Origin of the sequence: Hahella sp. CR1 (assembly GCF_029813005.1) — a bacterium.
Taxonomy (GTDB): Bacteria; Pseudomonadota; Gammaproteobacteria; order Pseudomonadales; family Oleiphilaceae; genus Hahella.
Window position 1 is genome coordinate 56,486 of record NZ_JAPELK010000014.1, and the last position, 57,671, is coordinate 114,156.

50 protein-coding genes (1 of these 50 cut by a window edge) are annotated in these 57,671 nt (G+C 54.5%); 29 read left to right on the plus strand and 21 right to left on the minus strand.

The window, feature by feature from the left end; all coding sequences use genetic code 11:
* Window positions 1-979 carry the 3' end of a PKD domain-containing protein gene (locus ONV78_RS26470; RefSeq protein WP_279507490.1) on the plus strand. It extends 1,094 nt beyond the left edge of the window, so 979 of the gene's 2,073 nt are visible here — the last part of the coding sequence; its start codon lies off the left edge, out of view; the stop codon is at window positions 977-979.
* A gap of 123 nt (window positions 980-1,102) precedes the next feature.
* Here ONV78_RS26470 and ONV78_RS26475 read toward each other — a convergent pair whose 3' ends face one another.
* Genes ONV78_RS26475 through ONV78_RS26485 form a run of 3 tightly spaced genes read right to left on the minus strand, consistent with a single transcriptional unit; the run spans window position 1,103 to window position 2,761 of the window.
* Window positions 1,103-1,933, minus strand: a complete 831-nt coding sequence (locus ONV78_RS26475) for a sulfite exporter TauE/SafE family protein (RefSeq protein ID WP_279507491.1) — start codon at window positions 1,931-1,933, stop codon at window positions 1,103-1,105.
* Entirely contained in the window at window positions 1,927-2,388 is a 462-nt protein-coding gene (locus ONV78_RS26480) for a hypothetical protein (protein WP_279507492.1), read from the minus strand. The genes ONV78_RS26475 and ONV78_RS26480 overlap by 7 nt, the downstream gene beginning before the upstream one ends.
* Window positions 2,378-2,761: a metalloregulator ArsR/SmtB family transcription factor gene (locus ONV78_RS26485; protein WP_216739448.1), complete on the minus strand. Its 384-nt coding sequence runs from the start codon at window positions 2,759-2,761 to the stop codon at window positions 2,378-2,380. The genes ONV78_RS26480 and ONV78_RS26485 overlap by 11 nt, the downstream gene beginning before the upstream one ends.
* A gap of 132 nt (window positions 2,762-2,893) precedes the next feature.
* Here ONV78_RS26485 and ONV78_RS26490 point away from each other — a divergent pair, with 132 nt between their 5' ends.
* Window positions 2,894-3,757, plus strand: a complete 864-nt coding sequence (locus tag ONV78_RS26490; RefSeq protein ID WP_279507493.1) for an MBL fold metallo-hydrolase — start codon at window positions 2,894-2,896, stop codon at window positions 3,755-3,757.
* A 44-nt stretch (window positions 3,758-3,801) separates the two neighbouring features.
* Here ONV78_RS26490 and ONV78_RS26495 read toward each other — a convergent pair whose 3' ends face one another.
* On the minus strand, window positions 3,802-5,652 hold the full coding sequence (locus ONV78_RS26495) for a trypsin-like peptidase domain-containing protein (protein WP_279507494.1): 1,851 nt from the start codon (window positions 5,650-5,652) through the stop codon (window positions 3,802-3,804).
* Window positions 5,653-5,840: 188 nt separating this feature from the next.
* Entirely contained in the window at window positions 5,841-6,632 is a 792-nt protein-coding gene (locus ONV78_RS26500; RefSeq protein WP_279507495.1) for a transporter substrate-binding domain-containing protein, read from the minus strand.
* A gap of 219 nt (window positions 6,633-6,851) precedes the next feature.
* On the opposite strand from ONV78_RS26500, the gene ONV78_RS26505 reads away from it, so the two are divergent.
* Together ONV78_RS26505 and ONV78_RS26510 are read left to right on the plus strand one after the other, a co-directional pair.
* A complete protein-coding gene (locus ONV78_RS26505) occupies window positions 6,852-7,214 on the plus strand; it encodes an aldehyde-activating protein (protein ID WP_279507496.1) in 363 nt (120 codons plus the stop codon).
* Window positions 7,215-7,335: 121 nt separating this feature from the next.
* Window positions 7,336-8,073: a transporter substrate-binding domain-containing protein gene (locus tag ONV78_RS26510; protein WP_216739453.1), complete on the plus strand. Its 738-nt coding sequence runs from the start codon at window positions 7,336-7,338 to the stop codon at window positions 8,071-8,073.
* Window positions 8,074-8,196: 123 nt separating this feature from the next.
* Here ONV78_RS26510 and hutH read toward each other — a convergent pair whose 3' ends face one another.
* The 6 genes from hutH to ONV78_RS26540 all read right to left on the minus strand — a co-directional run bounded on the left by hutH (window position 8,197) and on the right by ONV78_RS26540 (window position 19,717).
* The gene (gene hutH / locus ONV78_RS26515; RefSeq protein ID WP_279507497.1) at window positions 8,197-9,729 is read right to left on the minus strand and encodes a histidine ammonia-lyase; all 1,533 of its coding nucleotides are present in this window, start codon (window positions 9,727-9,729) and stop codon (window positions 8,197-8,199) included.
* Between the two features lie 20 nt (window positions 9,730-9,749).
* Complete coding sequence (gene hutU, locus ONV78_RS26520) at window positions 9,750-11,423, minus strand: urocanate hydratase (RefSeq protein WP_216739455.1); 1,674 nt, start codon at window positions 11,421-11,423, stop codon at window positions 9,750-9,752.
* 22 nt (window positions 11,424-11,445) lie between these two features.
* On the minus strand, window positions 11,446-12,405 hold the full coding sequence (hutG, locus tag ONV78_RS26525) for a formimidoylglutamase (RefSeq protein WP_253938637.1): 960 nt from the start codon (window positions 12,403-12,405) through the stop codon (window positions 11,446-11,448).
* Entirely contained in the window at window positions 12,398-13,609 is a 1,212-nt protein-coding gene (hutI, locus tag ONV78_RS26530) for an imidazolonepropionase (protein ID WP_279507498.1), read from the minus strand. The genes hutG and hutI overlap by 8 nt, the downstream gene beginning before the upstream one ends.
* A 447-nt stretch (window positions 13,610-14,056) precedes the next feature.
* A complete protein-coding gene (gene hutC / locus ONV78_RS26535; protein WP_216739458.1) occupies window positions 14,057-14,764 on the minus strand; it encodes a histidine utilization repressor in 708 nt (235 codons plus the stop codon).
* 534 nt (window positions 14,765-15,298) lie between these two features.
* On the minus strand, window positions 15,299-19,717 hold the full coding sequence (locus ONV78_RS26540; RefSeq protein WP_279507499.1) for a DEAD/DEAH box helicase: 4,419 nt from the start codon (window positions 19,715-19,717) through the stop codon (window positions 15,299-15,301).
* Window positions 19,718-19,896: 179 nt separating this feature from the next.
* On the opposite strand from ONV78_RS26540, the gene ONV78_RS26545 reads away from it, so the two are divergent.
* The 3 genes from ONV78_RS26545 to ONV78_RS26555 all read left to right on the plus strand — a co-directional run bounded on the left by ONV78_RS26545 (window position 19,897) and on the right by ONV78_RS26555 (window position 22,875).
* Complete coding sequence (locus ONV78_RS26545) at window positions 19,897-20,691, plus strand: ABC transporter substrate-binding protein (RefSeq protein WP_216740322.1); 795 nt, start codon at window positions 19,897-19,899, stop codon at window positions 20,689-20,691.
* A 15-nt stretch (window positions 20,692-20,706) separates the two neighbouring features.
* Entirely contained in the window at window positions 20,707-21,297 is a 591-nt protein-coding gene (locus tag ONV78_RS26550) for a hypothetical protein (protein WP_279507500.1), read from the plus strand.
* Window positions 21,298-21,471: 174 nt separating this feature from the next.
* Window positions 21,472-22,875, plus strand: a complete 1,404-nt coding sequence (locus tag ONV78_RS26555) for a pectin acetylesterase-family hydrolase (protein WP_279507501.1) — start codon at window positions 21,472-21,474, stop codon at window positions 22,873-22,875.
* A 114-nt stretch (window positions 22,876-22,989) separates the two neighbouring features.
* On the opposite strand, the gene ONV78_RS26560 is transcribed toward ONV78_RS26555, so the two are convergent.
* On the minus strand, window positions 22,990-23,700 hold the full coding sequence (locus ONV78_RS26560) for a hypothetical protein (RefSeq protein ID WP_279507503.1): 711 nt from the start codon (window positions 23,698-23,700) through the stop codon (window positions 22,990-22,992).
* Between the two features lie 183 nt (window positions 23,701-23,883).
* Here ONV78_RS26560 and ONV78_RS26565 point away from each other — a divergent pair, with 183 nt between their 5' ends.
* The 6 genes from ONV78_RS26565 (at window position 23,884) to ONV78_RS26590 (ending at window position 29,048) form a co-directional block, all read left to right on the plus strand.
* Complete coding sequence (locus ONV78_RS26565; protein ID WP_253938751.1) at window positions 23,884-24,324, plus strand: hypothetical protein; 441 nt, start codon at window positions 23,884-23,886, stop codon at window positions 24,322-24,324.
* Window positions 24,325-24,462: 138 nt separating this feature from the next.
* Window positions 24,463-25,038 (plus strand): sigma-70 family RNA polymerase sigma factor, encoded by a 576-nt coding sequence (locus ONV78_RS26570; RefSeq protein WP_216740317.1) that lies wholly within the window; start codon window positions 24,463-24,465, stop codon window positions 25,036-25,038.
* Window positions 25,023-25,787 (plus strand): hypothetical protein, encoded by a 765-nt coding sequence (locus ONV78_RS26575; RefSeq protein WP_279507506.1) that lies wholly within the window; start codon window positions 25,023-25,025, stop codon window positions 25,785-25,787. Before ONV78_RS26570 ends, ONV78_RS26575 begins: the two co-directional genes overlap by 16 nt.
* A gap of 120 nt (window positions 25,788-25,907) precedes the next feature.
* Window positions 25,908-26,489, plus strand: a complete 582-nt coding sequence (locus ONV78_RS26580) for a hypothetical protein (RefSeq protein ID WP_279507507.1) — start codon at window positions 25,908-25,910, stop codon at window positions 26,487-26,489.
* A gap of 268 nt (window positions 26,490-26,757) precedes the next feature.
* A complete protein-coding gene (locus tag ONV78_RS26585; RefSeq protein ID WP_279507509.1) occupies window positions 26,758-28,428 on the plus strand; it encodes a carbohydrate-binding module family 20 domain-containing protein in 1,671 nt (556 codons plus the stop codon).
* A gap of 200 nt (window positions 28,429-28,628) precedes the next feature.
* Complete coding sequence (locus ONV78_RS26590; protein ID WP_216740313.1) at window positions 28,629-29,048, plus strand: hypothetical protein; 420 nt, start codon at window positions 28,629-28,631, stop codon at window positions 29,046-29,048.
* A gap of 53 nt (window positions 29,049-29,101) precedes the next feature.
* On the opposite strand, the gene malZ is transcribed toward ONV78_RS26590, so the two are convergent.
* On the minus strand, window positions 29,102-30,910 hold the full coding sequence (gene malZ / locus ONV78_RS26595; RefSeq protein ID WP_279507511.1) for a maltodextrin glucosidase: 1,809 nt from the start codon (window positions 30,908-30,910) through the stop codon (window positions 29,102-29,104).
* A gap of 141 nt (window positions 30,911-31,051) precedes the next feature.
* Here malZ and ONV78_RS26600 point away from each other — a divergent pair, with 141 nt between their 5' ends.
* From ONV78_RS26600 to ONV78_RS26610, 3 genes are all read left to right on the plus strand, one after another.
* Complete coding sequence (locus ONV78_RS26600) at window positions 31,052-31,483, plus strand: CAP domain-containing protein (RefSeq protein WP_279507512.1); 432 nt, start codon at window positions 31,052-31,054, stop codon at window positions 31,481-31,483.
* Between the two features lie 57 nt (window positions 31,484-31,540).
* Window positions 31,541-32,137 carry a DJ-1/PfpI family protein gene (locus ONV78_RS26605; protein ID WP_279507514.1) on the plus strand — a complete coding sequence of 199 codons (597 nt, stop codon included), beginning with the start codon at window positions 31,541-31,543 and terminating at the stop codon, window positions 32,135-32,137.
* Window positions 32,138-32,318: 181 nt separating this feature from the next.
* Entirely contained in the window at window positions 32,319-33,695 is a 1,377-nt protein-coding gene (locus ONV78_RS26610) for a patatin-like phospholipase family protein (RefSeq protein ID WP_279507516.1), read from the plus strand.
* A gap of 32 nt (window positions 33,696-33,727) precedes the next feature.
* Here ONV78_RS26610 and ONV78_RS26615 read toward each other — a convergent pair whose 3' ends face one another.
* Complete coding sequence (locus ONV78_RS26615; RefSeq protein ID WP_279507518.1) at window positions 33,728-34,705, minus strand: GGDEF domain-containing protein; 978 nt, start codon at window positions 34,703-34,705, stop codon at window positions 33,728-33,730.
* 106 nt (window positions 34,706-34,811) lie between these two features.
* On the opposite strand from ONV78_RS26615, the gene ONV78_RS26620 reads away from it, so the two are divergent.
* Both ONV78_RS26620 and ONV78_RS26625 read left to right on the plus strand, forming a co-directional pair.
* Window positions 34,812-35,483 carry a hypothetical protein gene (locus tag ONV78_RS26620; RefSeq protein WP_279507519.1) on the plus strand — a complete coding sequence of 224 codons (672 nt, stop codon included), beginning with the start codon at window positions 34,812-34,814 and terminating at the stop codon, window positions 35,481-35,483.
* A gap of 126 nt (window positions 35,484-35,609) precedes the next feature.
* Window positions 35,610-36,374, plus strand: a complete 765-nt coding sequence (locus ONV78_RS26625) for an Hpt domain-containing protein (protein WP_216740306.1) — start codon at window positions 35,610-35,612, stop codon at window positions 36,372-36,374.
* Window positions 36,375-36,389: 15 nt separating this feature from the next.
* Here ONV78_RS26625 and ONV78_RS26630 read toward each other — a convergent pair whose 3' ends face one another.
* The 5 genes from ONV78_RS26630 to ONV78_RS26650 form a co-directional block, all read right to left on the minus strand.
* Entirely contained in the window at window positions 36,390-36,785 is a 396-nt protein-coding gene (locus tag ONV78_RS26630) for a hypothetical protein (protein WP_279507520.1), read from the minus strand.
* Window positions 36,786-36,787: 2 nt separating this feature from the next.
* Complete coding sequence (locus tag ONV78_RS26635; RefSeq protein ID WP_279507521.1) at window positions 36,788-37,177, minus strand: hypothetical protein; 390 nt, start codon at window positions 37,175-37,177, stop codon at window positions 36,788-36,790.
* Window positions 37,174-38,346, minus strand: coding sequence for a hypothetical protein (locus ONV78_RS26640; protein ID WP_279507523.1), 1,173 nt, complete (start codon window positions 38,344-38,346; stop codon window positions 37,174-37,176). Before ONV78_RS26640 ends, ONV78_RS26635 begins: the two co-directional genes overlap by 4 nt.
* 194 nt (window positions 38,347-38,540) lie before the next feature.
* Window positions 38,541-39,482 (minus strand): hypothetical protein, encoded by a 942-nt coding sequence (locus ONV78_RS26645; protein WP_216740301.1) that lies wholly within the window; start codon window positions 39,480-39,482, stop codon window positions 38,541-38,543.
* 229 nt (window positions 39,483-39,711) lie between these two features.
* Entirely contained in the window at window positions 39,712-40,554 is an 843-nt protein-coding gene (locus ONV78_RS26650; protein WP_279507525.1) for an ADP-ribosylglycohydrolase family protein, read from the minus strand.
* Window positions 40,555-40,732: 178 nt separating this feature from the next.
* On the opposite strand from ONV78_RS26650, the gene ONV78_RS26655 reads away from it, so the two are divergent.
* The 10 genes from ONV78_RS26655 to ONV78_RS26700 all read left to right on the plus strand — a co-directional run bounded on the left by ONV78_RS26655 (window position 40,733) and on the right by ONV78_RS26700 (window position 53,642).
* Window positions 40,733-42,097, plus strand: coding sequence for a TolC family protein (locus ONV78_RS26655; protein WP_279507526.1), 1,365 nt, complete (start codon window positions 40,733-40,735; stop codon window positions 42,095-42,097).
* Window positions 42,094-43,296, plus strand: a complete 1,203-nt coding sequence (locus ONV78_RS26660) for an efflux RND transporter periplasmic adaptor subunit (RefSeq protein ID WP_279507528.1) — start codon at window positions 42,094-42,096, stop codon at window positions 43,294-43,296. Before ONV78_RS26655 ends, ONV78_RS26660 begins: the two co-directional genes overlap by 4 nt.
* Window positions 43,293-46,478, plus strand: coding sequence for an efflux RND transporter permease subunit (locus tag ONV78_RS26665; RefSeq protein ID WP_279507530.1), 3,186 nt, complete (start codon window positions 43,293-43,295; stop codon window positions 46,476-46,478). The genes ONV78_RS26660 and ONV78_RS26665 overlap by 4 nt, the downstream gene beginning before the upstream one ends.
* Window positions 46,479-46,494: 16 nt before the next feature.
* Window positions 46,495-47,196, plus strand: coding sequence for a response regulator transcription factor (locus tag ONV78_RS26670; protein ID WP_279507531.1), 702 nt, complete (start codon window positions 46,495-46,497; stop codon window positions 47,194-47,196).
* On the plus strand, window positions 47,193-48,494 hold the full coding sequence (locus tag ONV78_RS26675) for a HAMP domain-containing sensor histidine kinase (protein WP_279507533.1): 1,302 nt from the start codon (window positions 47,193-47,195) through the stop codon (window positions 48,492-48,494). The genes ONV78_RS26670 and ONV78_RS26675 overlap by 4 nt, the downstream gene beginning before the upstream one ends.
* Window positions 48,495-48,681: 187 nt before the next feature.
* Window positions 48,682-49,923: an EAL domain-containing protein gene (locus ONV78_RS26680; protein ID WP_216740294.1), complete on the plus strand. Its 1,242-nt coding sequence runs from the start codon at window positions 48,682-48,684 to the stop codon at window positions 49,921-49,923.
* A 123-nt stretch (window positions 49,924-50,046) separates the two neighbouring features.
* The gene (locus ONV78_RS26685; RefSeq protein WP_279507535.1) at window positions 50,047-51,228 is read left to right on the plus strand and encodes an NAD(P)/FAD-dependent oxidoreductase; all 1,182 of its coding nucleotides are present in this window, start codon (window positions 50,047-50,049) and stop codon (window positions 51,226-51,228) included.
* 115 nt (window positions 51,229-51,343) lie between these two features.
* The gene (locus ONV78_RS26690) at window positions 51,344-51,739 is read left to right on the plus strand and encodes a hypothetical protein (RefSeq protein ID WP_279507537.1); all 396 of its coding nucleotides are present in this window, start codon (window positions 51,344-51,346) and stop codon (window positions 51,737-51,739) included.
* Between the two features lie 346 nt (window positions 51,740-52,085).
* Window positions 52,086-52,799 (plus strand): hypothetical protein, encoded by a 714-nt coding sequence (locus tag ONV78_RS26695; protein WP_279507539.1) that lies wholly within the window; start codon window positions 52,086-52,088, stop codon window positions 52,797-52,799.
* A gap of 234 nt (window positions 52,800-53,033) precedes the next feature.
* Window positions 53,034-53,642, plus strand: a complete 609-nt coding sequence (locus ONV78_RS26700) for a BRCT domain-containing protein (protein WP_279507540.1) — start codon at window positions 53,034-53,036, stop codon at window positions 53,640-53,642.
* A gap of 71 nt (window positions 53,643-53,713) precedes the next feature.
* Here ONV78_RS26700 and ONV78_RS26705 read toward each other — a convergent pair whose 3' ends face one another.
* Window positions 53,714-54,409: a hypothetical protein gene (locus ONV78_RS26705; protein WP_279507542.1), complete on the minus strand. Its 696-nt coding sequence runs from the start codon at window positions 54,407-54,409 to the stop codon at window positions 53,714-53,716.
* Window positions 54,410-54,625: 216 nt separating this feature from the next.
* On the opposite strand from ONV78_RS26705, the gene ONV78_RS26710 reads away from it, so the two are divergent.
* Window positions 54,626-55,246: a macro domain-containing protein gene (locus tag ONV78_RS26710; protein WP_279507544.1), complete on the plus strand. Its 621-nt coding sequence runs from the start codon at window positions 54,626-54,628 to the stop codon at window positions 55,244-55,246.
* A 22-nt stretch (window positions 55,247-55,268) separates the two neighbouring features.
* Here the strand turns inward: ONV78_RS26710 and ONV78_RS26715 are convergent, their stop codons facing one another.
* A complete protein-coding gene (locus ONV78_RS26715) occupies window positions 55,269-56,009 on the minus strand; it encodes a hypothetical protein (RefSeq protein ID WP_279507545.1) in 741 nt (246 codons plus the stop codon).
* Between the last annotated feature and the right edge of the window lie 1,662 nt (window positions 56,010-57,671).

Here is a 57,671-nt window from a genome sequence, read left to right on the forward strand (position 1 = left end):
TTACGGGATGCGTCAGCTTGATCGTATCGTGACTGAAACCGGAGCGATCGCCAGCTATTTTGATTATGACGAGGCAGGTAATAACGTTTATCTGCGTATCGGCATGATGACTTACCCCTTCTATCAACTGGCGAACAAGTGGAGTCCTGAACGGGCGTATCAGCTTTATATCAAGGCCGCCAGAGATTGCTGGGACCCGCAAATGGACATGCGCGGCGCAGCGCAGTGCATGCGCACGGCGGCGATCGCCATGGGCGAATCCGAACAGGATGTGGTGACGGCGTTCCGGGCGGTCAAGATAAAGTTGCTGGAGCAAGACACGCTGGCGCACTTTAAGGATGAGAGCTATATGTTGCGAGTCGAGTTTGTGGACGACAGTCGTAGCGACAGTACCGTCGCTTCCTGGCGGTGGGAGTTTGGCGATGGCCTGGTGTCGACAGAGGCGTCACCCCAGCATCTATACGACGAGAAAGGAACCTATGAAGTGTCTCTGCAGGTGACGGACGTTGACGGCCGCACTGACCGCTTCAGTAAATCCTTATCCGTGACGGATGAGTATTGCGCGTTTTATCAGGCGGAGAAGGCGACCCGCCGAATCGATCAAGTGACCGTCGCCGGAACTGTCATCGATACGCCAGATCCTTTGCGTACGGATTACACCGAGAACGCTATCCCCATCACTGATGCAAACGCGGTGACCATCACCGTTAAAGGCGATAAGTTAGTCGTGTCGCCGTCCAACACCTGGAAGATCTGGCTGGATGCGGATAATGACGGACGCTTTGAGAATAGTGCGAATGAGATGCTGCGCGAGGTGGCGCAATCCAAGACGGACGCGTATGAGCTGACGACCACGATTCAGTTGCCGGATGGGTTAAGCGGTGGGCCGCTGTATATGCGCATCGCCGGCGACTACGCCATCAACTCTTCCTGTACTCTGAAGAAAGGTTCTGGCGTGGATATCCGTATCGCGCCGTAATTGCAGGTCGCGCTCTGACGCTGAGGCAAAATAGAGGTAAACAAGCCCGCGGTGACAATGATCGCCGCGGGCTTTTTAGTGTCTGCAATGCTCAGGGATGCAATGGTACAGAGATGTACTGGTCTACAGCAGAGACTTCAGGATCATCATCACACCAACTCCCGCCATGATGACGGCGAAGCCCTGTTGCAGGTGCGGTCCTGCGAAGCGCGGCGCCAGACGGCGTCCGCCCAGCATGCCCGCCATAGCTCCAGCGACGAAGGGCAGGGCGATCAGCCAGGGAAGCGTTTTGCCGCTTAACATGAACAGACTGACGGTGCCCGCGCTGGTGAGGGCGACCGCCATCAGCGAGGTCGCCACAGCGGAATGAAAAGGTAGCGGCGACACCATGCGCAGGGCGGGGACAATAACGAAGCCGCCGCCCACGCCTAATAAACCTGATAGAAAGCCGGTGAGCGCGCCGCTGCTGACGATCGCCATGGAACAGGGGCGGGTCCAACGCAGACGACCGGTATCAGGGTTGAGCTGGCAGATGGGGCCTTTCAGTTCAGTTCCGTCACTTTGTACGGTCGCCCAGCCCATCTTGGCTTCTTCGGGAGCGCGGCGAGCTTGCCGCCACATACGCAGGGCTACGCCCAGCAACACCACGGCGAATACTAACGCCAGCAAATGCACGGGGGCGCGATGGGCGGCCCAAAGGCCGATCGGGGCCATCAGCATACCGGCCAGGGCCATCACTGTCGCAGCGCGATAGCGAACGGAACCTTGCGGCCAGGCGTTCACCACACCTAATGTGGCGGCGGCGCTGACCGCCAGCAACGCCACCGGCGCCGCCTGCGGCAGCGTCCAGCCGAGACTCCACATCAGCAGAGGGATGGCGATAATAGAGCCGCCGGCGCCGGTGAGTCCAAGCAGCACTCCCACGGCGATCCCGAGGAGCGCCGCTGTCAGCATGTTTGCGAAGCTGCAGCGGTCAGCAGGCGACGCACTTCAGGCTCCAGGCCTGTCAGACCGCCTGCGCAGCCGGCATCCAGCGCTTCTTCCACTGATGCGCCATCCACGAAGAAGGCCTTCAAGGCGAGCAGAGCGCCAACGCGATTGCTGCTCATGCAGTGGACCAGGACCGGGCAGTTATCCGCTTCATTCAGTATGTCCGCCAGCGCCCGGGCGTTGGCTTCCGTCAAATCCTGCGGGCCCGCTACCGGAATGTTAAACAGCTGCAGTCCTTGATCGTCGACCGGAAACGCGTTCAATAGGGGCGTTTCGTGAGGCTGACATAGGCTGACGACCGTTTTTACCCCCGCCGCCCGGATGCGTGGGAAATCGTCCGGCGCCGGCAGGCCGCAAGTGAAAAGCTCCGGTTGCGGCCGACGCAGGTTGGGCAGCAGCAGAGAGACGTCATCTGTCATGGGGTTCTCCTTGAATAGTTGGGTTTGAGGCAGGATTGCTGCAATAGTGGCGGTGCAGGAGTTTGACGATGGCCATGGCCGGCCCCTCCGCCACGGAATAATAAACGGTTTGCGCCTGTTTGCGCGTATGCACAAGATGTTGATGGCGCAGCACCGCCAGATGTTGCGATAGCGCTGATTGCGACAACTCCACGAATTCATTCAGTTCGCTGACCCGACGTTCGCCCTCGGACAGCGCGCACAGAATCATCAATCGGTGCGGATTGGAGAGCGCCTGCATCAGCGCGGCCGCAGCTTCCGCATTCAAAGCGTTTCCCATCAAGTCCAAGGGAGCAGGGGATGAAGAATGGGAAGCGGCGACTTTCTTTTTCATTTAGTTAAATCTAAATAAGTGTTTTCTAAATCAGTCTAAGCTAATATATTTAATCTATATCGATTGCGCAATGTCCAAGTGACTAAACTTTGCTGTCATGGACTTAATAGCTTAAGAGCCAAGGGGATGGAAATGAATTTAATCGTGCGGCCCTTTTTCGATCGGGCGACGTACACGCTCAGCTACGTGACGCATGGAGAAGGGGATAACCGTTGCGCCATTATTGATCCGGTGCTGGATTATGATTCCGCCGCCGGGCGCGTCGGCACTGAGTCAGCGCAGGACATTGTCCGTTATGTGAAGGAAAGCGGGCTGGAAGTTGAGTGGATTCTGGAAACCCATGCCCATGCTGACCATCTTTCTGCGGCGCAATGGCTGAAGCGCGAGTTAGGCGGCAAAGTCGCCATTGGCGAGCATATCCGCGAGGTGCAGAGCGCGTTCGGGCGTATCTTCGATCTGGGGGCGGAATTTGCGGTGGATGGCTCGCAGTTTGATCATTTGTTTCAAGATGGCGAGACGTTTCACATTGGCGCGATGCCCGCCCAGGTAATGTATACGCCGGGGCATACGCCGGCCTGCGTCAGCTACGTGGTCGCTGATGCGGTGTTTATTGGCGATACGTTGTTTATGCCGGATTACGGCGCGGCGCGGGCGGATTTTCCGGGAGGCGACGCGACGGAGCTGTATCGATCCATTCGCCGCATCCTGTCATTGCCGCCGCAAACCCGCTTGTTTGTCTGCCATGATTATCTGCCTAATGGCCGCGAGTTGCGCTTTGAAAGCACAGTGGCCGAGCAGCGCAGAGAGAACGTGCTGTGCCATGAAGGCGTCTCTGAGGAGGGCTTCGTGCAACAGCGCAAAGCCAGAGACGCCAAGCTGGGGGCTCCCGCTCTCATGCTGCCGTCCCTGCAGGTCAACATCCGCGGCGGGCACTTGCCAGAGGCGGCGGATAATGGCGTTTGTTATCTGAAGATCCCGTTAAACCAGATCAGCTGAGCCATCCCGATGCGACGGGCGTCGCTATGTCCGCTACCCTGCGCTTAGAGTTTTCCTGCTTTGGCGGCTAGTGACGTCTCCGTCGACACATTGCTGTAGCGTTTAACGTAATCGTTGGACATGGCCGTCGCCTGGGCGAGTTGCTTGCTGTTCATGATGCCTTTCAGGAACTGCTTCATTTCAGAGGCCCGTTGCGGGTCCCAGTCTGAGATGGTTTTGCCTTTCTTGTTGAGTTCGGCGGCGGTCAACCAGGCGTAGGCCTCCACATAGTCTTTGTTGACGCCCAGTTTTTTGTAGTAGCAAAAAGCGACGCTCAACTGCGAGACCGGATTACCCCGTTGAGCGGCCTTGAGAAAGTGTTCAAATCCCTTGCTTTCGTTTTTGGCGAGTCCCTGTCCCTGTATGTACATTACGCCCAGATTATGCAGAGCATTGGTGCTGCCGGCGGCGATGGCTTTCTCGAAATAGTTGGCGGCCTGCTCATAGGAGCGATAGACGATTTTCCCTTCCTTATAAATCAAACCCAGCGAGTTCAGCGCTTCCCTGCTGTTCTGGTTGGCGGCTTCCGTCAGCCACTTCAGCGCTGACGCACTGTTGGGGCTAATGCCCACGCCATATTGATACATTTGCCCCAGCAACATTTGCGCTTCCATGTTCCCGGTTTCCGCCGCCTTCTTCATGTAGTCCGCCGCCAGGTAATAGTCCTGCTGTCCCGCCAGCCCATCAAGCAGCATTTTACCCATATAAAAATGCCCTTGTTGGTGCCCATGAGAGGAGGAGGTCTTACAGGAGGTCATGGCCGCCGCATACTTTGAGTTGACGTAATCCTGCTCACAGGCGTCGCTTAACTGGCTGACGTCCACGGCGACGGGTTGCGCATTGCGCAAGGCATTTTCGCGGTAACTGTCGTAGTCGAACTTGGCGCTGGCGGTCGTCGTCGCGGGTTGCGATGGCGCGCCGCTCGCCAATAACAGATTGCGGCTGATCTGGTCTTTGACCGTAGCGATAGGAATCGCCATGCCGATGCCTTCCATACCGCTCAGCCGTAAAGTATTCACGCCAATGACTTTGGCGTTGGCGTCCAGTAGCGGGCCGCCGCTGTTGCCTGGGTTGATGGCGGCGTCCGTTTGCAGCAGAGTGACGCCTTCAAAGTCCCTGATGCCGGAGAGAATGCCGGATGTTACGGTAAACTCCAGTCCAGCGGGCGAGCCGACGGTGTAAGTAGGTTGCCCTACTGCCGGATCGGTTTTCACCGCCGCGTCGAAGTATCGGCACTCTTTGACGGCGCCCACCAGAAAGGCCAGGTCGGTGTCTTCGCTCTTAACGACGGTGTGCGCGGCGAAAGTGCGGCCATCCAGCGTTTTGACCTGGACGCTGGCGTTTCGCTGTTCGGAAGACAGCTTATCGTAAGCTTGCTGCAGTTCCTGGCGATACTTTTCAATGCTGCGCAGTCTGTCCTGATCCGTGTTTTGCTGGGCCGATCCTTTATATCTGGGATATTGCTTTTCCCAGGTTGCGATGCGTTCGCGGGCTTCCTGGGTTTTTCTATCCACTTTGTCGATGGCTGCGGAAACTTCCTGCAGCGCGGGATTATCAAACTCCACCACATGCCGGTTGGTCACAATCAGACAGTCTTTATTGATAAAAAATCCCGAGCCTACGCTGGCCCCCACACTGATGGAGACCGCGGCTTCCCGCGCTTCCTGAATCGAGCGGATGATGTGCGTATCGACGGTTTGCTTGTCTTGGCTTTTGGGCTCCACGATGACGATGTGCGTCCCTTTTTCGGGCTGCGCTGGCGCGTCCTCATTCGAACAGGCAGTGAGCAGCGCCGGTGCGATGAGGCTGACTGCAAGCAAGCGGAAAGTCGCGGCGAAGACTCGGGTATAGGACATGGATCACCTTATAGGGGGATGATTATCGGCATGCGCCATTGCATGCGCCATTATAGGTCGCGCGGAGCAGTGTATTGGGTCGTGCGCACATGGATTTGACGTTGTTTTGCATCCGCAAAACTGAAGGTATCGGGATTTGGTAAGGCGTTTTGTATGCATGACGACGTCCATGTCTGGCAGACCCTGAATTATTGAAATTCCGTGGGGCTGGGAGCGAGCTCTTCCATGCCAAAGCGCTTTTTCAGTTCTTCATATGCTTTGTCCATGCGATATAAGCGATAGGCTTCGGCGAACTCTTCCGCCATACCGTCCGGCGCCTTGCGCGAGAACGCTGCGTACATGCGCTTGCCGGGAAATAAAGCTCCGTCCAAACGCTGCACTTGTTCATCCAGTCCGGCGATTTCCGCGCGGGCTCTTTCTATGGCGCTGGTGGCGCCGAAAATGGCGTCGAATCGGTTACTGATCAGCATGATGAAAAGCTGTGACTGATTAACGGTCGGCTGTTCTATAGGCGCTTTTCTGCGAATCAGATCTATCACCTGATCGCTCATGTAATAGCCGCTGGCCGCCGCCGTGCGCCAGCGCCAGACAAACTGCTCCAGCGGCGGGTCATAGCGAATTTCGTCATTGCGATCGCGTCTGATGTAAATGGTGGTGCGGGAGACATGCAGCAGGTTGTCCGGCAAAAAGTCGGCGAACTTCTGTCTTTCCGGAGAAATAGCGACGAAGGTCACCGCATGCACGCCGCCTTCCTCCAGTTCTTTCATGGCCCTTTTCCACGGATGCCGGCGAAACTCGATATCCCAACCCAGTCGCGCCGCCACCGCACGCATGATCTCAACGTGAAAACCGGTAAGATGCGCCGTTTCGTCGATATACTCGAAGGGCGAATTATTGGCTTCCTCCATGCCCACCAACAGAGTCCTGGCCTGACACCATGGCGCAAGCCAGCAGCAAAAAGCGACCAGAAACCATTTCATATAGCCTACCTCGACCTGCGCGGTGATAGGTTGAAACCTTTACCGCAGTAGTTACCTGTGAGCCTATACAAGTATAGACGTTAGATTGGGCGTTATTTACTTCCAGGAAGCCATCAAGCCGAATTTATTTCGTCTATTTTCGCCCAACCAAATCTGTATGATGATTTGCTTGCGCTTTATTGCGCAGAACGCCAACCGCCAACCGAAAAGGACCTCAATATGCTTAAAGCTTCCTGCCATTGCGGCAATATCAATATAGAAATGCCTCGGGCGCCTGAGGCGTTGGTGAGTTGTAATTGTTCGATTTGTCATCGCCTTGGGGCGTTGTGGGGACGTTTTGCTCCTGAAGAGGTGAATGTGGTGTGGACGGAGGAGGCGCCGAAACCCTATCGCTGGGGGGATGAGTATATCGACTTTCAGCATTGCCCGCGTTGCGGTTGCGTGACGCACCATACCACCACGGAAAACTGGGAGGAAAAGCGGATAACGATAAATTGCCGTATGTTGGAGCCGAAATCGATTGCGAACACGCCAATCAAAAAGTTTGACGGCGCGGATACGTGGAAATTTATTGAGGAATGACAAATTTTTACTGACGTAGAGACCTGAATACCCCCGATTGTCTGGCAAATCCGGCGCCTTCAACCATAATTTGATTGAACGGACGCATAGATTTTCCGTTAATCAATTGAGGGTTTCTTCGATGAAGTTTAAATCCGCCATTTTGACCTTCCTTGCGTTATTCCTTGCGGTTTCCGTCCGAGCGGAAACCGTCACCGCCGCCGGCGATCCCTGGCCTCCATTTATTGATCCTAACGACCCGGATGGCGGCGTCGCCGTGTCTCTGGCTCGAGAGGCTTTTTCCCGTTCTGGGTTCACTCTGGAAATGAATATCATGCCCTGGGCGCGAGCCATTGACGGCGTCAAAAACGCCAAATACGACGTGCTTATCGGCACCTGGTGGACGAAAGAGCGAACGGAGTTCCTTGCGTACAGCGAGCCTTATCTAACCAATGAGATTAAATTCATCAAACGCAAAGGCGATCCATTTGAATACAACGGAATGGACAGCCTGACCGGCAAGTCTGTGGGAATCGTCAGAGGCTACGGATACGGAGATGAATTCCTCAACGCCACTAACTTCAAGCGGCCGGAAACCGCGGACTTTTTACCAAACGTGAAGAAAGTGGTGTCCGGCAGGGTGGATCTTACCCTGGAAGACGAGCTGGTGGCGCGCTCGCAGATCGCCAAAGAAGAACCAGGGTTGATCGATCAAATTGAATTTACCCAGAATGCGTTGAACGCCAATACATTGCACGTAACCTGCGGCCTCGCCAACGCCAAGCATGAAGAAATTATTAACGCCTTGAATAAGGGCATGGCGGCGATGAAGGCGGATGGGACTTTCGATCAGATTTTGAAGAAATATGGCATGAAGTAGCGATCGCGGACCCTGTCTAGTCCTGAAACAGGCGCCAACCTATTTCAGGACGGGGCGCCCTAAAGTAAAAAGCCGGACGTTTAACAGCGTCCGGCTTTTTCTTGGGGTCGTTCTAACGGCAGGTTAGAAGCTGACCATCATGCCTTGCGGCAGCCACTCGTTGAAGACAGCGGAGGCCAGCAGTTGCTTGGCTTGTTCGATGTCCGGGCCGAAGTAGCGGTCGTGATCGTAGAACGGCACCACCTGACGCACTGACTTGCGCGCTTTCTCCACCAATGCGGAGGACTTCAACGGGCTGCGGAAATCCATGCCCTGAGTGGCGGCCAGAATCTCGATGGCGAGAATGCCGCGGGTGTTATCCGCCATGTCGGTCAGACGACGGCCGGCGTAAGTCGCCATGGACACGTGGTCTTCCTGGTTGGCGGATGTCGGCAGGCTGTCCACGCTGGAAGGGTGAGACAGACATTTGTTCTCGCTGGCCAGCGCGGCGCTGGTCACCTGGGCGATCATGAAACCAGAGTTCACGCCGCCGTTGTCCACCAGGAAAGGAGGCAGCTTGGACATGTTCGGATCGATCAACAGCGCCATGCGGCGTTCGGACAGAGAGCCGATTTCCGCCAGCGCCAGCGCCAGGTTGTCCGCCGCCATGGCGACCGGCTCCGCGTGGAAGTTGCCGCCGGACAGAATGTCGTCTTCGTCTGCGAATACCAGCGGGTTATCGGATACCGCATTGGCTTCCGACTGCAGCACTTCCGCCGCGTTGCGGATCTGGGTCAAACAGGCGCCCATGACCTGAGGCTGGCAGCGCAGGGAGTAGGGGTCCTGCACCTTGCCGCAGTTGCTGTGACTCTGCGCGATCTCACTGGTGTCCGCCAGCAGGTGGCGATACATGACCGCCGCATCGATCTGGCCTTTCTGGCCGCGTGCGTCATGAATACGAGGGTCGAAAGGCGTGCGGCTGCCCAAGGCTGCCTCTACGCTCATTGCGCCGGTCACAGTGGCCGCCGCGAACAGATCTTCAGCGAAGAACAAGCCTTCCAGGGTGAACGCCGTGGACGCCTGCGTGCCGTTGAGCAGCGCAAGGCCTTCTTTCGGCGCCAGAGTGACAGGCTGCAGGCCGGCGATGTCGAGAGCGGTCATGGCGTCGACGATTTTGCCGTCGTGTCTGGCCTGACCTTCACCCAGCAGGACGCAGCTCATATGCGCGAGAGGGGCCAGGTCGCCGGAAGCGCCTACGGAGCCTTTCTTGGGCACGATTGGGTAAACTTCAGCGTTAACCAGCTTGATCAGCGCGTCCACCACCAGACTGCGAATGCCGGAGTAGCCCCGCGCCAGCGCATTGATTTTCAGCGTCATCATCAGACGCACGGTGGCGTCGTCCATGAAGTCGCCGGTGCCTGCTGCGTGAGACAGTACGATGGAGCGCTGCAGCACTTCCAGTTGATCTTCGGCGATACGGGTGTTGGCCAGCAGGCCAAAACCGGTGTTGACGCCATAGACCACGCGACCTTCGCGCATGACGCGGGCGACGGCTTCGTGGGATTTATCCATGACGCGGTAGGCGTCTTCGCTCAGTGACAGTTTCACCGGGCCGCGGCTGACTTTGCGCAGATCCGCCAGGGTAAGTTGACCGGGATTAATTAACAGCTCGTTCACGTTATGTACTCCGCTACGCATTAGTCTTTCAACATCGGCAAGTCGAGGCCGTTCTCTTTGGCGCAATTACGAGCGATGTCGTAACCTGCGTCGGCATGGCGCATTACGCCGGTGCCGGGGTCGTTGCGCAGCACGCGGGCGATACGCTGATCCGCCGCTTCGGTGCCGTCACAGACGATCACCACGCCGGAATGCTGGCTGAAGCCCATTCCTACGCCGCCGCCGTGGTGCAGAGACACCCAGGTGGCGCCGCCGGCGACATTCAGCATGGCGTTCAGCAACGGCCAGTCGGAAACCGCGTCGGAACCGTCCATCATGCTTTCAGTCTCCCGGTTGGGGCTGGCGACGGAGCCGGAATCCAGATGGTCGCGGCCGATAACCACAGGGGCTTTCAGTTCGCCGTTACGCACCATTTCATTGAAAGCCAGACCCAGACGGGCGCGGTCTTTCAGTCCTACCCAGCAGATACGCGCCGGCAGCCCCTGGAAGCTGATGCGTTCGCGCGCCATATCCAGCCAGTTGTGCAGGTGCGGATTGTCGGGAATCAGTTCTTTGACCTTGGCGTCCGTTTTGTAAATGTCCTCTGGGTCGCCGGACAACGCCGCCCAGCGGAAGGGCCCTACGCCTTCGCAGAACAGGGGACGAATGTAGGCGGGCACGAAACCGGGGAAATCAAATGCATTCTTCACGCCTTCTTCCAGCGCCATCTGACGGATGTTGTTGCCGTAGTCCAGAGTCGCTGCGCCAGCTTCCTGTAACGCCAGCATGGCTTGCACCTGCACCGCCATGGATTGCTTGGCCGCTTTGACCACGGCAGCGGGGTCTTTCAGACGCATTTCCGCTGCGTGCTCCATGCTCCAGCCTTGCGGCAGGTAGCCGTTCAGCGGGTCGTGAGCGGAAGTCTGGTCGGTGACCACGTCAGGAGTAACGCCGCGCTTGACCAGCTCCGCGTATACGTCCGCTGCGTTGCCCAATAGACCGATAGAGATGGCTTCGCCGGTCTTCTTGGCGTCTTCGATCATCGCCAGAGCGTCGTCCAGGTCTTTCGCCTGCTTATCCAGGTAGCGCGTGCGCAGACGGAACTCGATGCGGCTGGGATCGCAATCCACCGCCAGCATGCAGAATCCGGCCATGGTCGCCGCCAGAGGCTGCGCGCCGCCCATGCCGCCCAGACCGCCGGTCAGAATCCATCTGCCGTGGGCTTCACCGTTGAAATGCTGCTTGGCGACGGAAACGAAAGTCTCGTAAGTGCCCTGCACAATGCCCTGAGAACCGATGTAGATCCAGGAGCCGGCGGTCATCTGGCCGTACATCATCAGGCCTTTCTTATCCAGCTCGTTGAAGTGTTCCCAGTTGGCCCAGTGGGGCACCAGGTTGGAGTTAGCGATCAGAACGCGGGGCGCGTCGGCGTGAGTCTTGAATACGCCTACCGGTTTGCCGGATTGCACCAACAGCGTCTCGTCATCTTCCAGGCGCTTCAGCACTTCCACGATTTTGTCGAAGCATTCCCAGTCGCGGGCGGCGCGGCCGATACCGCCATACACCACCAGGGATTTAGGGTGCTCGGCGACTTCCGGGTCCAGATTGTTCATCAGCATGCGCAGCGGCGCTTCGGTCAACCAGGACTTGGCGTTCAGCTCAGAGCCGCGTGGGGCGCGGATCTCTCTCTGGTCGTCATGGCGAGGATCTTTCATCGGTTTCTCCTGTGAGTTACTTCTACGCTTTTGTTGTTGGTTTTCCCAGCAGCCCGGCCAGGCGCGCGGCGAGTCGTGCGGCGACGCGGGCGGTTCTGCTGTCGATATCGTAAGTGGGGTTATATTCGGCGATGTCCGCCATCAGCACTGGCAGGCCTTTACGCTGAATAGCGTCCAGCATGGCTTCGACGATTTCCAATGGAACGCCGCAAGCCGCCGGGGCGCTGACGCCGGGAGCGGTGGCCGCCGGCAGCACATCCAGGTCGATAGTGAGATAGAGACAATCAATTTTGCTCATGAAGGCGTCCAGCGCGCGCAACATGGGACCCAATTGGGTAAAGCCGCAATGGGTGTCTTTCAGATAAGTGACGCCAAGTTTGTCGGCGCGGTCGAATAAGGCCTGGGTATTGGCGTATTCACTGATGCCGAACACCGCATAGTGAAAGGGCTTGCCGGTGTTCTTGCAGTATTTGGCGATCTGCTGGAAAGGCGTACCGGAGCTGGCCCCTTCGCTGTCGCTGCGCAGATCAAAGTGAGCATCCAGGTTAAGGATGCCGAGCACTTTGTCCGGCGCCGCCTGATCCAGGTGTCGGCGCAGGCCCTGAAAGCTGCCCCAGGCGACGTCATGTCCGCCGCCCAATACGATAGGGTTGTGTCCTGCCTGCAGCTGTTTGAATACCTTGTTGGCCAGCGCCGCCTGGGCGTCTTCCAGCTCGCCTTCCCATTTAATATTGCCGCAGTCGTAAACCGGGCGGGAAAGGCGCCAGGGCAGGTTCGCCAGAGCCTTGATGATTTCGTCAGGGCCGTTCGCCGCGCCCACGCGACCTTTGTTGATATAGACGCCGAGATCGCAGGGATAGCCGATCAACGACACGCCCGCCGGACTGTCTTCCTGCGGCGCGCGAACTTGCTGGTGCCAGCGTACGGCGGTGGGGCCGTCGGCGCTGTCGATGCGACCTGACCAGACTTTTGCCTCAGACATTGTGAATTTCTCCATGAAAAACGCGTTGATGCGGACCGGTGACGCCGAATTCGTAGCTCAACTGAGCCGGGTGCTGGCAATCCCAGACAATGAAATCCGCCGCCATGCCCGGCGCCAGATGACCGATGCGGTCCTGCATGCCTAGGGCCTTAGCGCCGTGGCGGGTGACGCCGGCGAGGGTTTCTTCCGGGGTCATGCCAAAGAAGGTGCAACCCATGTTCATCATCAGGCGCATTGACGCCAGAGGGCAGGAACCGGGATTAAGGTCTGTGGCCAGAGCCATGGCGACCTTGTGCTTGCGCAGCAGATCCATGGGGGGCCGCTGGGTTTCCCTCAGGAAATAGAAGGCGCCTGGCAGCAGCGTCGCCACCGTGCCGGAAGCCGCGATAGCCTGCACGCCAGCCTCGTCCAGATATTCCACATGGTCGACGGACAGCGCGTTGAATTCCGCGGCGAGCTGGCTGCCGCCGCTCAACGTCAGTTGCTCCATGTGGCCTTTCACCGGCAGGCCCAGTTTCTGCGCAGCTTCGAATACCCGGCGGCATTGCTCTGGGGTGAATGCGATGGACTCGCAGAACACGTCCACGGCGTCAGCGAGCTTTTGCTCATGGGCCATGGGCAGGGCTTCTTCGCAGATCCAGGATATATAGTCGTCGGAGCGACCGGCGTACTCGGGAGGCAAAGCGTGAGCCGCCAGCAGGGTGGTGCGGACGTTGACCGGATAGCGTTGCCCCAGACGTCGCGCTACGTGCAGCATCTTCAGCTCTGATTCCAGATCCAGACCGTAGCCGGATTTGATCTCTACTGTGGTCACGCCTTCCCGCAGCAGGGCCAGCAAGCGCTTCTCAGATTGCTGCATCAGCTCTTTCTCGGTGGCGGCGCGGGTGGCGCGCACGGTAGAAATAATGCCGCCGCCCTGTTTGGCGATGTCTGCGTAGGAAACACCTTGCAAGCGCATTTCGAATTCAGCGGCGCGGTCGCCGCCGTAAACCAGATGGGTATGACAATCCACCAGGCCGGGGGTGATCAGGCGACCATTGGTGTCAGTGATGTTATCGGACGCGCCGCCATCCCATTCAGACATGGGGACGATGGCTTCTATATTGCCGTGCGCCACGCCGAGTGCATGGTTTTCCAGCAGTCCGTAAGCGTGTTGGGCGTCAGGATCAAGGGTGGCGATCCTGGCGTTGATCCACCAATCCATAAAATCTCGCTCTCCGCAGTGTTTTTATAAATGTATATACATTTAAAGACAAAAAATGCGTTTTGCGCAAGAGGGGAGGTGAGAAAAAATTCTTTTCATAACGAACACCGAAACCGGTTAGGCGTAGCTTGGAGACTATGCTTTCATGTCGTAATAACTATAAAAATAGAGGGTTTAAGACATTTTTTGAATTTGGCGTGCTGATACGAATATAGCGAATTCTGTATCCGCACAGCCCCATGTAGCGGGATGTTGAGAGATTAGAAAATTTAAATGTATATACAAATTTTCAGTTCGTTAACTACTTGATCTATAGGCAGGATGGTTAGAAACAGGGGGGAAGATAAGGAAACCGCAAGAGTCCGCGCGCGCGAAAGGCGAGCCTGCGGCTGTCAATCGCTACAAGACAAACAGATTTGATGATCGCTATGGAAGAGGGGACGACGCCTATGAAAAGTGGCTGTCGGATTGCAGGCGATAGCGGCTGCCAGGATAAGTCAGGTGGGCGCTGCTGACTAATTGCTGACGGCTCCAGGTGCGACGATAGATGCGCAGGCAGGGCTCATTGATATTGATTTCCAGCAGCTCGCACTGGTCCGGGTCCGCCAGCACCGCTTCAATAATATGCTCCACATCGGAAACCGGATAAACGGAGGTAAGGTATTGATTGGGAGTGACGACGGAAAAATCCTGGTCCAGATATTCCGGCGCCAGCAAAGGGTTGATGTAACGATCTTCCAATTGCACCGGCACGCCGTCTTCCTGATGGACGATTAAGGTATGAAACACCGCTACGCCGGTTTTGATGCCCAGCTGCACCGCCACATTGGAAGAGGCGCGCAATTGCTCCTGCTTGACGATGCGGGCGCTGTAATCATGTCCCCGGGCCTTGATTTCCTCCGCGATATTGCGGATATCCTGAAAAGAAGAGGTGGGCTTGGCGTCGTTGACGAAAGTGCCTTGCCCCTGATATCTCACCAGACGCCCTTCATTCACCAGATCCCGTATCGCCTTGTGCACCGTCATGCGGCTGACTTGAAACTGCTGCGCCAACTGCATTTCCGTGGGAATGCGGCCGCCGACCGTATAGCGCTGGCTCTCGATGCCGCTGACGATAAAGTCCTTAACCTGCTGAAACCGGGGTTTGGATGACACGGATAAATTGTCCTTGCGATTGCCTGACGAAAGCCGTCAATGATTCGGGCGCATATTGTATAGGCATTTTAGCGGCGAATCAGGAAGTTGTAATGAGCAAGCCGCATCGGCGGTCCATGTATACAAATATTTACATTTAATTAGTGCATTTTATGAACAGCGGCTATGCTTACAAGCGAGCCGGGCGTTGGATCGAGTGGTTGCCTCCAATCAGACGCCGTCTGTGTCCGCTGTATCCATCGTAGTGCCTGTGTTGTGCTCGCCGAGGGAACTCTGAATAGCCAGAGGAGTCCCTGCAGGATACCGCGGCCGGCTTTTTGCGAGTTGCTTCATCCGTTCACCCTGCAGGCGTGGCTAGAACGCCGACAATAAACAGAGGAGTGAAGCAATGATAATCAAACACCTCCCGACGCATCCCTTTCCGGTTGTTCCAGCAAATCTGAAGGTATTTCTGTTTTATCTGGTCGCGATTATGTTTGCGGTAAGCGGTATCGCATTGGGTTGACGTCCCGGACGCCCGCTGGATGGCGGGCGTCACAGCAGTTTGCGGTTGAGCGCGACGTCCTTGTATCCCTTCTGCACGTCGAACATCCGGCTCAGAGGAACGAGGTAGGGACTGTCCGTGGCTTTCTCGCCGTTAATGGTTTCCAGGTTGATGCTTTTGAGCGGCTGATGAGGTCGATACAGCAGGTTGCATAAAGGCGCCAGACAGGCCTCTATGTCTGGATGGTCTGGGGCAATCGTGATATCCAGCTGTTTGCCATTGCGTCGAGACGTCATGATCAGCTCCGGCCCCCTAAACGCCATATGGATGGAATCCAAACGTTTCGGCAGTTGTTGTTGCAGGCCCGGCAAGCCCAGCCCGCAAAGCGACATGGGATCGGTGGCGTTGAGCCAGTAGATCTGCGTCTGCGACAGACCGTTCTGCAGCATTTGCAGCGCGATGGGGGTAATGAACTGTGGGCCGGGGATATCTTTGAAAAAGTAGCCGCCAATAATCTCTCTGGAAAGCTCCATCAGGCGCAGAGAGCGAAACACTGCGCTCCAGCGCATTTCCGGCAGCTCTCTTTGTAGCAGTTCGCGAAACACTACGCCGTAGCGACTTAGTAGCAGGCGTGCGCGGTCTTTGCCGCGTTCCTGTTCCGTTATCGGGTCTTCCTGCCGCAGAGGCCAGCGCACCTGCCGCCAGGTTCCGGGACTGTTCGCCGCCTGTTTTGACTGGGCGAAGGAGTGGCGCATGGCGCGTCGGCGCGAAGGAGGCCTGCCGGAACTCTGAGCGGGCAAGTCGGGAATAGTGAATTTGTTTTCTACCCCTCTGCGCAACGCGGCGAAGGTGTCATTGTTGATGCGTTGCTTCCATACCCAGTCCCATAAGCGTTCAGTCAGCGTAGTGTTGTCCAGCCCACTTTTCCCGGAGAGGGCCTGGAAGTCGTAACGGCTGTCGGCGTCTGGAAACAGGGTCTGCAGTTCGCTGGCGTTTGTTTCGTTCAGAGAGGTGGGAGCGTCAAGCAGATCCAGATCCGCATTGAAGCAGAATAGGGTTTTGCCTTCCTCTACGCCAAGCCACTCCAGGTCGGATTCCTGAAACAGATGATCCAGCAAGGCCGGGTTGTAGTCCGGCAGTCGCGCGGGGAGTATTTCATTCTCCCACAGCGCAGCAGGGGCGGGCGTTCCCTGCAGGCGTTGCACAATATCGAAGAGTCGCTCATGGGGATCGTCGTCGCGCTCACACGCTTGGGTCTGCCAGCAATGTAAGAACAGGGGAAGCTGCTCCAGGGGGAGAGGGGCGAATTCCGGCGCGGCCTCTTTGCGCGCCATATGCAGGAGGATTTCGAAGTTCTCCCGGTCGCAATAACGCAGCTCGGTATCCCCTTCGATCAGCGGGCCGGCCACGATTGCGCGCGCTTCCACCAGATCGGCGAGAGCCCGTTGCAAACGTTGTGGATCGACGCCAAGCCAGTGGCTTATCTCCGAGGAGGATACCGGGCCGTAAAAGCGCAGCCACTCGCCCAACAGCGTATCGAAGAGCGCATCGGATTCCGCATCCCCGTCGGTTTCCGGATAGAACGCCTGTGCGAAGGCGTCCTGGTTTTCCCGCGCCACCATAATCTGGGCGTCGCGATGCGTCAGACGAATACGTTTGGCCTCCGTCGCCGTCAGCATGTCTTGCAGCGTCTCCTTGCCGGATTCCGACTCAATACGGGCGAGTAATGCGCGCCATTCAGAACCAGGAATAGCGCCGCGTTCCTTGATCCAGTCCAGCAGGTCCCGCGCGCTGTCCGGCGCATATCCTGGCGTCAGACGCTGGCGTTTCTGCACGAAGCGCTGACACAGTTCGGCGTTTACGGCGGGACGTAGTTCATCGTTGTACAACAGCTCTCGCAGCAGGTCCTCGCTGAGATTGGAGGTCTTGTCCGAGGTGGGCGTGTCGTCCTTGTACATGTACAGGTTGACCTGCTCCCAGGCGATATTCTGCGCCATGGGGCTGGGCGTCCGGGTGTTGGCGACGGACCATTGCACCTGTCCGGTTTGCAGCTCCTCCAGCAGTTGTTTTAATGCGAGAAGATCGAATTCGTCCTGCAGACAGGTGCGCCAGGTTTCCAGCAGAATGGGAAAGTCCTCGTACTTGAGCACGGAGTTCAGCAATTTCTGCGACTGTAAGCGACTCATCCACAAAGGCCGGCGTTCATTGAACTTGCCTCTGTTGAGCAGCAACGCCCGGCCGGCGCATTCCCGGAAACGTGCGCCGAAAAAACCGGAGCCTTCCAGACGGACGCGTAACAGCGTCTCTATCCGCTCAGGGGAGACCAGAGAGAGAATGGTTTCGACGGGAATCTCCTCCGGCATTTGCAGGACGATGCACTCGTTACTGACATACACCACCGGCTGCTCGCCGAAGGATTCCAGCCAGGCGGCTTCCAAAGCCATGCCCCAGGGGCGGTTCACTTCCGCGCCCCAGCCGGTATGCAGCACCATCTGACGGCCGTGGCTGTGTCCCAGTATTGAGTCGACGATCTCCACCAATAGATGGTGACGATGTGGCAGGGGGCGTCCTGTGTGGGCCCGTTGGCGACGCAGGAAATCCAGCAGGGAGTCCGCCGCTTCCGCAGTCATGCAATATTGCGACTGCAAGGTGGCGACCAGATCATCGGCGTCCAGGTTGGCGTCCAGATATTTCAGGAACAGGCCAATTTGTTCGGAAAAGTGGAAATTACGACTGATGGACTCGGCTTTCCAAAACGGCGGCGTAGTGGCGCCCGCTTTAGCGGGAAGCACGAATACGTCGTTGTGGGTGATTTTCTGGATTTGCCAGAATTGTGCGCCGAGAGTGAAGCTTTGTCCGATTTTCGCCTCCCAGACAAACTCTTCGTCCAGCTCGCCGATACGGGCGCTGCTGTCCTGATGACGCAGATGAAAATAACCGCGATCCGGTATCACGCCCCCGGACTGATAGAGAGAAAGCAACGCGCCCGGTCGCGCAGTGACCGTGTTGTCCAGGCGATCCACGGAGACGCGCGCCTGCAGTTCGCGGATGCGACTCTCCGCATAACGCCCCGCCAGCATGTCAATCAGCAGATCAAATTGGCGACGGGGCAAAGGGTGGTAAACGCTGGACATGCGCAAATGGGCGTACAGCTCATCCAGGTCCCAGGTGGCGACGCCGGTCATGGAGATAATTATCTGCGCCAGTACATCCAGAGGGCATTGCAATGGGCGCACCGGCTCCAGATCTCTTTCCATAATGGCTTTGGCCAGGACGGCGGACTCCAGAAAGTCTTGCGGATGCGTGGGAAACAGCGAGCCGACGCTGACGTCGCCGACATTATGTCCGGCCCGACCCACGCGCTGGATCGCCGCCGCCACTGAACCGGCGGTCTGCACCAGTACGACTTCGTCCAGCGCGCCGATATCAATGCCCATCTCCAGAGAGCTGGTGGCGACGATAGCGGCCAGTTCGCCTCCCTTGAGGCGTTGCTCCACCTCGGTGCGAATCTCCCGCGACAGCGAGCCGTGGTGCGCGTAGGCCACCATGGCGTCCGCCGCCTGATTGATTTTGTAAGTGAGCTTTTCACACAGGGCGCGATTATTGGTGAAGATCAGCGTGGCGCGGTTGGCCTGAATTCGCGTCAGCAGGGTTTCCGCCAGGGCGTCCCAGAGGTGTTTATCCGCCCCGCGCTGGGCGATGGCGGCCGGATAATTGACGCTGAGCCGGTAATGCTTGGCGGCGTTGGACTCCACCAGCGTGATCGGGCGCTTGCGGTATTGCGGGTGGCGCGCGTAGTCCGGTTGGGCGACATCCAGTTCGTAGCCGGCGATAAAGTCTGCGGCGACGGAGATGGGGTTGATAGTGGCGGACAGGGCGATGCGCTGAAACTCACCGGACAGATCCACCAGACGCTCCACGGCGGAGATCAGGTAAGCGCCCCGTTTGACGCCAAGCAGGGAGTGCGCTTCATCAATGATGACCGTATCCAGATCCTGCAGCAGGCTGAGGCCGCTTTGCGAACTCAGCAGCAGGTTGAGGCTTTCCGGCGTGGTGATGAGAATCTCCGGCGGTTGCCGTAGCATCTGGCGGCGCTCGCCTGAGGGGGTGTCGCCGCTGCGGGTCTGCGCGCGGATAGCCGGGAAGGGCTCGCCTTTGCGCTCAAAGCAGGCTGTCAGCTCCGCCAGCGGGCGGCTGAGGTTATTGCGGATATCGTTATTCAGCGCTTTCAGTGGCGAAATATAGAGGATTCGCGTACGCCCCGGTTGCAGCTCGCCAGTGGCGAAGCGGTTGAGGGCCCAGAGAAAGGCGGTGAGGGTTTTGCCGCTGCCGGTGGGAGCTGTGATCAGGCAATGCTCGCCGGAAGCAATGCGCGGCCAGGCTTTGTTTTGAATATCCGTAGGCGCGCCTAAATTGGCGGCGAACCATTCCGCGATAATTGGATGAAATAAAGCCAGCGCCTGGGACATAAGAAACCGTTGTCGCCCTGTGGTCGTAAATAAAGCTTGCCGATAAAAGTAATCTGAATCATATATGAATTCGGCGAAAGTTTGACGGTTCCGCACTTCGCGTAAAGAATTGAAGGTATAACGCCTGTGTCTGGTTTCTGTGGGACGAGGAAACCGTTTTGGTGTGGAGGCTACAAAGCATGCGATGGTATTCCTGTCCTGTCCTCTCTTGTCCTGCCGTGGCGCTGGTTGCGTTGTTGTTGGGCGCATCCTTGTGTCGGGCTGATGAAGCGATTGAAAAACTGACGTTTATGACCGAGGACTATCCCCCCTTTAATTACGTTCAGGACGACAAGCTCAAAGGGTTCTCCGTTGATTTGCTGGAGCTGATCCTGAAAAAGCTCGGTTCAAAAAAGACCCGCGAGGATATCCAGGTGCATCCCTGGGCGCGCAGCTACCGGCTGACCCTGAAAACTCCCAATACGGTTTTATTTGTCATGACCCGGCGCGGTCCGCGGGAGGATCTTTTCAAATGGGTGGGACCAGTGGCGGCGTCGCCGATTGTGTTGCTGGCCAAAAAAGAGCGCAATTTGAAAGTCCGCTCATCGGAAGAGGTGAAGCAATTTCACATCGCCTCCGTACGTGAAGACATCGCTGAAATCGTACTGGATGAATACGGCGTGCCCCCCGAAAAGCGTGAGCCGGTGCCTTACCCGGAACTGGCGGCGAAAATGCTGGAGGCGGATCGGGTGGACATGTGGGCCTATGGCGATATCGCCGCCTACTGGATCATCAAACAGAACGGTTTCAATCCTTCTGAGTATGCGCCGGTGTATGACTTTGGCTCCGCCGGCGATAATTATTACGCCTTTAATATCGATACGCCGGACTGGATTATCGAGCGCTTCCAGAATGCGCTGGACGAACTGAAAACGGAGATGGAGCCCAACGGCCAATCCGTTTATCAGAATATTATTGATCGCTACATCAAGTAGGAACGGACGTCCCGCATGAACAAAGATCTCAGTGTCGGCGCGCTTATGGGGCTCGCTTCCGGTTTGTTGATCGCCGGCATCGGCGTGTTGCTGGAGCTGGCGGACTGGAGCGACGCCCTGTGGGTGAACTACTGGATGCCCGGCGGCGTGCTCGGCGCCGCCATCTGTTTCGGCGCCTGGCGACGGGGCTGGAACGCCGAGCGCAAGGGGCTGCGCCTGCTGATCGTTATCGCCGCCACGATTCTGGGGTGGCGTTTATGCTTTCTGTTCTTCATCTCATCCTGGGAGGTCGTGTCACTGGCGCTGATGGGCGCGGTGGGCGCTTGCGTCACTGCAGTCGGCGTTATCCTCGCCTGGCGCATACGCGCCTGGTGGATCTTTTTGGCGTCATTCACTCTGGCCGGCGCGGCGGGCGGCGTGGTGGACTTCGTGCTGATCAACAGTCTGCCGGAGGTCGCCAAAGTGGCCGTCTGGCATGGCTTTTGGGAAAGCGCGGCGATTTTCCCCGTTTGGCAGGCGATAACGCTGGCCTGCGCCCTTGCTGTAGGCGGCCCCAACTCGCCAGATAGGGCGTTCCCAACGCCTAAAACAGGTAAACGTCGTTAAATTAAATTTGCGTAACCCTTGATCCCCGACTAGCCTTTCAGCTATCCAGTTAGCGGTCCCTGCATTACCGGCGAGCCAAGGTCGGCGACAATACTTTTTTCTTTTAAAAACAGGAGCGAAGTCGGTAGGAGAGACTGGATTGAATTGCGTTTCCAATTAATGGAGGAAAAGACAATGCAATCCAGAACAAAAATAAAAACAGCGGTATTTCTAGGTCTTCTTGGCAGTTCAGTTGGCGTATCCGCAGAAATGGGCGACTACTCATTCTGGGATACCTTGGGCAACCTGATCTGGCCCCGGGGTGCGAACAACCCGGTCACGCAGGAGCAGCAAAACGCAGCGCAGTATCCCTTGACGCCCAACCCCTCCGAAGTCGCCGACGGTTTCAATCCCGGCGCTTATCTGCAATGGCAGACCATTCAATTACACCCTGACACCGGCGCAATTTGCGGTAACGGCTCGCCTTATAAATTCTTCGTCAATCGCGTGGCGCACACCAGCAACACGGTAATTTATATGGAAGGCGGCGGCGCCTGCTGGGATTATGAAAGCTGCACCGGTCAGACCGGCATTCGCGGCGCTCGCAATCCCAATGGCATTCCCGACGACTACATGAGCCTGCAGAATCCGTCCGCCAGTCTGGTGAGCCCGTTCGTGTTCCGTCTGCATCCCTGGACCCGCACCAAAACCCAGAACTGGAACATGGTTTACATTCCCTACTGCACTGGGGACATCTATACCGGGGATAAGGTCGCCATCTACGACGACCCCACCGGCGAACATGACCCGCTGGTATGGCGTCATAACGGCGTACGTAACACGCGCGCAGTGGTGGCCTGGCTGAAGAACAACCTGGAGCGTCCCGGACAAATGCTGATGACCGGATGCAGCGCCGGCGGCGCGGGCTCTTTCGCCAACTATCACCCGGTGCGTCGCGATATGGACCCCGGCAAGGCCTACCTGATCAATGACTCCGGCCCCATCTTCCCGGCGCCGGTGACTGGTTCGGAAGAAGAGTATCCGTCCCTCAAACTGCAGAACACCATCCGCAATGTGTGGGGGCTGGACGGCGATGGCGACGGACCTTTGTATTACCTCCGCAACGAATTGCCGTCACTGGACCTGAACGATCTGGGCACGCTGTACACCGCACTGGGCGAGCACTATCCGAACGATCGCCTGGGGCATACGCACTTCTGGGATGACCTCAATTACTCTTCTTATTCCTATGAGCGTTTCTATGACGACATCAATAACGAGCCGGATGAAGAGAAGCGTAAGCAGAGAATTCATCAGCGCTGGTACAAAGACACCAGTCACCTGATGACCTCACTGGACGGCTATGATAACTGGGGCTACTACATTCCGCGCTTCCGCGATGTGAATGAAAGCCACTGCACCAGCATCATCGAGTTCAACAATGCGGACATTCAGGAAGACGGTCTGGAGCTTGGCGACTTCGTGAATAATGTGATGGAAGGCTCCGGCCCGGTCATGTCCGCTTCGGAAGAGGACTCCGTCAGTGATTATCAGAAAGGTTTCAACCTGTTGTACTGGTTGCTGGATCAGTTGCTGTAAACCGCTCTGGTCAGTGAGCTGATACGTTGCAAAAAAGCCCCCATTCGGGGGCTTTTCTTTGTTTGAAGAGACGGGGTCGAAACGGGGAGGGCGGAGCCTTTCCTGCGATCAGGATCAGTTCGTCGCCCCACTGTTGTCCAGCGCGTAGGCTTGTTTGAGTTCTTCGTTCAGGCGCTGGGCGAGATAATCGTCGCGACTAAGGCCATTGGGATAATGGGTCATCGCCAGCACTTCCTTCACTATTTCCGCTTCGCGTTTCTTGTACTCGGCGAATCGAGGGTCCGGGTTGTCCTTGAATTTCTGCATGCGCGCCTCGCCCGCCTGCTTGTACTGCTGAATCAGCTCTATGCCTTTGGCCTTGGCTTCCGGGTCGTTGGGAGTGATTTTCAATAACGCCAGTTTCATGATCAATCCTTCCGCCGCAGAGAGTTTGTGTTCTTTTTCCAGGCGGTCGATGTTTTGTTCCGCGCGGGAGAATTTTTCCCGACGGGTGGCGCTGTCCATCTGCTCCGCATGTTGCAGCAGCTCGCGATAGTCGCGTCCGTAATCGAAGTAGGACTGGTATTCCGCATAACGCTCCAGCGCCTGGTCCTCTAAAAGACTGTCCTGGTCCTTGGAAAGGCTGGAAGGGCGCGCCTGGGCGGAAAAATTTTGCATGCCGATGGGGAGAAACGCGTTGGCGTCATTAACGGCGACGGTGGCTTCGGGAGATGTGCTCGTGTTGGTGTCGGATGGAGACGGGGAGGAGGAACCTCCCAGCAGCCAGGTGGAGAGCCCCAGTGTGGCTGTTATTAGGGCAATGCCGAAATAGGCCTTGGGTGTCATGATCAGTCTCCTTTTTCTTATTTGAATATCCAATGGTGAGAGATCTTCTCATTTACAAATATAGCCCCCTAATCGGGGTTTAATAAAATTTTTTCTTTTTGTGCATCCAAATTGATAACTGGCGTCGTCTTGATAAGTGAAGACATTCGAAAACCCAAAAAACTGATTGAGGAGATGCCTGATATGAAATTCAAAAGCTTTACCGTTCTGGCCGCTGCAATGATGCTGACTGCTTGCGCCGCTAACTCTCAAAATCATGGCGGCGAGCCGGTTTCCAGCAGAGATACGTCTCTCGGCTCCATCATGACCAACAAGCAGGGCATGACGCTGTACACGTTCACCAAAGATGCGGCCGGCGTCTCCAACTGTAATGGCGGTTGCGCGGAAAACTGGCCTCCATTCATGGCGGGTCCATCTGCGCACGATACTGGCAAATTCACCATCATTACCCGCGCTGACGGCTCCAAGCAGTGGGCGTACGAGAGCAAGCCTCTGTACCTGTGGGTGGGCGACCGCGCGCCTGGCGACGTAACGGGTCATGGCGTCAAAAACGTCTGGTTCACAGTGAAAATGGACTCTGCGAAAAGCCATAAGCAAAGCAATTACAGCAGCAGCTACTACTGATCGGCTGAGCTGGCGCGTGCTGGCAGGCGTCTCGTTGGAGGAACGTAGAAACGAAAATCCGTCGCAAACGCCAAGTCCGACTGGTATGCGGCGGCTACCTGGATATAATGCCTGGGAACCTTCGGGGGAATCGATCAGGTGAACTCAATTCAGGAGCCGTCGTTGAAGACTGCAACCGACACAGATTGGTCCGTGGAGCTGGCGCCGCTGTTGCGCCGCATCGTGGACCAGGACCGAGCCGCGCTGAAGCGTCTGTATGATTTAACCGGCGCCAGGTTAATGGGCGTCGCCATGCGCATACTGCAGGATGAAGGCGAAGCCGCCGACCTGTTGCAGGAAGTGTACATGAAGCTGTGGCGGCAAGCGTCCCAGTATTCAGGAGCCGGGTCCGCCTGGGGCTGGCTCTGCGTGCTGACCCGCAACGCCGCGCTGGACAAGCTGAAAAGCAGACAGCGCAAGCGTGAAGATCTCATGGATGATGTTGAGCCGTTGATGGCGGATCTGGCTGGCGAGGGCTGCGGGCTGGCGGACCAGGAAGGCATGCGGCAGTGCCTCGAAAAATTGAATGAAGAGCCTCGTAAAGCGATTTTATTGTCTTATATCCACGGATACAGCCACGGCGAACTGGAAACTCGGCTAGAGCGCCCGTTAGGGACGATCAAAGCCTGGATCAGACGCGGACTGCAGGAGTTAAAACAATGTCTCGAAGCATGAGATATAAAAACGCCACAGTTTGCGACCATCTGGCGAGTCAATATGTGGCGGGGGCGATGAGCGCCCGAGTTCGTCGACGCATGGAAACCCTGATGCGCGACTATCGTGAAATGGATACGGCGGTGGCCTACTGGTCAGACTTGATGACGCCGATGCAGGATAGTCTGCCGGCGCAACAACCGCCTGCGGATCTGTGGGCGAAGATAGACGCCGCGACGGCGCCGGCCGTGAAACCTCAAGCAGCCAGGACGCAGGCGCAGGTAGCCAAAACCAGTTGGCTGGCCAGTTTCTGGGAAAATCTCGCCATGTGGCGTTTCTCCGCGATGGCGGGAACGGCGGCGTCAGTGGTGTTCGCGGTGGCGTTGCTTTGGAACGTCATGGGCGGCGCGCCGGGACGAGGAGCTGATTACATGGCTCCAATGAGTCGCAACGGTCAGGTGGCGCTGGTGATCTCCGCCTATAAGGGCGAGGAGCCGGGAACCTCTCAGTTGGTGACCCAATGGTCCAAGCGTTTCCAGGACAAACCTTCAGGCCCGCTGCATTTGTGGGCGGAGAAGATGGATGATCATAGTCTGGTGTATCTGGGGCAGATTGACTCAGGTAAAGAAAACTGGACCCTGACCTCCGCGGAATGGAAAGTCATCGCCAACAGCAGCCGTCTGTTGATCAATGACAACCCTTCCACGCTGGATGTCGCCGCAGTTACCTTTGAAGGTCCTTGCGTCCAGCTGAACGCCTGGAAGAGCTAAAAGGCTGGCGTCCCGAGTAAAGCTGGACAAGCTGGGATAGATGGATAGAAAATGCGCGGAATCTGATTAATGATAATCAGGCCGCGCATTTTTTTATCTCCGAAATTCAGAGGCAGTACCATGGAAAACCCGTATCAGGCGCCGCAGGCTGAGCTGGATACGCACAGCGAATCTTCAACTCCCTTCTTCACCACCTCGACTACCAAGTTGATTGTCTTATACATCGCTACGCTGGGTTTATACCGTCTCTATTGGTTTTACAAACACTGGAAAGCGCTGCAGGTTCACGAAGGTCTTAAAGTCGCGCCGGTATGGCGCTCCATATTCAGCATCTTCTTCACGCATTCTCTTTTCAAATATATCGCTAACAGTCATCAGGAACAGGGCCTGGGAACCTGGAGCGCTCACGCCATGATGGCGACCTTGTATGTGCTGATGACGGTAGGGGGCGAGATTGCCGCCCGTATACCGGCGAGCGACGTTTTTGGCGTCTGGGATATAGCGCTGCTCGTGACATCTGTTATTCCTCTTTACACGCTGTATGAGGCGCAAACCTATGCAAACCGCGCCAATCAAGATCCTGACGGGAAGAGCAACAGCCGTTTCAGCCCCTGGAATATTCTGTTCATCCTTATGGGGCTCGCTATTTGGGGCGTGGTCGTGTTGGGCGTGCTAGCGCAATACACCGCCATTCTGGACTGATAATTCCGCACATCTCCCCGGGAGTCATGGTTCGTGACTCCCCAATCTCCCCCTCAAATTCCCCCTCTAAACTCCACTTGGATGGATGTCCGTTCACGTCGTCGCGACTAATGTTACTCCGTGGATGCGCGCGGGTGTTTAACCTCGACGGGCCATCCATGTAAGGAGTTAACAATAAAAAGCTTGCGGGAGAGCTGACATGGTCATGGATAACGTAAATAACAAGAATGCCGATAGCAGGTTGGGCGAGGGCGTGAGGCGGCTTGCAATGGCGGCAGCCTGTGCGGGTACGCTGTGCGCTGCCGGCAATGGCTATGGCGAAGTGAATCGTCATGCCTCAGTAATGGTGCATTTATTCGAATGGAGCTGGGAGGACGTGGCGCAGGAGTGCGAACAGTATCTGGGGCCGAAAGGATTTACTGCGGTGCAAGTATCTCCGCCGCAAGCTCATATCGGAGGCGCGCAATGGTGGACCCGCTATCAGCCCGTCAGCTATGTGCTGACCAGTCGTAGCGGCGACCGCGAGCGTTTCCAGACTATGACGCAACGGTGCGCCGCGGTGGGCGTGGATGTCTATGCGGACCTGGTGATCAATCATATGGCCTCCACCGGGTTCGACTTTCCTGACGTCCCGTATGGCGTTAATGACTTCCATAACTGGAACTGCGGCGGCATTAACTACGGCGACGCCAATCAGGTTTGGAACTGCGATCTGGTGGGCTTGAAGGATTTGAAGACCGAAAGCGATTACGTGCGCGGCAAAATTGCGGATTATATGAACGACCTGATCAGCCTGGGGGTGAAAGGCTTTCGTATCGATGCCGCCAAGCACATTCCGCCTGCGGACATTGAGAATATCCTCAGTCGCGTTCAGGGTTCCCCCTATATCTTTCAGGAAGTAATCCGAGCCTCAGGAGAGGCGGTGCAACCAGAGATGTACACCCATATCGCCGATGTCACTGAGTTTCAGATGGAGCGAGATCTGGCCTGGCATTTTCGTAATGGCCGCATGGCGAACCTGGCTGACTTTTCCCAGTGGGGAGACCGCTTGGCCAGCAGCGACGCCATGGTGTTCGTCGCTAACCACGACGATCAACGCCAGCACCCGGAATGGGCGCTGACCTGGAATGATCCGCAGGGCATGTACTATCTCGCCCATATTTTTATGCTTGCTTATCCCTACGGCTATCCCAGAGTGATGTCCAGCTATTACTTCAATGACCACGATCAGGGGCCGCCTAATTCCGGTCCGCATACCAGCGGCGCCTGCGGCGTGGACTGGGTGTGCGAGCACCGCTGGGGCGGGATTGGCAATATGGCGAAATTCCGTCAGGCCACCGCCGCCAAAGCTTATATTTCCAATGTGTCCCGCGACGGCGACAATCGGCTGGCCTTTGGACGCGGCGGGCTCGGCTTTGTGGCGCTGAACAATGACACCGGGGTGTGGAGCGCCTCGCTGGACACCGGCTTGCTGGCGGGAGAATACTGCGACATTCTGCATGGCGATTACGTTAAAGGCGTCTGCACCGGCCCCACGGTTTTCGTGGACAACGCGGGCTATGCTTCCATAAATGTCGCCGGCCGCGACGCCATGGCGATTCATGTGGAGGCCAGGGTGGCGGATTGCCCGCAGTGTCAGTCACAAAGGGTGGATGTCTCTTTTACCTGCGATAACGGCCAAACCCAATGGGGACAAAGCGTTTACGCCATAGGCAGTCTCCCTGAACTGGGCGGCTGGAGCCCCGCAGGCGCAGTCAAGCTCGACCCATCCGCCTATCCGGTATGGAGCAGCGTCATTTCTGTCCCCTCAGGATCGCAGGTCGAGTGGAAATGCCTGAAGCGGGACGAAAACAACGCAGGTGCGGGAATTGAGTGGCAGCCCGGAAGCAATACGGTATTCAACAGTGACTTGGTCAACGCCACCCGTGGCGGCTGGTAATTAAAAAATCCGATTGAAAGCTCATGACTGAAAATGAGCCACTGAAAAGACAAGATCCGGCTTCGCCGGGTCTTGTTTAGGTGAGATTCTGAGTATCTGATTGTAGCTTCACGCACTTCTCCTGAGTTTCAAAAAGAAAGCTGCTCTATACTTTCCCGTTAATTTCTCTGGATACCCGTCCCCCAAATGCGCGATGAGTCATGTTGAACAAGAAAAAATTCCTAACTGAGTTGGCGTTGAAAAATGCGGCATTGTTGTTGGTATTTGCGCCGGCGATGATTCTGTTTACCCTGGATAGCATGCAGCATATGGAGGCGGGCAATCAGTCCGCCATTCTGGCGGTCATCGGGTTATTGATGGCGTCGGCGATTGTGGGGATATTCGAGACCACTTATCAGAAGTCCGTGTTGGAGAAACCGCTACAACGCTGGTTGGCGCACTTGACCAAGGCGTTGCTGTATCTTGGCGTGACGGAGTTGATGGCCATCGCGATCGCTGCAGTGGGAACCACTTATCCGTTCTGGGACGATCCATTGATCTGGGCGTTATCGCCGATTTATCTGGCCTTGTATCTGTTTGATTGCTGGGACGGTTTGATCGCTGCGGACAGCCTGTCCTGATCATCGTATAGGGCCTGGAATCCAGGGATTCAACAGGCCCTATACGTGCGAGCTTATTCCGGCGCCAGGATGCGCAAGGACTTGGAAGGCAGGGAAAGCGTCAATGCGTGCCCATTCGTGGTGAAAACCTCTCTGCTGAACAGATCTCGCCAGCGACTTCCCGGCGCGCCCAGCAATCGCGTATCCAGTGACGTGGTAGAGGCGTCGCCACGATTGGCGGCGATGATCAGCGACCCTTCCTGAGCCGTTCTGGCGAAGCAATAGCTGTCTGCATCCGCCCCCAAATCCAGATGTCCGCCCCGGCTCAGGGCGGGAGTATCTTTTCGCAGGGCGATCAGGGCTTTACACCAGTTCAGAATGTCCATATCCCAACGTTCCCGATCCCAGGGGAAGGGGCGACGACAGTCCGGGTCTCCACCGCCGGGCAGCCCGATTTCATCGCCGTAGTACAGACAAGGCGCGCCGCTGTAGGTGAAAAGTAGACCCAAGGCCAACTTGTACAGGTCGCGATCGCCTTGCAGCAGGGTGAGAAAACGGGGCGTGTCATGGGTATCCAGCAAGTTAAGCTGGCTCAATTGAATTGGGCAGGGAATCGCCGCGCGCGCCCCCGCCAGCCAGGCGGCGAATTCGCGCCCGTCAATGGCTCCCGGTTGTCCGGAAATATCCAGACCAGCCAGCCAGGCGCGAAGAGGGTGGGCGAAACCGTAGTAGTTCATCGCGCCGTCTTCTTGGTCGCCTTGTAGCCACTCCGTCGCTTCAAAGAAATGTTCGCCCAGCAGATAAGCCTGCGGCGCTTCCTGTTTAACGCACTCGCGCATGCCGCGCATATGCGTTGCGTTATTGTGGGCGCTGGGACCGTCGCCCAGCATATGCACGGCGTCCAGACGCCAGCCGTCGATGGCGTAGGGAGGACGCAGCCAATGGCGAAGAATGGCGTTGTCGCCCGAGTACATGCTGGCCGCCACTTCCGGGTTGGCGTAATTCAACTTGGGCAGGCTTTCGAAGCCTTTCCAGGCGGCGTAGCGACCTTCGGAGTCAAAATTATAGAACGCGCGATAGTGCTCGTCGCCCGCCTGCGCTTGCTGAAACCAGGGATGATGGACGGATGTATGATTGACGACGGCGTCCAGTATCAGCCGCATATCCCGCGCCTGGGTTTCTTTGCGCAGGCGCAGCAGTGCGGGCTCGCCGCCAAGGCGCGGCTCCACTTGGCTGTAATCATCCGTGTCATAGCGATGGTTGCTGTGAGAAGCGAAAATCGGGTTGAGATAAATCGCGCTGACGCCCAGTTCATCCTGCAAATACGGTAAAGCGTCAACCACGCCGTTCAAGTCGCCGCCGAAGAATTCTGACGATCCCTTGGACGGATCTGGGATTGTGTTCCAGTCGCTGAGGGGCGTCTGCTTTTCATGTTCATTAAGTCCTTTGTTACTCGATGCGGAATCACCGTCGCCGATGCGAAACCGGTCTGGAAAGATCTGGTAGAAAACCTGATTCCATACCCATTGTGGCGTTTGTAGGCCCTGTACATGTTTGAAGTGAAAAGAACGTGAACGAATTCGAGGATGCAGGCCGCCAGCGTCGAGACAAAACTGCCGCTTTGCGCAGATAAATTTGAATAGATAATAGGTGGTTGCAGCGCCAGGATTAATGGGAATTTCAACCCGCCAGTATTGCGCGTCCGCTTTGGTTTCCACTGGCTCCAGGGCGGTTAAATACTCTTCATTGTCCAACTCATAGCGAATCCAGCCGCTGTTAATCGTTGCGCCTGACGCTGTGCGCACGCTGATGCGAAGCCGTCCGTCCTCCAGTATCTCGACATCGGTGAGAGGGTGGTGATGGGCGATGAAATCGGTTTGCATCGTAGCGTACTCCGGCGTTAAAAATTAGTCGGGCTTTGTGAAGGCGTTCTGGGTATGCTAGTGACGCAATGCGCGTTTGGCATCAGCCGGCGACCTGCGCGTTCTACGCCCCCCAAGAGAAGGATTCATCAGAGGCCAGGTATGAGCCAAATTGCGCAGCACTGGCTGCAATTGATCAACGACGCCAGAGCGCAAAGCCGTTATTGCGGTGAGATGTTTTGCGAGATTGCGCCGCCACTACTGTGGAATGAGCGCCTGGCGCTGGCGGCTGAAGAACATTGTCGGGATATGGCGGAGAACAACTTTTTCGACCACATTGGCGGCGACGGCTGGCCAGTGGGAGAGCGGGCGACGCGCAACGGCTATGTGTGGTCGCGGGTGGCGGAGAATATTTCCTTTGGCCATCTTCCGGTGGAAGAGGTCATCGTCGGCTGGTTGGGCAGTCCGGGTCATTGCGGCAATATCATGGCGCTGGAATATACTGATATGGGAATGGCGTGTGTCTGCGATGATAAAGCGCCTGCAAGCAATTATTGGACGCTGGTGCTGGCGCGTCCGTTGTCGTCGAGTTGACCGCGCCCGTTGTGCGAGCGCCATGATCGACCAACAGAGTATGAATAGCGGGGCGATATGAAGATAGCCATTGTCACATGCGACGGATTCAATGAAATGGACTCCTTTATGGCGCTTACCCTGCTCAATCGGGTGAAGCGGCCGGGCTGGCGGGCGGAACTGGCTTGCCCTTCCATGCACGCCTTGTCGATGAATGGCGTCAAGATCACTGCGCAGCGACCGCTGATGTTCGCCAGCGAGGCGGATGCAGTGTTGTTCGGCAGCGGCGTACAAACCCGCGAGCATGTGAAAAATGACAGTATTATGTCGGCGTTTCATCTTGACCCGGAATATCAGCTGATCGGCTCGCAATGTTCCGGCGCTTTGTTTTTACATAGCCTGGGACTGCTGAAGGATACGCCGGTCTGCACGGATGCGACCACGGGACCGGTTTTGCAGAGCCTGGGCGCCCAGGTGGTGGAGGGCCCGTTTCACGCCAAGGGAAATATCGCCACTGCGGGAGGCTGCCTGTCCGCGACCTATCTGGCCATGTGGGTGATCTGGCGCAGCCTGGGAGAAGAGGCGGCTAGAGATGCGATCGCTTATGCGGCGCCGGTGGGACAAAAGGAGCTTTACGTAGACATGGCGACCCAGGCGATTGCCGCATTCATCTGATTTCCATGTGGAATAGGTTATAGTGCGCGTTGGGTTAAGTATGGCGTTATCGGCTTTTATCAATAAAACCCACGCGTTGAGGCAGTCCGAGGCGCGGCGAAAAATGGTCGTTATACGGCGGCTCCCTGGTATTAAACGCGTTTAAATCAGAGACATGTATTCGTTAGTCAGATCCAGCAGTGTGTTGATTCTTCTCGCAGCGTTATGCAGCGGGTGTGCGAGCCAGTTCAAGCCGCAAAACGAACCGATTAAGTCCTACAGCAGCGACCACGCCTATAGCTTCCGCACTTACCAGCGCGACAATGACTTGGGGGAAACCCTGTTGATCCTGGCTTTCTCCGGCGGCGGCACGCGGGCTTCTGCGTTGTCCTATGGGGTCATGGAGGAGCTGAAGGACACACGCATTGAAATCGATGGCGTCAAAACCCGCTTGCTGGATGAGGTGGATTATATCTCCGCCGTATCAGGAGGCAGTTTCACCGCGGCCTATTACGGATTGTTCGGCGACAAGCTGTTTTCGGACTACGAGAAAGTATTTCTCCGTCAGAGTGTGCAGGGCGCATTGCTGTGGCAGTTACTGAGCCCGGGATACTGGTGGCGTTCGCTGTTCACCCGCTTTGACCGTACGGAAATGGCGGTTGAATACTATGACAACTATATCTTCAGGGGCAGGACCTTCGCCGATATCCCCTTGAGTCGCCGTCCTTTCATCAATATCAACGCGACGGATCTCAGTCAGGGGAACCGTTTCTCCTTTGATCAGGATACTTTTGATCTGCTGTGCTCGGACCTGAACAAGTTCAATGTAGCGCGAGCGGTGACGGCGTCCTCGGCGGTGCCGGTAGCGTTTCCTTCCATCGTATTGAAAAACCACGGCGGCGACTGCGACTTGAGCGAGTCCGCCATGTTCCGAATGTTGAATGAATCCAAACCGCTGGATATTCGCCAACAGGAACTGGTCAGCGGTCTGCTGTCCTATAACGACAGCAAACAGCATCCTTATATTCATCTGGTGGATGGCGGTATTTCGGATAACCTGGGGTTGCGAGGGGTGATCGACGGTCTGCAGCTGGCTGAACTGGAAAACGCCGCTCAGGATCACACCAAAAAAGTAAAGCGGGTGGCGGTGATTCTGGTGAATGCGGAAGTTCGACCGAAACGAGGCATCGACGAAAGCCCCAACAAGCCCTCCATTACGGACACCATTGACGCAGTCACTAATGCGCAAATCCAGCGTTATAACGTGGAGACCCGGGCGATTCTGCAGGATCAGGACGACCGCATCGTCCGGGGGTTTCAGCGCTTCGGGCGCATTCCTTATTACTTTATCGAAGTCAATTTCCAGTCCTTCTCATCGCCTTCGTTGAAAGAGTTCTTCAATAGCCTGCCGACCTCACTGGAATTGAGTAACCGGGAAATCGACACGCTTATTCAGGCGGGTCGCTCCTTATTGCGGAATTCAGAGGAGTACTCGGAGTTTCTGGAAAACTTCACGACAGAAATGCCGGACGGGCACATTGAAATCAGGATTGATGATTTAACTGATGAAGATGAGTGATTCTATTCCGCGCAAATGCTGACATCTTTTTCTCAATAACACTCCACGTCATCCATCGGACTTTGTTTATGGCGCAGCGCGTCGTTGTACACGATGGCGGCGCCGGCGTCGGATTTTGCTTGATACAACGCCAGGTCCGCGCTTTCAATTAGCAGTGGCGTCGGGCATTCCGGAGTCACTCGCGTGAAGCCGATATTGACGTTGATTTTGCCGGCGGGGAAGGGGTGAGAGGCGACGTTTTTGCGAAAGCGCTCCAGAGAGGTTTCTACGCCTTCCTTATCCGTCTGATTCACGATGACCACGAATTCCTCACCATCAAAGCGGAACAGCAGGTCGGAAGAACGAAAGCCCTTTTTCAACAGTAACGATATCTGCAGCAGGGTCTCATCGCCATTGCTGCCATTGGCGGGCGTTGCATGGTCGATATCCAGTAGTGCAAGCCAGGAGGACTGGGTTGCTTCCTCAGGTTGCTTCAGATGATAGAAGTCGACCACCTGCTCCAGTGTTCTGTCCATGGTTTGCCGGTTTAGCAAGCGGGTGAGCGGGTCTCTTTCTCTGGCGTCGAGCAACGCCACCTGGTTGCTGTAGACGCCGAATAAGCCTCGTATTACTTCAAAGTCATAAGTGCTGACCGCGCCTTTTATCAGGATTATCCGGCGGGGCTCCAGGGCGCTGGCGACGTCGTAATAAATCGTCGGCGCGGCGCTTCCCACCCAATATCCCACGCCGCCGCGAGATTCAGCGGCTATCTTCTTGAGTACGTCAGCATTTTGATTGTCGAAATCATCGTTGCTGATAAGAGGAAAGCGTCGGACCAGCATCTCTTTGCGCTGGTTTGAACTATGGGAGGCCGGCGGCGCGGCGCTGAATATCTCGTAAGCGGAAACCTCATCAACACCTTCGATGCTACGCAGGAGGCTGATCAGATTCTGTGTTAAATCGTGATAAGACTGGTTTTGCAACAACTCAGCAGAGAGCTGGAATGCTTTCTGCAAATCCTCTGTCGACATGGCGGCGTCCTATCCGTCCGGGAATGAACATATTAAGAATAGATGTAATCCCAGTGGGGCGCTATTAAAATTTCCGGTTCTGATTTATGGATAGACGCCCTGGAAGATGAAGCAAGTACCTCTAAATCCCGATGATGAAAAACTGTGTCAGACGATATTTTTCTATAAGCATGAGGTTGATGGCCGTGAGACGGTAGTACCTCGAATCAACTATTTGCTGATGTTAAATACTCCCTGTATGGACGCCGCAGAGGAAGAAATGCGCAACGTTAAGCAAATACTGGCAGACGCAGAGAATCCCGAAGAGGACATAAAAGTACTGTTCAGCGTATGTAATTGGCGCCCCCACATCGTGGGCTGTTTGGCGATGTGCTATTTGCCTCGCAACGACACTCTGGTCGAATCCCTATGGGAGTTGTTAGCCGGACAATCCTGGGCGGCTCCGCAGATCGCCGCTACAGTGTCCATGGTCGATAGGAACTTTGCTGGCAACGCCGCCCAAAGGTTGTCCAATACGAGATTGGTCAACACTGGTTTGGAGCTTAATACCGAGCGACGCAAGCTGGTGGGTTCTCTCAACTTGGCAAAGAGTTTCCTGGCGCTATGGAGTTTGCTGGAAGAAGTTGACGCCGAGGCGGATGTATTGCATCAAACGAGGCTTATTGAGCTCAAACAAGACTTGAAGCGCCTTGAGCGGTCTCCCGCCTCAGACATCGCCATAAACTGGAGAAGACAGTTGCAAACACTGATGCGCAGCGTTCCGCCTGAGCAAATATAAACACATTGTCCGGCGCGAAATTCCGATATCGCAATCTTTACAATAACTCTGCGCTGGAAGTGCTAGGATTAATAGCATTCAATTAAAATTAGCATTGGTGAATGCTATTGAAAGAAGGTGGTCTGGATGGCAATGGATACCGAGACCTTCGCCTCTATTCTGGCGAATATGCGGGAACGTTTCCTGCAGGAGCTGGATGAGCGTTGCAATAAGCTGGAAGAGTTGATTCTGACGCTGGAAAGAGATGGCGCGAATAAGGAAGTGTTCAACGAACTCTATCGCGGTATCCATAATGTGAAAGGGGCGGGGGGTACTCATGGCCTGAATGTGGTGACCACCATTTGCCACCAATTGGAAAGCTTTCTTGCCGAGCTGGGCGCCAACGCCGCTCTGGACGCCAGCTCCGCCAACAATGCGCTGGCTTATCTTGATCTGCTGCGCCGGGTCAGCGTGGTTCACCGCAGCGAACTCATGCAGCAGTCGGACATCGAAAGTGAGCTGGAGCGTCTGAACCACCGGGTGCTGGAAAAACGCAAATCCGGCTTACTGGCGGAGTCTTCACAAACACTGGCCAGTTACTACCAGCAAGCGCTGGAGCCTCTTCCGGTGCGCCTGGTATGGGAGCAGAACGGCTTGAGCGCATTGGGACGCCTGCTGCGAGAACACTTCGATTTCATTATCGCCGGCGGCGAACTCAAAGAACTCAACAGCCTTGCGGTCGTCGCCGCTTTGCGCGCATCGCAAACCCGCAACCACAAAATCCCCGCCATACTCATCACCAGCCGCCAGGGCCTCAAAACGGAAGAAACCCAATTCGACGCCATCCTCTCCAAAAATAAAGAACTGCCGGAAAACTTATTGTCGGCGGTGCGGAAAGCGCTGTCGTTGTGATTTTTCGACCTGCAATCAGCCGTCTGGGCAGTTTAGCAACGTCACCGAGATGGGCTGGTGCTCACTCAGCGCCTTGGCGTCTGTTTTAAACCGCTCTTTTCCGAACACCGTTTCAGACTCGCCACATTGAGCCCTTACAGTAAACTCCCCCTGACTAAATCCCAAGTAGGACTCTTCTGTAATCTGGTAACTAATACGACCGCCAGCTTCCACTGATACCCGAGGAAACTTAAATCTGTAAGGGCTATCCGGCGTACTTCGAATTTCCAGAATGGTCAGCGGCAGGGCTGATGGGTTACTTATTTCAATCGTTTCAGAAAGCGGAATATCAATATTTGGCCGTTGATGATTGCAGCATCCTGAAAGAAGTGTGGTGAGTATTATCGGTAAGGCTATTTTTTTTATGCTCATATCTACTTGAATGACTCGCAACTATCTATTGTTATCAATACATGCTCTTTCTTGGCCGATGCTTCAACTCTGAAGCGACTTCCTGGCGCCTCATCATTGTCAAATTCGCCACAAGACCCGCTTATGAAAAAGTACTGATCCGAAATGGCCTCGTAACCTCGCCTAGTGATATTGATGGTATCCATTTCTTCATTTGGACGTAAGGATTGCCCAGGTATGGAAAAGCCTGCTACTTCGGTGTCGAAGTTATATAGAAGTCTTATGTTTACTTTGTGACCAGTCTTGTTTTTTACGACTAAGTCTGCAGGGACAAAGCTGTCATGCTGAAGTTGGCCATCAAAACAGCATCCGCTAAGAACTATGAGTGGAGCAATTATAATAAATTTTTTCATTTAAAAGACACCCTTGATATCCATAGTAATGACTTTACATCAGTTTCACCTGCCCGTGTTTGGGGGGTAAAGTCACCAGCATTGCCATCATTATAGTATTTCATTAAATCGACTTCGGTATTTTCAGGGTATAAAAGACCGCCACTGTTAATAGGTTTGGGGCTTTGAGTAAGCAGAGTTGAGCTGCCTTTATGGCTGTAAGAATAAATTGACGTTCCATAGGAGCTTAATATTTCATGTCCGATCTCATGAGCGGCAGAATACATGAACTTACTATCTGACACATCTTTGTCTGCAAAATGCCATATTCCACTTACGCGCACCCAACCTGTGTTGTAAACTATCTTTTCAGAAAGCACGTTTCCAAGAAAAGATATTACATTCCTTACTTTTCCGGGGTTGCTTGATCTGATAAATGGGCCATTTGCATTGTATTCCAAATAGATGTCATCCATTGCATTTTTTTCACTTTGTATGGGCTTTGTCAATATTTCAAAGTGACTGCATTGGTTTTTTGTAGTTAAGTTTATTCCTCGCGACCAGCTCTTCTTGACAGCGCTAAACACCATTTGTTTTAAATCATTAAACCCTATATGTCTAATGTGCCTGGCAGTCATATAGTCAGGCATATGATGATTGCGATACTTTTGGGTCTGAAATATCTCTTCTGGTGGAAGTCTACCAACACCCCTTGCACCTCCATCCTTTAAATTTAACCGGATTTCAACATAAGCCCGTCTAATATTTCTGTCAATTTTCACGTCTACCCAGTCTTCCTGAGCAGGCTCTCCTTTTAGGGAGATAGTGCTGAGTTTAGTTGCTGAATCTTTTTTTGCCGTGACTGTAACACGTAGATGACTGCTCTTGAGAATCTTTGTATCAAGAATGCCTGCTTGGTTATAGCCATCCCAGTCCCAAGTGTGAGTGCCTACCTGACGCATATTCGGCAGGAGTTCACTTTGAAATACTGGAAGATCACCATCAGAGATATTAATAAAGAGTTTATCAACAGGCTGATTCTTTACTTGTATTTCAAAGGTAATAAAGTCTTTGTTTTTTGTGGTGTTCGACTTGAGTTCCCGGAAATCAGGGATGCATAGAGGGGTTAATATGGTATCGGGAGATGTTTTGAGTAGTTTTACTTCAACATCAAAATCCATTCTGCTCATCTTCTTCCAAACCTTGGTTGTACACTAACAAAAAATTCATGTTACAAAACTTAACAAATAGGATGAATAGGGCGTAGAGACTAGCCTCTATTGGGTAAAGAAGAGCGAAGAGAATTTAGAATTGAAGGCGGAAGCTGAGTAAGGGGCCGTTGGCTTGGCCCTTTATCTGCTAGCTATGGGGGGGATGACCGCAGTTATATCCGCTCCACCTCTACACCAATACCCATATGGTCGGTGATGGCTACGGCTTCCCAGCTTTGGTGGCTGGTGGGAGCGAACTGAGAAAGGTAGATCAGGCGATTGACTCTAACTGATTGGGTATTGTAAACCGCCACGTCGTATTTTTTGGTTCCCGTGCTGTTGGTGCCTTGAAACTCTCTATTGTGAGCGTCGAAGGGTTGTATTGATGAGCCTGTGTGCGCATCAGCGAAGGTCTGTCCCAGGGCTTCGCTGACTACGGTGTGGGTAAAGTCGTTACTTCCCTGGTTGGTGTCGCCCATGATGATGTCGATAACCCCTGCGTTGCTTTGCAGTAATTGGTTGCGAATGGCGCCGTAAAATACCTTGGCTGCGTCAGCTGATTTGGCGACTGAGTTGGGAACGTGTACGAAGACCGCCAGGACGCCGTAGCTCTTTATGGCGATCCAACCCTGGCCGTCGCCCACGAAGCGATGCTGGCTGTTATTGGTGGCGTGCACACTGAAGCAGTTACATGCTTTGGCGGGCGTCGACGTTTTGAATATCGGGCCGGCGCTATTTTTCAGTGTGGCCCATTCTGCATGCTCGCTGTTCAATTCGCCAAAAACCATCAGGTCGCAACTCTGTCCGAAAGCTTGGCCCAAATGTTGATGATTCAAGCGCGCCTTGCCTTCCACCAGGCTCCGAAAGGAAGCGTTATCGTGCTGTCCTTTATTCATTTTCCCTGCTGACGCCGTAGAAATCATCTGGGAAGGGCCATGAAGCAGTTCATGCGGTTCGACGTTGGGATTCGTCGGCGGCACCAGCAGCCAGGGTCCCTGGTGATTAGTAGCGGAATGATCGTGAGTCATCCGTGTAAAGTGTTGCGAGTTTGATGCGCTGACGCCATGGTCGCTACTGGCGTTGGAGTTTAACGACTGATATGCAAAGACTGGCATGTCCTGTTACCACTTACTGTGTGCATTTGAGATTGTTTGAAACAGTATGAAGGGCAGGGAGAGGCAATCTTTGGCGCGTACTCCGTTACACTTTATCCGTTTCTTGTGAGCCGACATTTATGCTTTTCAAGCGATTGATATGCAATGAAAAAATAACGAAAAGCCGCCGTGCGTCACATAATAATTCGTTAGGCTTACGCCTGAGTGTTCGGTCAGGCGTAAGCGACTTTTATTTCACCCGCGCCATCAGCTTGTTATCCAGCGTTGCGATGTAATCATAGCCGTATGCGCCTCTTTCCAAGTTGTCGTAAAGCGACTGTGAAAGGTTTTTGTCTACTTCTTTCGAGCACGCGGCTGCAGCCAAGGCGATAGTGGCGACGGTGTCCGTATCCCCCGTGTAAGCGATGCATTTAAGTAGAATGGACTTGAGGTCGTTTTCCGCTATGACCGCCGTGATGGCGGCGCGAGTGGAATCCACGCCCAAGGCGCCGACTTTACCTTTCCAGGGGACATTCCAGTCGCCGGGGACTTTGGAGGCGATGTATTCGCCAAGGTCCTGTTTCGGGCCGAGGCCGTAAATGAAATAGTGCGTCATCAAAGCGGCGGCGAGGGCGGCGTTGACGCCGAGCGGGGTGTTATGGGTGACTTTCGCCTGTAGCGCGCAGTATTCGATGACTTGCTTCTCATCCGCCAGCACGCCGATGGGACTGGCGCGCATGGCGGCTCCACTTTTCTCGCTGTCGGGTTTGATGCGCGCCAGAAATTCCTCCGCCGTCTCTACGCTACAGAGAAAATCATAGAAGCCTTTGGCGTAGCCCTCCCTCTGATCACGCTTGAAAGCGTTAAGAAAGTAGCTGGCGAGAATAGTCTCGTTCCAGTGCTGTTCGGCGATCAGGGCCTCCGCTACGGCGATCGCCATTTGAGCGTCATCGGTGTACTGACCCGGCAGAATAGTGGTGTGTCGCTGGTGTTGAATGTACTGCTCGCCGAAGTTGTTCTCGCGCACAATCTTGTTGGAAGCGTATTCGAAACCAGCGCCGTAAGCGTCGCCGATAGCGAGTTCTAATAACATGTTGAATCCTTCTGCTTATTCGAAAAAGGCTTGATCAGTCGCTGCAACGATGAATCTGATCGGCTTTGGCGGCGCATCCGCTATTTCTGCGGTATCCACGCCAGCGTTAACCGGCCGTTAACCCGTTTCCCGATAGGATGTCGCCATTGTCGTATCAATCATATCGGGGTCGACGAAATTGTCCGTAGTACTTCAATTCAAACGATGCATTATTCCAGCGCTGCTGCTGTCGTTGACCGCCTGCAGTTTGACGCCGGTTAAGCAGGCAAGCAACCTGGAAAATATAGAAACGCCCGCCGCCTGGGATCAGTCGCTGGATGAGGGCGTCTCGCTGGAGAGTCTGACAGACCTGATTGCCGACGCGCAATTACAAGGCCTGTTGCAAGAGGCCATGCAGGCCAATCCTGACTTGCGTCAGACGGCGCTGCGCTTGCGTGAAAGCGGGTTCAGCCTGACGGCGCAGAACGCTTCCCGCATACCTGAAGCGTCCGCCAGCGCCAAAGGCGAGCGTTCTGGAAGCGACGAGGTGGACGCCCACAGCACCTACTCGGCCGGCCTGAACTTGTCCTGGGAACTGGATATCTGGGGGCGTCTAAGTGATCAAAGCAACGCTGCGCGCGAAGACTATGCCGCCGCGGAAGAAGACTTGAACGCCGCTAAAGCCTCCCTGGCGGCGCAGGTAATGCAAACCTGGATTGCTTTGTCCGCTGATCAGAGCCGGCTGGCTATTCAGCAGGCGCGTATAGACAGCCTGCAACTCACCGAAACCACCATCCTGGAGCGGTTTCAGAGCGGACTTGGCGACCTCGCCGATCTGGATGCGGCGCGTTTATCCACCGCCAACGCCAAAGCTCAGCTGGAACAACTGAGCCAAACCTATCATGACCGCCTGCGTACGCTGAATGTGCTTTTAGGACGGTTGCCGCAAACGCCGAATCAAACCGCGGAAATCCTGCCGGAGGTGACGTTGCCCCAGGCGGATACGCCTATGCAGGTGATCGGCGCGCGGCCGGATTTGCAGGCCGCCTATCGTCGAATTCTGGCGGAAGACGCTCGCGCCAGCGCAGCCTACAAGAACCTGCTGCCTGGTTTTTCCCTGTCCGCTTCTTTATCCGATAGCGGAGAGCGCGTGAGCGACCTGTTCCAGCAAAGTCCGGCCTGGAGCCTGCTTGGCTCAATGACGGCGCCTTTGTTTAACGGAGGAAAAATCAAAGCTAATGCAGACGCACAGGCCAGTGTGGCGGAGCGGGCGTGGTGGAACTATCGGAACACCCTGCTGAACGCTCTCAATGAAGTGGAAAGCGCATTGGAAAGCGAACGTCGCTTGAGCGCGCAGCAAACTCACTATCAAAGCGCCAGGGAGCACGCCGAATCCAGCCTTAGCCACTATCAGGAGTTGTACTCCCAGGGGCTGGCGGACATCACTGATCTTCTGCAGGCGCAGCGCAGCCTGTTCGACGCCCAGACCCAGCTGCTGGAGACGCGCCGTGACCGTATGAGTAACCGAATTACACTGGGCCTGGCCCTTGGACTGACATTATGAACGCCATCGTAAAACCCTCTCCCGAAGACGCGGCGTACAGCGCTGCAAATGCTGACGCCAAAGCTCGCCGACGCAGAAAAGCCTGGGTGTCTCTGCTGGCGCTGACGACGATTCCACTGGCGCTGTGGGCGACCGCCTACGCCATCAACAACAAGCCGGCGCCGATGCAGAGCGAAAAGCATCAGAGTCTGCCCGCGGTGACGGTGATTGAAAGCACCCCTGGCGCTTATCCCTACCAGCTCAGGTTGAACGGGGAAGCGACGCCGGAATATGAGCTGAAGCTAAAAGCGGATGTGGCCGGCAAAGTGACTGAAGTGGGAAAAGTATTCACCGCAGGAGCGCACGTCACCAAAGGGGAATTACTGTTCGTTATCGACGCCACCGATTATCGCGCAGCGCTCGCCAGCGCCAGGCAGACGCTCGCCGAAGCCGATTACGCGTTGCAGCAGGAGCAGCGCGAGGCCGAGCAGGCGGAAAGAGACTGGAAGCGTTCCGGCATTAAAACGCCGGCGTCGGACTTAACCTTGCATAAACCGCAACTGGCCAGCGCCAAAGCCAAGTTCGAAGCCGCTCAGGCGGCGGTGGAGCAGGCGAGTAACAATCTGGCGCGCACCCGGGTCATTGCGCCATTCGATGGCGTAGTAGTCAGTCGTAGCGTCGCTTTGGGGGATTATGTCAACGTAGGCGCGGAAGCCGGAACTCTGTATTCCGTCGAGGCGGTACAGGTACGCCTGTCCCTGACCCAGCCCCAGTGGGGAATGTTGCAGCAGGACTTGCCGGAAACAGTCACCCTGCGCTCCATCGAAGAGGATGGCGCCGCCTGGAGCGCCCAGGTGGTGGGGTTGGATAATTATATCGACGCCTCCACACGTCTGCGGGGGCTGTTGGTGGAGGTCAAGCAGCCGTTGCAGCAGCAAACTGCATTGCTGCCAGGCGCGTTTGTGGAAGCGGAGATTCGCGGCGCCGATATGGACAACGTGTTGAAAGTGCCGGCGTCTGCGGTGACCGCAGGCGGCTATCTGTGGTACGTGGATCAGGACGACAAGCTGGCGCGGGAAACGCCGGACATTCTGTTCACTGGCGATGATTCTATCTATGTGAAAGCGGAAAGCGCCGCCACCCTGGCGGTGGTGCGTAATCCTTTGGCCGGCTACGCGCCGGGCGCGCAGGTTCACCCTGTGCGGGAGACGGCGCAATGAGTTCCAAACAGTTTAACGCGGGCGGGGGTTGGGTCGCCTGGTTCGTGCGCAATCCCGTCGCCGCCAACTTGCTGATGGCGGTGATTCTGCTGGCTGGCGTAGTGACCGCATTTGAATTGCGCAAGGAAGGCTTTCCCTCCTTGCCGCCGGATGAAGTCACCGTCAGCGTCAGCTACTCAAGCGGCTCCGCCAAAGCAGCGGAAGAGGGCGTCGCCATCAAGATCGAAGAAGCCTTGCAGAGCGTGCAGGGCATCAAGCAGATCACCAGTAAATCCTCCACCTCGTCGGTGACGGTGACGATTGAGAAAGAGAGCGACTACGACCTCGATAAGCTCAATCAGGACGTCAAAATCCGCGTGGACGCCATCAAGAATCTGCCGGAGGCAGCGGAAAAGCCGGTCATCAGCCAGGCGGAGCATGTGGATCACGCCATTTGGGCGCAGCTTTATGGCGATGCGGACCAGGACGTGCTGCAGGATCTGGCGGAGCAGCTGCGCGATGAACTGCTCGCGGATGCGGAAATCAAGCGCGTGACCACCTATGGCGATCGCACGCCGGAAATTACTGTTGAGATCAGTGAAAGCCGGTTGCAGGCCTATGGTCTGACGCTCTCCGATGTGGCCGCCGCCATCAACGGCTCCTCACTGATTCGCAGCGGTGGCGAATTACGCAGCGCGGACGGTTATATGGTCATCAAGGCCGATGATCAGAAATACCGCCGCCGCGACTTTGAAAGCATCGTGGTGAAGGAGCAGCTCAATGGCGCGCGCGTCACTCTGGGGGACGTCGCTCAGGTCAATGACGCCTATGACGATACGCCGATGCTGTCCCGTTTCAACGGCGAGCCCTCCATCGCACTGAAAGTGGAAATGATCGGCGATTCCGACATCATGAAAGTCTCGGAGCGGGCGGAACAGATTACCGAAGCGTTTCGTGAAAACCTGCCGCAAGGCGTTTCCAGCGCAACCTGGTATGACAAAAGCAGCGCCATCGCTGATCGTTTGAACCTGATGTACAAAAACAGCTTCCAGGGAATTCTGCTGGTGCTGGTTCTGCTGGCGTTATTTTTGAACTTCCGTGTGGCCCTGTGGGTCGCCGCTGGCATTCCGATCTCCATTGCCGGCGCCGTATTTTTGATGGGGGACGGTCTGTCCGCCATGACCATCAACTCGCTCACGACCTTTGGTTTCATCATGGCGCTGGGTATCGTGGTGGATGACGCGGTGGTAATCGGTGAAAGCATTCATACCGAGCAAAGCCAGCGCGGCGCCAATGTGGCCAGCACCATCCGTGGCGTACAGCGCGTGTTGGTTCCCGCCACCTTTGGCGTGTTGACCACCATTGTGGCGTTCGCCGGCCTGCAACTGGTGGAAGGCAAGATGGGGCAGCTGTTCGCCCAGTTCGGCATCGTGGTGATCTTCTGTCTGGTGTTTTCCCTGATCGAATCCAAACTGATTTTGCCGGCTCACTTGGCCCATGTGCGGGAAAAGGCGCAGCAGGGACGGAAGCACTTTGTCGCGCGCTGGCTGGAGGCGGTGCAGGAGAAAGTGAGATTGGGCCTGGAGCGCTTCACCCATCGCTACTATCGGCGCGCTTTGCATGCGCTTTTGGAATACCGCTACGCCACGCTGGCGGCGATGTTGGCGTTATTCATCGTCGTGGCGGGTTTGATACCCTCGGGCGCGGTGCGCTTCGTATTCTTCCCCAATGTGCCGGGGGATGTCATCAACGTGCAACTGACTATGCAGGACGATGTCGGATACGGCCTGACCCAGCGCGAGGCGCTGCGTATTGAGCAGGCGGCGCAGGATCTGAACGCCGAGTTAATCGAGTCGAAGCAGATGGAAACGCCGATCATCGCCAACCTGCAGGTGAGGGTGGCGTCGGAAACTGACGTGTCCATCACCGCGGAACTGGCGGAGCAGAAGCAGCGCGCTCTGAGCATCGACGAAGTGGCGGCCTTGTGGCAGAAGAAAGTCGGCGCAGTAGAGGGCGCGCGGTCAGTGAAGTTCATCACTGCGTTTGATGGACCGGAAGACCTGCGCGTTGAGCTGGCTTCCAATGACAACCAAACCCTGACCCTGGCCAACGACAGACTGATCGCCGCGCTGCAAGAATACGCCGGGGTGGAGAATATGGAGAGCACCCTCAAGGTCGGTCAGCCGCAGATTACGCTGTCGCTGACTGATTCCGGGCGCGCGCTGGGATTGACTACGGCGCAGTTGTCCGCCCAGGTGCAGCAGAACTTTCAGGGGTATGAAGCGCAGAGCTTTCAACGGGGCAAGGACGAAGTGAAAGTGAAGATTCGTTATCCCACCAATGATCGCAGCCATGTGGACGACTTGGTCAACGCCCGCGTGCGCACCGATGATGGCCGCGTGTTGCCGTTACTGAGCGTGGCGAAACTGGAGTCTTCCTATGTCGCCAACGAAATTACCCGGGTGGACCGCAAACAGGTGGCGGTGGTGACGGCGGATGTAGACAAAAACATTACCTCGCCTCAGGAAATTCTCACTGCGTTGCAGAGCGGCGAGCTGCGTAAACTGCAACTGGATTACCCGGGCCTGACGGTAAATTTCGGCGGCGAAGCGACGGAGCAGGCGGAAACCAGCGCCTCCTTCATCAAGGCCTTCGCCCTGGCGTTATTCGGCATTTATGCGCTGCTGGCGATTCCCCTGCGCTCTTATGGCCAGCCCTTGATTATCATGACCGCCATTCCGTTTGGCGTGGTGGGAGCGATTCTGGGGCACTGGATGGTGGGCATCTCCATGAGTCTGTTGTCCCTGTTCGGTGTGTTGGCGCTTTCCGGCGTCGTGGTGAACGACAGTTTGCTGATCGTGGCGGAATTCAATGAAGCGCGCCAGAGCGGTATGGCGGTCAAAGAGGCGGTGAAGCACGCCTGCGCCAGCCGTTTGCGCGCCATCTTGCTGACTTCCAGCACTACTTTCGTAGGACTGGCCCCATTGATATATGAAACGTCCGTACAGGCGCAATTCCTCATCCCGGCGGCGGTGGCGCTGGGATACGGTATACTTTTCGCAACGGTCATCACTTTGGTGTTGATCCCGGTATTGCTGGCGATCAGTGAGGATATGCGCAGCCTGATTGGCGGACGACGCCATCAGGCGGGCGACAACGGCGCGGCCAGCGCGGTTTTGGGCGCGCCCGATGAAGCGGTTTGATGATGGGAAAAAGACTATGAGCGGCCATTTGCGAGTGCTGCTGGTGGAGGACGATATTGATCTGGCCACCACCGTGCTGGATTATCTGGCGCTGGAGAACATGAGTTGCGATCACGCCGCTAATGGCGTGGCGGGATTTAATCTTGCGCGGGCCAACGCTTACGATGTGATGCTGCTGGATATCAATATGCCGCGCATGAACGGGTTGGCCATGTGTCGCAAACTGAGAGAAGAGGGCGTGGATACCCCGGTGCTCATGCTCACCGCGCGAGACACCCTGGACGACAAGGTGGAAGGCTTTCGCGCCGGCACTGATGATTATCTGGTGAAGCCGTTCGCCTTTGCAGAGTTGATTGTGCGTTTGCAGGCGTTGTCCCGCCGCCGCAGCGGCCAGGCGCGTTTGCTGACGGTAGGGCCGTTGCAGATGGATCTGGACCAGCGACAGGTGCGGCGAGAGGGGAAGGCGTTAACGCTGACGCCTACAGGCTGGCAGTTGCTGGAAAAGCTGATGCGACACAGCCCGGGCGTGGTGAGCAAGAGCGATCTGGAACAGTTGTTATGGCCGGATTCGCCGCCGGACAGCAATGCATTCAAAGTGCATTTATACAAACTGCGCATGGCGGTGGACAAACCCTTCGCCAGTGCGCTGATTCATACCGTGCCGGGGCAGGGCGTCCGTTGCGGTGAGGCGGTGCGCGATGAAGAGGAGGCGGTTTGAAGTTCGCTAAAGAGTTCGGCGTCAGACGGGTTTTCCGCTATTACCTGCTGGGGATCGCGACCCTGATTGTGATCATCTACACCCTGTTGCTGAAAGAGTATTTCGGACGCGGTCTGGAGCAGGCGATGACGGTGGAGATGTACTTTCTGGCTCAGGATTACGATCAGCGTCTCGCCAATAATCCTGAGGCGGAATTGCCGTCAGGTCTGTATGTGCAGTCTTATCGGGATTGGTCTGCGGTGCCTGAGCCCTATCAATCGCGGCTTGATCAGTCTGAATTGGTATCCGCCGATCTGGAAGTCCTGTTTCGCAATGAAACCTCAGAACCGAAAGCCCCGGGGGACATCTACTTCCTGTTTCCCTTTCATCTGTCGAACGACGAATGGCTCTACATCACCCGGCATCCCACGCCGGGCGCGCTGCAGCATGACGTACGCCATCAGATCTGGCGTATTCGCGTGAGTCAGATCATTCTGGCGCTTGCGGTGATCCTCAGCGTTATCATTCTCACGCATCTGTTTTTGCTGTATGTGGGGCGACGTGTGGACCGGTTGGCGCACTGGGCGCATAACCTGAATCTGGATACCCTGACGGAAAAACCGCCGCAGATGGGCTTCGCGGAATTTTCGGATATTGCCGAGAAGCTGCACAGCGCCTTCGCACGATTGCGCACTGCTCTGCAGCGGGAAAAGGACTTTTTACGGCACGCCAGTCATGAGCTACGCACGCCTATTGCAGTGGTGCGCAACAATGTCGAGCTGCTGCAACGCCGCAATCCGCCGGAAGAACTGACCCCGTCGCTGGCGCGTATCGAGCGCGCCGCTTATGGCATGCAAAGCATGACGGAAACACTTCTGTGGTTGGGGCGGGAGCAACGGGAAGGCGCGCCCCGTCGCGACGAGGACTTGGCGGCGGCGATTCGCGAGCAGATCGATTTCCATCGTTATCTGCTGCACAGCAAGCAGGTGTCGGTCACTCTGGATGCGCCAGACACATGGGTGACGCCGATAGCCATCACGCCCTGGACCATCATCTCCGCCAATCTGGTTCGCAATGCGTTTCAGCACACCGCAGCGGGCTCCGTCACTGTGACTCTGAGTGAGAACAGCCTGGTTGTTCTCAACGTTGACGAAGAGGTGGATGGGCCCTCTGACGCAACAGAGCGGGAGGAAAGTAACCGCATTGGCCTCAAGCTTTGTCAGGAAATTGCGGAAGCCATGGCCTGGTCGCTGCAAATCGAGCGCCGACCGGATGGGATGCGAGTGGAACTCAGGTTTGAAGAGGCGCGGATTAAATAGAGTTTATTTTTCCCCGGATGTTGGAGCGCCGCCTTGCAATATGGATGTTACAAGGTATAAATTGCCCAGACAGCGTGGCAGTTACTAAAGTACACCTAAATATTCAAACCTTTACAGTAGGTTATGATCAAATGGCCTAACCTAATCGGCTGTACTACTGGCCTCCTTCTTTACTTTCGGAGTAAAAATGGATTCGGTTGCGAAGCGCATATCGAGTTTGGGGACAAACCTCGATGGAGTCCCAAACGAGCCCTGTGACGGGGTCCAACCAGAACGTAATCAGTACCTCCCTTTTTTTCAGCCTATCGTCGATATTAATCGGGGAATGGTGGCGGGTTATGAAGCTTTAGCGCGCATTCGCCGCGATGACGGCGCAGTGATGTCCGCCGGGCCCTTATTCTCCGATCCCGGCGTTGATCGACGGCGGCTTTTGAATATTGACCGCATGGTGCGCAAGCAGGCGCTAGAAACCGCTCAAACCCTCCCTTCCGATTGTTTCCTCACTCTCAACATTTCCCCCGAATGGATGCGCAAAAACTGCGACGAAGAGCAGGTTCCCACGATCCGCATGATTCATGAAGCCGGCATTGATCCGCAGCGCGTGGTGGTGGAGTTTACCGAGAACGGCGGCGACGAGGCCGCGCTGGTGGAGCAGGTGGCTGAATATCGGCGCGCGGGCATGCGAATCGCCATTGATGACTTTGGCGCCGGATATTCGCAATTGAACCGCATTATTTCTCTGGAGCCGGATCTTATTAAGCTGGATATGCGCCTGTTCAAGCGCGCGGCGCGGGGCGGCATTTCCGGTGAAGTAGTGCAGTCCGTGGGTTACCTGGCGGAGCGTGCGGGCAGTCAGATCATCTGCGAAGGGGTGGAGACGGAAGACGAGTTCCGTTTCGCCATGGAATGCGGCGCCCGTTATATTCAGGGTTACATCTTCAATCCCGCGCTGGAGCGTTTTTTGGCGCCGGATGCGCCGCAGTCGAAAGTCGGTATGTTGTTGGAGAGCTTTATCCATCGCAAAGTGGAAGAGGAACGCCGACACATTTACTACATCCATCAGATGGAAAAATGCGTGCTCGATATCAAGGACTGCGTGTTGCGCAATGAGAACTTTGTTGGCGCGCTGCCGCAACCGCCGGAAGGCTTCCTGCGTTTTTATATCTGCGACCACACCGGAGTGCAAATCACGCCGAACTTTGATTGGGACGGCGCTGAATGGTTACAGCATATGGGCAATCAAGGGGTCAACTGGGCGGCCAGACCTTATTTCTATCAGATGTTGGCGATTGAGCGCCTGTTGCAACGGCGAGTCATCAATTCGCGACCGTACCGGGACACCAACTCCGGCTTTTTGTGCCAGACCATCAGTACGGTGCTGGACAGCGAACGCACCTTGTTGGCGGATATTCGTTACCTGTGCCAATAGAAAAGGCGTTCGCTCGCCTTTGCGTTAGTTCATACCTTGCCGGGACTACATAAATAAATTCGTCGATAGAGTCTGAGAGGCTTACAATGCGCTGGTTTGCAGACAGTCAGTGTGGAGTCTTTCGTGGTTGAAAAAGTAGATGTGGTCATAATTGGCGCCGGCGCCGCCGGTTTGATGTGCGCGATTACCGCCGGGTATCGCGGCAGGAAAGTCCTGGTGCTGGATCACGCCAATAAAGCAGGCAAGAAAATTCTTATGTCCGGGGGAGGGCGCTGCAACTTCACCCACCTGAACTCCACTCCGGCCAATTATTTATCCAACAATCCCCATTACTGCATCTCTGCGCTAAGACGCTATACCCCTCAGCATTTTGTGGAGTGGGTGGAACGCCATGGCATTGAGTATCATGAAAAAACGCCTGGACAGTTATTTTGCAACGAGAGCAGTAAAGATATTCTCAATATGCTGCTGACCGAATGCGACTGGGCTGGCGCGGAAATTCGTCTGCAGTGCAGCATTGATGCAGTGGAGCAGGACGGCGACGGCTTCCGTCTGCAAACTTCAAACGGCGTTATTCAGTGCGAATCCTTGGTGATCGCCAGCGGCGGGCTGTCGATTCCCACGCTGGGCGCATCGCCTTTCGGCTATAAAATCGCGGAACAGTTTGGCCTCAAGGTATTGCCGACTCGGGCGGGGCTGGCGCCTTTCACGCTGCAGCCGGATGATTTGCAGCGCTTTGCGCCGCTGTCCGGCGTCAGTTGCCCGGTCTCTGTCAGCGTTAACGGCGTGACCTTCAAAGAACCCATGCTGTTCACCCATCGCGGTCTGAGCGGCCCCAGCATGCTGCAGATCTCCAGTTTCTGGAAACCTGGTCAGGAACTCTCAATCGATTTGCTGCCGGACGACGACGTGCTGGCGGAGCTGAAAACCTGGCGGCAGGAATCGCCCAATAAACGCCTGGAGACCTATCTCAATGCGAAGCTCCCCAAGCGTGTGGCGCAGATATTCACCGAATGGAAAAACTGGAACGAAACCTTCCAGCAATGCTCCAACCAGCGCCTGCAGGAAGTCGCAGACGCTCTGAAAAGCTGGAAAATCAAACCCAACGGCACCGAAGGCTATCGCACCGCCGAAGTCACACTGGGCGGCGTCGACACTGACTGCCTCTCCTCCAAAACCATGGCCGCCAAAGACATCCCCAACCTCTACTTCATCGGCGAAGTCGTCGACGTCACCGGCCACCTGGGCGGACACAACTTCCAATGGGCCTGGGCGTCTGGGTTTGCGGCGGGTGGGGAAGTCTAAGAATGGTCTGCTTCTGGAAAACGTGTCTCCAATAGAGTCATCAGCCAATAGGAACCTTGCAATGAGGAAGTGCAGGTATAGCGGCCTCTTTATTTTGCTTTTAAGTGGAAACGCGATGGTAAACGCAGAGGCTGCAGATGCCTCTGCGAATAAGCCAGAAAAAATATTCGAACTGGAAACCTATAAGGTTCGCCTGATAAACGCTGAGTTAGAGATCGATAACGTTTGTCCGAGATTCGAACTTCTGGGCGCAAGTGGGAGTAATGTAATCCAGTCCATTGACGCCTGTGAGATCAAACTGGACGGCTATCGTACGCTTGATGCAAGAACGGACTTCAGCTTTATAGAGTTTTCCGGATATAAAGCAATGGGTGATCAAATAAGCTATGTCGCTGACATGGTCATAATGAAAGGAAAAGAAATCGTCGCGAACTGCTATGTCACCATTGCGGAAAATAAGCTTGTCCAAGGAGAGTGTATACCTATTGAACCGCAATCGATCCATCCGTGAACATGCGAGCCCTACCGTTTAACTGTTCGGCATACCAATCATTGGGGAATGTCAGGTTTGATTAAGTGTCCACACTGTAAAAAGATTAATACCCTTGAGGGGCGAGGTATTAAGGTTGATCCATATACGTGCCGCCATTGCGACAATAAGTCCTACCGCATGCCAGGAGTAACTATTGCAGTGGAATTGGGCGTTACGTTTGTAGGCCTTTATCTGATTTATACATTATTGAGAGTGGGACTGGATAGTATTGTATGGCATGCTTTAGGGGCAACTGCGATTCTACTGACGTGTCTCTCTCTTTGGCCTAATTTGAAAGTGTGAAAGCGGAAGACAGAGGTAACAGATGTCTTTGTTTTTGAACTCCATGCTATTGAGAGCAAGCCGTATGATAAGGCTTTGTATTTTTGTATTGGCGACCCTGCTGGCATTTCCACTTTCCGCCTGCGCGCAAACAGTTTTCTCATGGAGGCATGACGGCGTTGTCGTTAATCAAGGGCAAACGCTTCAGACAGAGCTACAAAACGCCTACGCCGGGTTTGAAACAGACGAAGGGCTCTATCTGGCGGGCTTTAAAATTGATCAGAAAGGGGAGAATCACCCCTTCATTATGTTTATCTCCCGGGACCTGAAAGTAACGACCAGCTGGCCATTGGAAACGATGGCGAGCCAGTTTTTCGAGTACCAACAAAAACTGTATATGCTGGATGTGGAGGGGAAGGCGTTTCAATTCGAGAGTAATGACTGGCGGCGCGCCAATCTGACATTCAAACCCAACTCAATCATCGTCTCCACCAGCCGGGACATAGTTGCCTGCAACCCTGCGCCATTGACTAAGATCGCCAACGGGACAGGCAGTTGTTATTCACTGTTTAAACAATGGAGTGTGGATGTGAACTGGCGTGCTGCTCCGCCAAAGATTTGCGACGGGGAATTAATTATTCAAGAGCACAAAGACGGCTCGCTCCACTATCTTGCGGTAGATATCGAGTCGGGTAAGTTATTGAAATCTCTTTATACTGAGAAAGCGTTCTCCGGTTTGTGTCAGGTTAGTTTTTGATGGCCTAATCTGGCTTATCTTTACGATCACTGCCTATATTATCAAGCCCACCCAAGACTGACTCATCAGTGTCGTTTTTCATTCTTAACGACAAATTCCGTCTTTACAAAAGTTAGAATTCTATTATCGCGAGTGCAGGGGATAATCTAAATATTATCCATTGGCGTATGGCCGCTTTTCAGTTTTAGAAATATTCGCGCCTTAAGTTTCAATCATTTTAGAGAGGGAATATTTATGGATATTTTCACCGAATATAATCTAAATAAAATTAAGGACAGGCAAATAGATACACTGATCGGTCTGAGTAAAGGCATTGTCGCCGATGGAAAGGTTGAGCAGGCGGAAGCGGAGTTTCTGCAAACTTGGTTGGTGCAGAGCAGGAGCGCTTCTGACAATCCAATTATCGTTAACTTGTTAGATAGAGTTAGCGTTATGTTGGAAGACGGTGTTTTGGATGGAGAAGAGTCCTCAGAGCTTCTAAGTGTTCTGAAAAGGATCTCTGGCGATGAGTCTTATCTCGGCGAGGTCGCTAAAGCAACCAGACTGCCTATTATTGAACCTATGCCGCCCATTACTTTTCAGGGACGATCGTTTCTTTTTAGCGGAACCTGTGCGCTTGGGACGCGGGAACAATGCGAGGAAGCGACTGTGGCGCGTGGAGGCAAGATAGCCAAAAACGTTACGAAATCACTGGATTATCTGGTGATAGGAACCTATGTGAAGGATAGCTGGGTTCATGAAAATTTTGGGCGGAAAATTGAGAAGGCCATGACGTATCGGAATAATGGCGTTCCCATTGTAATTATTACTGAACAGCACTGGGCTCAGTCAGTATGTATGTAATTGGATGATGGATATGTTGGATGCAAGGTTGATGAAAGGTTAAATACGATGGACACTTTATAAAGATTGTTTCATTGCACCCGATCTTCAGCTGGAAGAAGTTCTACATGTTTTGAAAAAGCCTCTACTATCTGAGGGATTTTTTCTTTGTGCTTAATATTGAGCATCATATAAGTAACGGCTTCATATAGCATGTGGTCGTTGCACTTCTTGAAATCAACGTCGAATTTCCTTTTGATCTTTTTATAGTGATCGTCGGTGATGGCGATGCCGTTTATACGGTGCGCCATCGCCATGTTCACATAAGACTCCAGATTGGGGGAAAAGACCATATTCTTCTTGATGTTTTCCGGGAAGTGATCGTACGCGGAGATGCCTAATAATTTTCCGACCACTAATTGGTCTATGTTCTGCGTGTCGGGGCAGTCCAATGAGATCGGTATATACAGATAAAAGCGCTGGCGATTCAGTGGCCAGGGTATGGCCACCAAATGACTGTAAATCTCCGTCACCTCTTTAATTCTTATGAAATCACCGTCAATACTGCCTTCATCGGCGGCGCGTATGGAGCGCGCCAAAGGAAGGTTCACCCACTCGATTCTCCAAGGGGTATCCCGAAAAGCGGCTTCAACGAACCTCTGATAAGGCGCATACAATTGCGCGATCTCATCGTTCGCTCCGATTCTCAGCACCTCCCGCGTATCTGAAGCGGCGCAGGCGGCTGCAGTTGCGCAGAACCATAACCCTAATACCGAAAGAACTTTCATAGCATTTTCCACCGAAGCGCATCCTGGTGAATATGGACTGAAGTTTTTACAGGCGTCGCGCATATTTAGTTTAGTAAACTACGCTGGCAATTAAAGCGCGTTAGGTGAGTCGGGTTGAGGGCTGTGGCTAAAGCGGCAAACTCGTTTTACCCATGTGGCCTGGCGCTTATGAGTAGAATTAAAAGCGACTTCGCTAATCAAAACAGCGGAAGCGTGATGGAGATCAAAGAGGAGAGAGTATTCTTGCTTCAGAAAGTATTTCTTATCGATCAGTCTGAAAAGCTCGTAAAGGCATGGAAAGAAGCCTTTAGTGGTTTTGATAACTTTGAAATCATCCAAGGCGACTTTTTCTCAAAGGCAGCCGACGCGATGATCAGTCCGGCGAACAGCTTTGGCATTATGGACGGCGGACTGGATCTGGCGATTCGAAATACGCTTGGCTTTGAAGTGGAGGAAAGAGTGCAGCGACGCATTCTTGACGACTTTCACGGAGAATTATCCATTGGCTCCGCGGTAATTGTGGGGACGGATAACGCGCGGTGGCCTTATCTGATCTCGGCGCCAACCATGAGGATTCCCGAAGACGTTTCCAACACGCTTAACCCCTATATTGCGTTTCGGGCAGTTCTACTGGCGATAAAAACGCATAACCTTCGTTCTGAGAGAAAGATAAATTCTATTTTGTGCCCCGGTTTAGGAACGGGAATAGGGCGGGTGGAGCCCAGGAAGTGCGCGGCGCATATGAGAGTCGCCTACACATCCCTTTCCAAACCAGCGCGAACTCCCAGCTATAACGAAATTCATGAGGTTCATCGGAGGCTTCAAATGGTGGTTTGAAGTAGGGGGGGCGGAGGACGTCTCAGACTTCGAGCAAGATGAGATTTCCTTTTTCTAGTTTTAGTAAAAAGCTACTGGGTTTCTCTATGGAGGTGTCGAAGTCAACTGTATTTGACTCCATTCTGTCAGTTTTTCTGTAGTCTGTTTCTCGTATTATTATCCGGTGGCGCCCGACGCTGGCTCTTGCAGAGAAACCATCGATGGGTTGTTTGCCGTCTCTTGTTGAAGGAATATTGCCATCGATATAGATTGAAAACTTATCAGCAATCAGATCTGGATGACGGGCAACAGCAATAGCTATTCTGCATGGATGTGCTTCTAAGTATTGCCTGGTAGACTCCTCAAAGAGTTCGTCCTTGGTCTTTCTCTTTTCGACTACCCACATTGTTTTGTTTGTAACGATTCTCCCATTAATAAAAGGGATGTACAGCCTATCTTGAAAGAAGCCTTTGCGCATATCCAATAAGAAGTCTCCTGTCAGTTTCTCTCCTACCTGCTCTAGAGGCTTCAGCCTCTCATATGGATATTCATATCTATCAAGAATTAGCTCGCCAGACTCTGTAAGCGTATAGCAGGAAATATAACCGCGCGCCAATGCGCTGCTAATGCCTGGGGAGGCGCGAGAGGGACTTGACTGAAAGCTGTAAGAAGAGAAAGGGCTGCCAGTGTGCTCAGATCTTGCGATAATCCTATAGAGGTGCAGATCTCCCAGTTCGATGCTATTGTGCATGTTTTCTATTTTATCTGGTATTTGCGCTGTCATGCTTTAAATCCTGATTCATACTTAAAGGCTCGCTTTATGCTCTCATAGAGTACTAGTTTGAGATAGTGTTTATAGCTAATTCACGGTATATAAGGAAGCGAAATGAAGGGCGGTGTAAGAGTTGATCTTATCAGATTTAAAACTACTGATTTAAGAACATAGTTGATATTATTTGATATTCAAGATGAAGGGTATGAGTAATGGATGCTGATTTATATAAGACTCCGGTGAGTGATTGCGATCTAGAGACGGATGAGGCGAAGAAAAGAGGCTTTAATGTTATATGGATATTTGGGGCAAGTTTTTTTGTGTATTTGTTTCTTGCCTATTTTTTAGTCCTTGTTCTATGGAATGTTACTATATCAGTATATTTATTCGAGGTAACTTCGGTTGGCTCATCACTAGGGATTCTTCTGTGGTTGAGGTTTGCGCTCATGGTTAGGCAGGCCAAGTTCCAGCGGCCCTCTTTGATTCATGACTTATTAGATTGTTCCTGTGTAGCGATAATGATAGTTGCATTTTTGTTCCAGGAATGGAAAGTCGCCTTCATAATCTTCTGCGCCTCTGGGGGCTACGTAACACTCGGACTAGCAACGATATTATACAGTGAGTATGTACGAGGAATTCAGATCCGTACAACTGGTCGTGCTTACTATTTTTTGCGTAAGTAGTGATGAAAAATATATGGTGAAATCAGTAATGAGCTGGAGAAAATAGCTCCTACCTCTGACGAGGCAAGACCCTGTAAATAATTCTGTGTATCTGCCTGGTTGTTAGAGATACCCAGTCAAGCGATCTTCGAACTCTGTAGGCTGGTTGACAAAAAGCGTGCAGCTGCGACCAAACAAAACGCTAAATTTTATAAAAAATCATTGTGCATTTTTCTGGTAACTATGAGTAGTCATTTATTGCTTCAAATAATGAATAAGGAGACGCTAGCGTCAATACAGATGGAGAGGCACTGGCTGACGCAGTTTGTTGCTCCATATTCGAAAGCGATTACCCAGCCAAAGCTCCTTTATAATACGTCTCTAGTGATGGGGAGAGGCAATGTTTACTTTTAAACAGATATCGGGCCGCTTTTATCAATTATTTTGGCCTTTATATAGCCATTGCTTGATATATCGACAATAAAGCTATCGTCCAGCTTTGAAAGACGCAAACTATATGAGTCTCTACCGCAACTCTCCAAGTGTACAACACAATGACATGATTTTAATATATTTAGCTGCCCATCTTCAAACTCAAGAGACACCCAATCCGGAGCTTCACCTTGAGTGTGAACGGTCATTTCTCCTTTTTTTGTGGTTCATATTTGAATAATATTCTGTGTGTCGGAACCGGATACAAATAGCTTATATTTTGATACCCCAGTCCTTTCTAGAAAGACTTCGCAGCCGTCCATAATGAATTCATCTAAATCACCGTTGTTATACTCTTGTATTCTCATTTTTATGTATGATAACTCTTTGTCTTAGTATTCGGCGCTATAGTTGGTTAGATGGAAGGTTCAAAAGACCACTTCGCATTTATGAATTCAATACTAAAAATGCCTGTCAACCCCGTGAGGACTGTAATCTTTCCAGAAATATTTTTTCTGGATTGATGGAATTAAAAACTGTGCACTTCCATCTCCGAAAGCGTAGAGAGAGTTATCTCGCT

What these genes read in the sequence shown, in the direction of transcription:
- ONV78_RS26510 (WP_216739453.1), top strand. Translation starts at nt 7,336, where the DNA reads ATGAAGTTTAAATCCGCCATTTTGACCTTCCTTGCGTTATTCCTTGCG.
- ONV78_RS26705 (WP_279507542.1), bottom strand. Translation starts at nt 54,409, where the DNA reads ATGAAAGTTCTTTCGGTATTAGGGTTATGGTTCTGCGCAACTGCAGCC.
- ONV78_RS26480 (WP_279507492.1), bottom strand. Translation starts at nt 2,388, where the DNA reads ATGACAGATGACGTCTCTCTGCTGCTGCCCAACCTGCGTCGGCCGCAA.
- ONV78_RS26715 (WP_279507545.1), bottom strand. Translation starts at nt 56,009, where the DNA reads ATGACAGCGCAAATACCAGATAAAATAGAAAACATGCACAATAGCATC.
- ONV78_RS26690 (WP_279507537.1), top strand. Translation starts at nt 51,344, where the DNA reads ATGGTAAACGCAGAGGCTGCAGATGCCTCTGCGAATAAGCCAGAAAAA.
- ONV78_RS26505 (WP_279507496.1), top strand. Translation starts at nt 6,852, where the DNA reads ATGCTTAAAGCTTCCTGCCATTGCGGCAATATCAATATAGAAATGCCT.
- hutI (WP_279507498.1), bottom strand. Translation starts at nt 13,609, where the DNA reads ATGGATTGGTGGATCAACGCCAGGATCGCCACCCTTGATCCTGACGCC.
- ONV78_RS26560 (WP_279507503.1), bottom strand. Translation starts at nt 23,700, where the DNA reads ATGACACCCAAGGCCTATTTCGGCATTGCCCTAATAACAGCCACACTG.
- ONV78_RS26635 (WP_279507521.1), bottom strand. Translation starts at nt 37,177, where the DNA reads ATGAAAAAATTTATTATAATTGCTCCACTCATAGTTCTTAGCGGATGC.
- malZ (WP_279507511.1), bottom strand. Translation starts at nt 30,910, where the DNA reads ATGCAAACCGATTTCATCGCCCATCACCACCCTCTCACCGATGTCGAG.
- ONV78_RS26650 (WP_279507525.1), bottom strand. Translation starts at nt 40,554, where the DNA reads ATGTTATTAGAACTCGCTATCGGCGACGCTTACGGCGCTGGTTTCGAA.
- ONV78_RS26680 (WP_216740294.1), top strand. Translation starts at nt 48,682, where the DNA reads ATGGATTCGGTTGCGAAGCGCATATCGAGTTTGGGGACAAACCTCGAT.
- ONV78_RS26565 (WP_253938751.1), top strand. Translation starts at nt 23,884, where the DNA reads ATGAAATTCAAAAGCTTTACCGTTCTGGCCGCTGCAATGATGCTGACT.
- ONV78_RS26580 (WP_279507507.1), top strand. Translation starts at nt 25,908, where the DNA reads ATGGAAAACCCGTATCAGGCGCCGCAGGCTGAGCTGGATACGCACAGC.
- ONV78_RS26625 (WP_216740306.1), top strand. Translation starts at nt 35,610, where the DNA reads ATGGCAATGGATACCGAGACCTTCGCCTCTATTCTGGCGAATATGCGG.
- ONV78_RS26540 (WP_279507499.1), bottom strand. Translation starts at nt 19,717, where the DNA reads ATGTCCCAGGCGCTGGCTTTATTTCATCCAATTATCGCGGAATGGTTC.
- ONV78_RS26500 (WP_279507495.1), bottom strand. Translation starts at nt 6,632, where the DNA reads ATGAAATGGTTTCTGGTCGCTTTTTGCTGCTGGCTTGCGCCATGGTGT.
- ONV78_RS26645 (WP_216740301.1), bottom strand. Translation starts at nt 39,482, where the DNA reads ATGCCAGTCTTTGCATATCAGTCGTTAAACTCCAACGCCAGTAGCGAC.
- ONV78_RS26605 (WP_279507514.1), top strand. Translation starts at nt 31,541, where the DNA reads ATGAAGATAGCCATTGTCACATGCGACGGATTCAATGAAATGGACTCC.
- ONV78_RS26660 (WP_279507528.1), top strand. Translation starts at nt 42,094, where the DNA reads ATGAACGCCATCGTAAAACCCTCTCCCGAAGACGCGGCGTACAGCGCT.
- ONV78_RS26555 (WP_279507501.1), top strand. Translation starts at nt 21,472, where the DNA reads ATGCAATCCAGAACAAAAATAAAAACAGCGGTATTTCTAGGTCTTCTT.
- ONV78_RS26590 (WP_216740313.1), top strand. Translation starts at nt 28,629, where the DNA reads ATGTTGAACAAGAAAAAATTCCTAACTGAGTTGGCGTTGAAAAATGCG.
- hutU (WP_216739455.1), bottom strand. Translation starts at nt 11,423, where the DNA reads ATGAAAGATCCTCGCCATGACGACCAGAGAGAGATCCGCGCCCCACGC.
- ONV78_RS26700 (WP_279507540.1), top strand. Translation starts at nt 53,034, where the DNA reads ATGGATATTTTCACCGAATATAATCTAAATAAAATTAAGGACAGGCAA.
- ONV78_RS26630 (WP_279507520.1), bottom strand. Translation starts at nt 36,785, where the DNA reads ATGAGCATAAAAAAAATAGCCTTACCGATAATACTCACCACACTTCTT.
- ONV78_RS26600 (WP_279507512.1), top strand. Translation starts at nt 31,052, where the DNA reads ATGAGCCAAATTGCGCAGCACTGGCTGCAATTGATCAACGACGCCAGA.
- ONV78_RS26665 (WP_279507530.1), top strand. Translation starts at nt 43,293, where the DNA reads ATGAGTTCCAAACAGTTTAACGCGGGCGGGGGTTGGGTCGCCTGGTTC.
- ONV78_RS26550 (WP_279507500.1), top strand. Translation starts at nt 20,707, where the DNA reads ATGAACAAAGATCTCAGTGTCGGCGCGCTTATGGGGCTCGCTTCCGGT.
- ONV78_RS26710 (WP_279507544.1), top strand. Translation starts at nt 54,626, where the DNA reads ATGGAGATCAAAGAGGAGAGAGTATTCTTGCTTCAGAAAGTATTTCTT.
- ONV78_RS26545 (WP_216740322.1), top strand. Translation starts at nt 19,897, where the DNA reads ATGCGATGGTATTCCTGTCCTGTCCTCTCTTGTCCTGCCGTGGCGCTG.
- ONV78_RS26615 (WP_279507518.1), bottom strand. Translation starts at nt 34,705, where the DNA reads ATGTCGACAGAGGATTTGCAGAAAGCATTCCAGCTCTCTGCTGAGTTG.
- ONV78_RS26475 (WP_279507491.1), bottom strand. Translation starts at nt 1,933, where the DNA reads ATGCTGACAGCGGCGCTCCTCGGGATCGCCGTGGGAGTGCTGCTTGGA.
- ONV78_RS26485 (WP_216739448.1), bottom strand. Translation starts at nt 2,761, where the DNA reads ATGAAAAAGAAAGTCGCCGCTTCCCATTCTTCATCCCCTGCTCCCTTG.
- ONV78_RS26490 (WP_279507493.1), top strand. Translation starts at nt 2,894, where the DNA reads ATGAATTTAATCGTGCGGCCCTTTTTCGATCGGGCGACGTACACGCTC.
- ONV78_RS26695 (WP_279507539.1), top strand. Translation starts at nt 52,086, where the DNA reads ATGTCTTTGTTTTTGAACTCCATGCTATTGAGAGCAAGCCGTATGATA.
- ONV78_RS26575 (WP_279507506.1), top strand. Translation starts at nt 25,023, where the DNA reads ATGTCTCGAAGCATGAGATATAAAAACGCCACAGTTTGCGACCATCTG.
- ONV78_RS26670 (WP_279507531.1), top strand. Translation starts at nt 46,495, where the DNA reads ATGAGCGGCCATTTGCGAGTGCTGCTGGTGGAGGACGATATTGATCTG.
- hutG (WP_253938637.1), bottom strand. Translation starts at nt 12,405, where the DNA reads ATGTCTGAGGCAAAAGTCTGGTCAGGTCGCATCGACAGCGCCGACGGC.
- ONV78_RS26495 (WP_279507494.1), bottom strand. Translation starts at nt 5,652, where the DNA reads ATGTCCTATACCCGAGTCTTCGCCGCGACTTTCCGCTTGCTTGCAGTC.
- ONV78_RS26640 (WP_279507523.1), bottom strand. Translation starts at nt 38,346, where the DNA reads ATGAGCAGAATGGATTTTGATGTTGAAGTAAAACTACTCAAAACATCT.
- ONV78_RS26585 (WP_279507509.1), top strand. Translation starts at nt 26,758, where the DNA reads ATGGCGGCAGCCTGTGCGGGTACGCTGTGCGCTGCCGGCAATGGCTAT.
- ONV78_RS26620 (WP_279507519.1), top strand. Translation starts at nt 34,812, where the DNA reads ATGAAGCAAGTACCTCTAAATCCCGATGATGAAAAACTGTGTCAGACG.